This window comes from Paenibacillus sp. TSA_86.1 (genome assembly GCF_052691815.1).
In genome coordinates this window covers 115,344-173,014 of sequence record NZ_JBQZGE010000012.1, presented here as the reverse complement: position 1 = coordinate 173,014, position 57,671 = coordinate 115,344, and the positions used below count along the sequence as shown (strand labels likewise).

The following is a 57,671-nucleotide window of genomic DNA, read 5'->3' as shown; positions in this document are numbered from 1 at the left end:
TTTTTTGTTTGAAATCAGCCTATTTCGAAGAATCTACGGGAAATTGTAAAATAAACTCCGTGCCTTCACCAAGCACACTGTTGACATGAATCGTGCCCTGATGAGCATCTACGATGTTTTTTACGATCGCGAGACCGAGTCCTGTTCCCACGCTCTCTCCCCGAACGCGAGCTTTATCTGCTTTGTAGAAACGTTCAAAAATAAAAGGCAGGTCTGAAGTGGGGATGCCCACGCCCTGATCTTTTATACTCACCTTCGCAAAAGGAGCGCGCAGGTGGGTGACAAGCTCAGCAGAAATCTTTACACTTTTACCACCAGGTGTGTGCCTGAAAGCATTATCCAATAAATTCGTGAATACCTGCTCTAGCCTGTCTTCATCAGCCTGTTGAAGTGGGATCGTCTGTTGTTTGCATTCAAATTGAAGCTGAATTTCCTGCTCCTTTGAGCGAACCATAAATTTTCGATAGACGCGTTCAAGAAGTTCACCAAGCTCAACTTCCTTCATATTCATATCGGTATGTCCTGCATCCATACGAGCAAGATCAAGTAAATCTTTGACCAGTCTCCCCATCCGCAGCGACTCATCGTGTATAACTTGAATCAGCTCTTCGCTTTCTTCCGGTGAGGTTGCCATCCCGTCAAGTAACGCCTCACTGTATCCCTGCATCATCGATAACGGTGTACGAATCTCATGAGATACATTGGCAACGAAGTCACGACGCATCTTCTCCATTTTCACTTCTTCAGTAACATCTCTCAAGACAGCAACAGCACCCCGCACCACACTATCAGCATATAAAGGGGCCATCTGAACAGACCACACCCCTTGTTGCACATGAACATTGGAATTCTGGTCTCCGCCTTGCTCCATTACCAATCTGAATAAGGGAACCAGCGGTTCCGGAACATCGCGGGACGGATTCGTAGAGGGATAGCCGTCCAGTCCTTCATCTTCCTGAGCCCAGTCAAGGGCATACCAAGCCTGCATGATTTTTTCACCAGGCGGATTCGTCAAGATCACCTTGCCTTCACCATCAAAAGTAATCACGGCATCCGTCATACTTCGCAGCACACTCGCCAAATGTTCCTTCTCATGATTCAGATTTCGAATGGTATCTTCCAGTTGAACAGCCATGTGGTTAAATGTGTTCGCAAGTTCACCAATTTCGTCATTAGTACGAAGAGAAAGCCTCGTTCCATAATTCCCTTTGCGGATAGCATTGGCTGCTTGAATTAATTGCTGCATGGGCTGTGTAATTTTGGTGAACAGAAATAATGCAAAAAACGTGGTTAGACTGAATCCGACAATGCAGATATAAGTAAACAGCCTTTTGATATCCCTAGATTCAGACTCAGCAAAGTTTGTATCAATATAGGGTAACAGAAACAGACCCAGCGCAATAAGTACACAACCCACAAGGCAAATAATCGTTATCCATAATTTTCCAACCAATGATCTCCAGAAAGCAAAGTTATTTCGGTACTTCCAGTTTATAACCCACACCCCACACGGTTGTTATCATCGCTGCCGATTCAGGGGACACTTTGTTCAGCTTCTCACGAAGACGCTTCACATGTGTATCCACGGTACGAAGATCACCAAAAAATTCATAATTCCATACATCTTTAAGCAGTTCTTCTCTGGAGAACACTTTGTCAGGTGATGTTGCAAGATAATGCAGCAATTCATATTCTTTAGGCGTTAGACTGATCTCTTCGCCACCCGCGGTCACGCGGTGAGCATCATGTTCAATAACCAGATGCGGAAATACAATATTGTTGCTTGAGTTGCTTTCCTTAGAAAGGTATGCCGTTGCCGAAGAACGACGCAAAATGGCCTTCACCCGGTATATTACCTCACGCGGACTAAATGGCTTCACTACGTAGTCATCTGCCCCTACCTCAAAACCTTGCACGCGGTTAATCTCTTCCCCTTTTGCCGTGAGCATTAATACAGGGGTAGATTTTACCTGACGAAGTCGGGTACACACTTCAACACCATCCATACCTGGAAGCATGACATCAAGCAAAATCAGACCGTAATCACCGGCCGTTGCTTTACGAAGTGCTGTTTCTCCATCTTCCGCTTCATCAATTTCATAACCTTCTTTTTCAAGATACATTTTAAGCAGTCTGCGGATTCTTTCTTCATCATCCACGACCAAGATACGATTCTCATGTTCTGACATGCCCACTCAAGCCCCTTTACAATACTCCTCGTCACTTCTATTATGTTCGATCTTGCGAACAATATTTGAATACCCTTTTTCCGTGAAGGGTACATCATGGATTTATCGTTGTTTTGCCCACGATTTTGAACGCACTTTACTAGTCTGCTCCCGCATAGGAATGTAATCCCGCGATAATCAGATTTACGCCAACCAGTGTAAACATCACGACCAGGAACCCAAGTACAGCGAGCCATGCAGACTTCTGACCCTGCCATCCTTTGGATAAACGCAAATGCAAATACACACTATAATACAGCCATGTAATCAATGCCCATACTTCTTTGGGATCCCAGCCCCAGAATCGACTCCAGGCAATCTGTGCCCAAATCATGGCAAAAATTAAAGCTCCCAACGTAAAAATAGGGAATCCGATCGCGATAGCTCGATAACTGATCTCATCGAGGTCATCCGCGTCTATTCCATTCATCATCGGCTGCAACGCTTGTCCAAGCGGTCTGCGAACAATTAAACGAATAAGTCCATAAAGGATCAGACCTGTAAAGATAGACCAAACAACTGTATTCAATTTACGTCCTGCATTTACACCTTTCATCCAGGAAGGCGTTTCAAGTAAAGGCTCTTTCATTCCGAGAAACGGTTTAATGCTCTCTACTTCACTATTATATGGAGCAAAAATAGGAGGCATGCGATAAATCACTTTCTCTATTGTACTATTTTCCTCTCCCTTTGTGTCAATGCTGACTGTTTTCTGCGTAAACACGGCTTCATAGCCAGCTGCACGGAAGGCAAATACCGTTCCAATAAATCCGATGACTACCACGATTGTAATGAGCGTAAATTCAACCCACCCGCGCTGTCGACGAGAAGACTTGTCTTTTCCACTAAAATCAACCGTACGAAGCAAATACATGAATCCCGCGGCAAAACCTACAGCGAAAAACGCCTCACCTAAAGCTGCTAGCGTAACATGAATTTTCAACCAGATCGATTGTAATGCTGGAATTAAGGGCTGAACTTCCTGTGGAAATACGGCCGCATAAGCCATAATGATAATGGTGAGCGGCAGTGCAAACAAACCCAGCAGAGATTTCCGATAAATCGCGTACACGACAATAAATGCTACCATGATCATCATGGACAAAAATGACATAAATTCGTACATGTTACTAACCGGGATATGACCTGCACCGATCCATCGGGTTACGAAGAAAACAAAATGCCCTGTCAATGCCACAGTAGATGCGATGAAGGCGCGTTTCCCCCAACGGTTCATATGATCCAGCGGATCACGATTACTCCATTTCTTGCCCATAACGGCAACGGCATATAATAAAAATGCAGCACAATACAGAAAAAAAGATACGATAAATGCATCGCTGCTGAAATCAAGTATACTCATGCTTGGTTCCCTCCGTTATCCAACGACTTCTCATCCACTTCCAGGTTCATCTGTTTCAAAATACCGGCTACTTCTCGCCTGAAGCCGAACCAATTTTTGTTCGTGTGCCCGCCGAGCGTAATACGCTCATTGTCAAATCGAATCCAAATGCGGCGATGATGCCAATAAAAGCCCATGACAAGACCCAGCATGACAATACCAGCCCCTACCCACACAAACGGCATCGCTTTGTCCACGCGTATATTCAGGTAACTTACCGACTGTATAAGATCAACCTTGTCCATACTGTCAACCTCCAGTTGCAAAGGAAGCTCCCCTCCTACAAGCTGACGATTGATTGCATCTTGCTGAAAACGTTGCTTGTCAATTTGTTTGGCAAAATACAAGTATTGAATTCCCTTCTCCGGAAGATCTGGTCCTTTAATATGAAAGAGAAATGCAGGTGCATTGGGTGAAGGTGATTTTGATTTGGGTTCGCCTTTATCGTCCAGCGCAAAGTCCATGAACTTCTCCTTGACAGTTAATGTATAAGGACCAGCCTCAAAGGAGCGCTGTGTATCCGTCATTTCAATCTTTAAAGCGCCGTAAACTTCCCCAGTCTTCGTATTGACCAGATCCGGGGTGACCGAGCGTATAGTCGGCGTCAGATCATAGTCAAACTGATACGCCTTCAGACCTTGGTAATTCATAGGATGATTCACTCGAACATCTTGTCTTGCAACCTCTGCAAGCTGAGGTTTTTTGGAGAGATCCGAGCAATCTGCTGTGCATTCATATAAAACGACCTTCGTTTCAAACAACTTGGGAACCGTTTTATTCAAATTTTTAAACTGCTCCGGCACTTCATCTTCATTATAAAACTCTACACTAAACTTTTCGTTTTTCAGATACATGGACGTGTTCGGGATTTTTTTGATTTCCCCTTCGGGAAAAGCCACATGCTCGTCCAGATTTAAACCTGGAAGCCCACGTGCGAGTACAGCGAGCAGGAAAATGATAAGTCCAATATGAATGACATAAGGCCCCCAGCGGCTGAAACGTTGCTTCTCAGCAAGCAATGCATCTCCTTGCGTATGAACTCGGTACCCTTTCTTACGCAGCGGCGTAACCGCTTTCTTAATCCACTCTTCAGGCGCCTCTTCGACGGAACTTTGATACACAAGACGTTGTCTCGTCAGGAATTGCAGATGTTTCCGAATACGCTGTTTGTTGAGCGCTTTGTAAAGCGGAAGCACCCGATCCAGACTACAGATGACAAGCGAAGCCCCAATCATCACCAGTAGCGAAATAAACCACCAAGATTCATATGTATGAGATAGACCGAGAAGATAATAAATATGGCCTAACTGACCATAGGTTTCTTTGTAATAAACGGAAGGATCCATATTCAGAAACGTACTCTCTTGCGGGTAGATTGTGCCCAGCATAGAGCCAACAAGTGTAAGAACAATCATATAAACTGCAATTTTGACAGATGAAAAAAAGTTCCATATTCGATCAATAATATTCGGATTACTGCGCTGTGAACGCCGTGCCATACCATCATAACGCATCTCCAGCACTTCATTCGATTGAGCCGTCTCCTCCAGAAGTGGCTTACCACATGCTTCACATAATACAGTTCCTACCGGATTCTGATGACCACACTCACATTTTGTATTTTGGAACACAAGTAGACCTCCTGTCAGGGCTGCTTCGCCAGCTGTGAGATTTGAGCGTCAAGGGTGTCCAAATCCAATTGACCGATGTGAATAGTAGAGATTTTACCCGAATCAGATACAAAAAAAGTGGTTGGCATCGGTGAAATTCCATAGTCCCGAACTGAGTTTTTGTCCCGGTCTAACATAATCGGAAATGTAACACCCACTTGCTTCACAAAATTTTCAACCGTCATCTGATCTTCTCCAACGTTGATTCCAACAAACTGGACACCTTTATCTTTCCATTTGTCAGCCTGCGCTTGAAGTGCAGGCATCTCTTTCACACAAGGTTCACACCATGTGCCCCAGAAATTGATAACCATCGCTTTCCCTTGGTACTCATCAGACGTATGAACTTGACCATCCAGGCCCAGCAATTCAAAAGAAGGGGCTTGATCCCCTTCCTTTGGCTTGCCATTCGAGCCAGATACGGATGTTGTAATCGCGTATCCGCCCAACACCAGGATCAAGCACAAAATAACGATTTGCACCGTTCTTCTTGATTTCCCCATGTGCTGCTCCCCTTTAAAGTGACGATTTCTTTAGCTATATAAGTTGAACTAAAGATTTTACACAGCCCACTCCAATGACAGAATAACCTTACAATCGCTGTTATCCCCAGATTTTTCAAATTCCCTTTTCTAAAAGGGAAAATCCGGTGATAAGCGTATGCTTTCGATGTAGCTTTCTTGCAGAAAGCTTTTAGGCGAGCGCTTCGCTTTTCCAGGTTTTTTCTGTCCTCTCCGTTAACGTGTAAAAGAAGTGTTCCACTTATATAGGCCCTTGTTATAGAACAGAAACTGTGAACATCCTATGAACAATTATAGCGAATTTCGTCACAAATCTGCGGCGGTTTTATGAAAATTATGTGTCCTCACATTACCTTTTTTTGATTTTTTTGGCGGGTTCGGATTTTGCGAGCGTAATCAGATTGTTAACTTCCTCTTTGGTCAGGTTACGAGTAAGTCCGCGTTTCAGATTTTGCAGCAGAATACCCCCAAACGAAATCCGTTTCAGACGAGTTACTGGATGGTTAATCGCTTCGAACATACGTCTAACCTGGCGGTTCCGTCCTTCATAGATCGTAATGGAGATCACAGCTTCATTGGTCGCAGTGTCCACATCCTTGTACTCCACTTCTGCTGGAGCGGTCATACCATCCTCAAGCATAATACCGGTCTTGAGCTTCTCCAGAGCTGAACCATGTGGTACACCTTTAACCGTGGCCAGATATGTTTTAGGTACGTGATGCTTTGGATGTGTCAGCAGATGCGCAAATTCGCCATCATTGGTCAGAATGAGCAGCCCTTCTGTATCATAATCAAGACGCCCTACGGGATAAACACGTTCCTTAACACCTTTTAGATAATCGGATACAATTTTTCGGCCTTCCGGATCTGATGCACTTGTAATAACCCCTTTAGGTTTGTTCAGCATCAAATACACTTTTTTCTCACTGCGGATCGGCTTGCCATTTACCGTAATCATATCCTCTTCGGGGTTCGCTTTCGTACCCAGTTCGGTTACGACCTCCCCGTTAACTTCCACTTTGCCGGACAGGATCAGTTCCTCACTCTTGCGGCGGGATGCAATGCCTGCCTGTGCGATAATTTTTTGTAATCTTTCCATGTTTGTCATGTCACCTCACACTAATGATACCCATCCAACCGGGAAATCACAAGGATTATCCGATGTTTTTGCGAACAGGAAGGCTATATCGCTCATTTGAGTGTTAATGAATTGATATTTTCATCGTCTGAATACAAAAAAAAGCTTACCCCCGCAACGTCTGTTTTCATTCAGACCGCGCAAAGGTAAACCTTCAACATTTCTATATATATTTCATTTAATTCGAAACTTTACCTGCAACCACAACCGACTTTTTCGCCGGAGCTGTAGCTTCTTTCACAAACGTCTGCAATGTCTTTGATGTAATATAATACGTCCGTCCACCATACACAAACGTCATCATGCCGATTACCCGATTATTCTGATCGAGTACTGGTCCGCCTGAATTACCTTGAGCCATAGCCTTAACGATGCTTCCAATGCCTGTTTTACCAGGCACATCCGCAGCCTGCGAACTAAACACCCGACTCTTAGCTATCGTGTTATATTTCGAAGGGAAATCATCATCCAAAATCACGAGGTCTCCGGACGGATTTTTAGGAAATCCAATGGTGTAAACCACCTGATTATCTCTGGCATCAGCAAACTTCACTGGTTCAGCATTAATCGGTTTGTCCAGCTTCAACAAAGCCATATCCGTTACCGGATCGGTTTTGATGATCTGAGCTTTAACCGCCTGATTGAGCGCGCCAGGGCTCGCGACCGTTAAGGTTCCTTTATCCCGACCAGACAGCTCAGCAAAATCCTGAACAACATGATAGTTGGTTAATACTTCATCTTTGGATATTAAAATAGAAGTTCCTACATCATAATAAACCATATCCGGCTCATCTGCTTTGACCAAGCGTACGTTCACAACAGGAAAAGAATCGGCTGTAACCGCCATTTGCGCACGCAATGATTTGTCAAAGTATCCGGTAAAATGTATCGTCTGCTCAGCCTGAGCACTTGCTAATGCCGTTGAACCCGCAAGCAACGTCATGGCAAGCATACTTGTCAACCCGTAACGGAGCATTCGTTTCCAACTCTTCTGCATGTTCCACTCTCCTCCGTTATTATTCTAGCATAACTAGTATATCGGAAGGAAAGCAGCATTCGGTTAACCAAAAACGAGCAAACAAATGGCCAGTGCAGCAATAAATCCAACGACGTCCGAAAACAATCCAACTTTGAGCGCATACCGTCCATTGCGTATGCCTACTGCTCCAAAATATACGGTCAGCACATATAACGTTGTATCTGTACTACCTTGAATGGTAGAGGCCATACGGCCAATCATAGAGTCAGGGCCATATGTTTTGATCAGATCCGTGGTGAAAGCAAGCGAGCCTGTCCCAGTTAGTGGACGTAAAATGCCTAATGGAAGCACCTCTCCAGGTACACCCATCCAAGAGACGAGTGGGGTGAAAAAGTGAATCACAAAATCCAATGCCCCCGAGGCACGAAATACACTAATGGCAACCATCATGCCCACAAGATGTGGGATGATACTGATTGCAGTCGAGAAGCCATCCTTGGCCCCATCAACAAAGGACTCGTAAACTGGGACCTTTTTGGTAAACGCATATAATGGAACAAACGCGATAATAACCGGGATGGCCCAGACGGAAATCCAGTTAATGAAGGTTAACAAGGCTGCTCATCCTTTCATGCCAGGATTACCGCTTGGAGATATATGCGGCGATCTGCGGAGAGTTCTATTTCGATACCAGCGATCTGCCATAATAGCAGCAAGCGTAGCAACAATCGTAGCCATCAAGGTGGTCCCTACAATCTCTGTAGCATTCGCAGAGTGATAGTTCAACCTGATCGCAATCAATGTTGTTGGAATAATGGTAATACTGGCCGTATTCAGCGCCAGCAGCGTACACATGGCTGGAGAAGCGGTCTGCTTATCAGGATTCAGCTCCTGCAACTGTTGCATTGCCTTGATACCCATCGGAGTAGCTGCATTCCCAAGCCCCAGCAAATTAGCGCTCATATTGGACAGTATGTAACCCATGGCGGGGTGATTTTTCGGTACATCGGGAAACAGAAATCCTACAACCGGCCCAAGCAGCCTCGCTATCCGCCCGAGTAGTCCGGCATCTTCCGCCATTTTCATCATTCCCATCCAGAATACCAATACACTAATTAGGCCGAAACATACCGTCACGCCGGTTGCTGCACCATCAAATGCTGCCTGAGTGACCACTTCAATTTTCCCGTTCACTGCTGCAAAAACAAATCCGATCAAGATCATCATCAACCAGATCAGATTGATCACTGGAATCCCCCTCTCCTTAACCTCCAAGCACAACTTTTATCCTCTCAATTGGATCAGGGTGATAACAGCCGGCTTAACACCGCTTTCCACGCTGAAATCCATGTCGTGGCATCTCCGATGCTGCCCAGTGTAGAATCTTCCATTTTGGGCTCTGGCGGAATGTAGCTGCCTTTGTAATAGACAGGTATGGAACCGATCGGTTCGCCTTTCAATTGCATATCAATCCGCCCTGCCAATCCAAACGAAGAATCATCTGACTGACCACTCTCGGCTATATTCGTTTGTGTACGTTGATCGCGTAGAACCAACTTTTTGGTCAGCGCGTCTTCTTCCCCTTTGGCCAGTGGGTACTTAAATCCACGCCCCGTGACAAGTTCCATATTCTGTACAGGCTGTTCCTGCCTTGCAATCTCAACCAGCGGGAAATATTCAAAACCAAAACTCAGCATCCTCGCATGATCATTCCAGTCATCACCATCATTAAGCGTCACTGCTGCTAGTTGTTGCCCATCCCGAGTCGCCGAACTGACAAGACAGCGGAATGCCTTTTTGGTATATCCGGTTTTCACCCCATCCGCGCCTTCATATAAACGAAGCATTTTGTTTTTGTTGTGCCATGAATATTCCCAGCTTTCATTCGGATTTGGAGCCGATTTATTCTCGGTTGCAACGATGCGCTTGAACACCGGGTTATGGAGTGCGTACGCCGTTAACCTCGCCAGATCGTTCGCTGTGGAGTAATGCCCTTCTGCATCAAGCCCATGTGGATTCATAAAATGGGAACGTGTCAAACCGATTTGCTCTGCCTTTTTGTTCATGAGCAGAACAAAACCTTCCTCCGAGCCACCGATATGTTCGGCGATCGCCGAAGCCGCATCATTGCCTGAGCGCAGCATGAGACCGTATAACATATTTTCGAGGGTCATTTCCTCACCCAACTTGAGGTACAGCGAAGATCCTTCTTTCGCAAAAGCAGACGGCGTTACCTTGACTTTTTGATCTAACTTTCCTGCTTCAATCGCAACGATGGCGGTCATAATCTTGGTCAAACTTGCAATTCGTAGCTCCTTGTCTCCATCCTTACTGTACAGAATCCGCCCAGATGTCACATCGATAAGCGCCGCACTTTGCGCATGGGTAGACGGCCCAGCAATCGTTGCCTGAACGGAAGGTGTCCCCATCGTTGAGAAGAGCAATACAGTTATAAACATACCTACAATAGCTTTCATTAATTTTCGCATCCACATTCCTCCGGGTCGCTTGGAATCTTGTACTATCCTATGTCCGGACAACCTGGAGTATGTCCCACACAGATAAAAAACAGCAAAAACCCCTCTTACACCGCAGTGTCGGAGGGATCTGTATATAACACTCAGCTTTAATTTAATCCATATTTCTAACGATGTTCTTTATGTACTTTTTGCTGTTCTATATGTGCTTTTGATTAGACTGATTCAGCATCTTAGCTACTTTTCTCATAATTCTGGACACTCTCATCTGACTAATATCTTCCATGGCGGCTGTTTGTGTTTGGTTGAATCCGTCTACACGATGTTTCAGCACCGCAGCCTCTTGTTCACTAAGCTTACGCTTCACCGAATCAAGCACAGCATCAACATAAATTTTATCCAAAACATTCTCTTCAATATTCTCTCCACTATAGATGGTATCCATCAACGTAACCGATTGAGAATGCTGATCATCTGACCCTACAGGCTCATCCAGATATTTCACACCCTTACCCACCTGAAGCGCCTTATTCACTTTTTCTTCTTCTTCATCAAGCAGAACGGCAATTTCGTGCGGGGCAGGAAGATACCCCATATCATGTTCCAAACGATTGATACGGTGAATTAAATCTGTGGCTGTACGTGTTGGACGAATGATATTAGCACTATCTCTCAGAAAACAACGAATCTCTCTAACAATGGCAGTGACCGCAAATGAACTGAATTTCACACCACGAGAGATATCAAATGCTTTAACAGCTTTGAAGAACCCCATGCGGCCCAATTGCAGAATATCATCTTTCTCCACACAGTGAATTTTAGACAACATTTCAGGTTTACCAATGTACTTGTGTACGGAGTGCCAAATTAGATTTTCGTTGACTAAAATACATTCTCCAAGAAATTGCTCGTCGAACCGGCAGCGTTCAATATTATGTATATCATCCATGCTGTAATATTCCTTGTTTTCTTTTAACTTACTATGAATTTGTTCCGAAAATTTCACCATCTGGATCTCCCTATGTCCGAATCTTCTGTTCAAGACTTCCTCATTTTAGAATTACTAATCTTGCTCAAGTGCCTCACACATCTTTTTTTAATAACGCTTATTAAATTGCTTATAATACCAAATGTGTGGTTTGTCTCGATCCACATTGCCTTCTCCATGAAAATTGATTTGTGTTATGACTACATGTCTTCTTAGCTAAGATTATTTTCTGGTACATGCTCTATACGTGGTATTTAAAACAAGGTTAAGGACCGCTCTTTCAAATATGTACGTGTTAAATCTAATGTTATTATTCCAAAATTCTATATAAGGCTATTAATTGCCACTATGATATTACAAAGCTTCGTATTTGCTGCGAATCCCTTTCCATATTTGTGATATTCGTGCTTTGGATACTCCCTGTATGGCTGCAATCTCTACAAACTCATATCCATACGTTCTCAGTTTAAAAATCTGCTTCTCTCGATCATTTAGACTCATATTCTCCATAATATCGGTAAGAAATTCGAAGTTTTCATATCCAAAACCAGTATGTCCAAGCACTGGAGCCATAACCTTACCAGTTCCTTCTTCTCCCCCATGATCCGTAGTCATAATCTGAGCAGCGTTGACTACACTAAGATTTTTTTCAGACATGCATTTACGATACATATCCTTAATTTTGTTATCGATTAAATGATCCACAAATGTCGACATTTTAGCTTTGTCCGCATCATACTTATCCAGTGAATTCACCAGCTTGATCAAAATTTCCTGAGTAACATCTTCCTTCTCCATTCCAGCGAACGTTTTACCCCTCAACTTGTGGCGACATTTCTCCTGAGCCTTGTTCAGGAACATATCCATATCCTCAATCTCAAATAACTGATCAAATCCCATAGCTGTTGTAGCAAGCATCATACTTTTCCCCCATTAATAAAATAATAATAATCAGAATACATCCCTAGTTCCCCACTTTATAGCAACATCCTAAAATGAATCTAATTCGGATAAATCTCCCTAATCATGCTAGTAAACTTATGTAGTTCTGTTACTCCAAAATCTTAATAGATACGCTTCGTTCTCAGCTATTCACATACAAACCTATTTTTCACCCTCTTCCATTAGATTACATTCAGGATAACAAATACGAACTAATGTTCGCAAGTTATTTTTTCGAATTATGTTCCGCCTCTTTTACACCCTATATACGAAACAACTTGATGAAGGTAAAGAAACTAAAATAAAAACTAAAAAGACCAACACAGATCACACCACTGAAAAAAACAGAATGGTGGAATGTGTCGGCCTTGGTCTGACTTCTTATTTCGTTCCAATTACCGAGAGTATGGTCTACAAATGCGAAATACATTATAGGCTTCATCAAGATTATTAATCTATCCGATCGCCATAAGGGTAGTATAAGGAAATATGTAGGATAATGTCAACAAGAAAAATACTTCCCAAGAATCCAGTTTGGTTGCACAAGCATCCTTGTAGTTCTTAAAGCATGTTTATTTCATCATTTTTCAGCAGAACTTCAATATCCTTGTTCATCTTGAAGACCGTCACTTGCTCTGTAAAGTCATGTCCGAAAAATGTGGTTTCGATGTCTTCAATTTTCAGCCCCATATGGATATAAGAGAAAACAGGATTGAAATTCTCTTTCATCAAAAGTGCAAGCTTCATTTTATACTCCATGAAAACTTGACTTGAGTGTGTTTGCATATGTTCGAGCATGAAAGCTTCGGGCTTCGTGAACTTTGCTGTAAACTTTAAGATGATGAAATGATTCATGATGGAGACCCTGGTATCTACCGGCCCGCGCTCCGTTATGTTTTTTCTTACTCTAGATGCCAGTTTGGCGAGTTCTCTTTCCAAGTCCTTTATCTCAATGTTCCCATCGCCTCCTGCCTAACCTCCCGGCCTTGTACTACCCCTGGATACATGAATCCAACCTAATTTAATCAAAAGTCCTTATGCAAGACAAGTTTCCTGTGAATCAGAGAGCCAGTTTCCGCCTACCTTTACACGAAAAAGGAATAGCCCCCAGATGTAGGCTGAGTTTTGATTGTACTTCAGTTCTCATGTCGAGGCAGCATATACACAGTTGGGAAGCTCTATCCGAGGGTTGAGAATCTGTTGATAAAATAAACTATCTGTCTTATTATTGTTAAGACTCCTAGTTCCTAGTCTAACCTGGCTTAGACTTGTATCATGAGGAGTTCTGCTAAGATTCGAACTGTCGGAGGGAAATATAATGGCGTACTCGCAGTCAAAGACCGAAACCGTAGCAAATCATTTAAGAACAAGATTTATGGAAGGTAATGTAGAGGGACACGAGATCGTCGTTGCCTTAATTAGTATGGTAAAAGCCGAAAAAATTGACCTGGACGAGGTAGCCCCCATTCTTCAAACTGTTTTTTTTGAACAGCCTCAGGGAATCTTGCTGGCTCTGGAAAAAGCAAGTACGCTGATCGATGATCAATTGATTGATTCCATCCTTCAGGAAGTGAACGAGTAGATCTATTTTTACATACCCACCTTAAAAATCAGCGTAGGATTCAACCCTATGCAAATTCTTTATGAAACGAATACAATTAGAGCGTTCCAGAAAATAAGCAAAGCCTCTGCTGATCTTCAGCTCACCGATAACGATCTTGCTAATTTTGCACAACCGGATGTTCATGTTTCTTCGTTGGAGTACATTGGAGTATATCAAATTCAAAAAGCAGATCCACACGTCAACAATCGATGTGTGGTTCTGCTTTTTATTATTATGGGATTAACTATAGAATATAGAGCTCGTATAACGGTAAAAGGATCGGGCTTTCATCTCCAGTAGCTCCGAATCAGTTCAGTTTTACACGGAAAGGTTGACTGTACTATTGCATTCTATCACACCAAATGAGAAGCGAACGATCGATTTCCACTCCGTAATCGGAACAATCGAATCTTCTTCTATTTATCTTCAATATGAACTGGAACATCCAGAGCACATCGTAATTATACAAGATTATTACTTCCTGAAAGATGCCGTTCACTTCAACGCTTGGTTAACAAACCAAGTTGAATCTACCAGAGTCTTGTGTTAGACATTTGGTCTCTGTGCCTGAAACCCTTTGCATCTCGGCTCATCAATGAGTACCTTCAGCATAAGTAACGCCTTCAGCAAAAAATCCCTCTTGCACCGCAGTGCCGGAGGGATCAAGGTCAACATTATGCCTCAGCTATACGTCGTATGGTCAGGGGTATCCCGGATATCATTTTCCGTTGTTCCATGATTACGGTGACGGAACATTTCCTGAATGCGATCAAGCACATACGGTGTTGAATCAATCAATTTTTCGAACAAATGCGTCGAATTATCCAGCGGTACGATATGCACACCTTGCTTGCCTACGACTAGAAAAGCAATCGGACGAATGGATACACCGCCGCCGCTACCGCCACCAAAAGGAGAAGCAACCTTCGCTGAATGCGCATGTTCCGTTGTGCTTGATGTGCTGTTTCCTTTTCCATCACTTACGTTAAAATCACTACCGCCTGCCGCAAAGCCAAATCCCACTTTACTGATCGGCAGAATGACCGTACCATCCGGTGTCTCAACAGCATCGCCAACAATTGTATTGACATCCACCATGGCCTTGATATTTTCCATTGCAGTTTCCATTAAGCCTTGAATTGGATGATCTGACATGTGTATTCCCTCCAGTTTCAATATAAGCTATATCCGTTGACTAAAATGATTAACACAAATACGCTGTGTCAATGCGAAGTTCAACTTATATAGGATTCTGATCTAACCATATCATCTCCAAACTTTCGGAGAGTTATGTAATCCATGTAGGGAATCCCTGCGTATGCAATCTCGAATCGGAACGACATATTCGATTCAATCATCCGAAAGTCAAGTTCCTGACTTGCGAGCTTCTTTATCCACGATTTGCCTGTGCTTCTTCTTTTGCTTGTACTTCCGGCGCTGCTGCTGAAGGAGCTTAAACCACATTCGCCATCCTCCCTCCACCTGCAGCACACGCGTAAGCAGTCTCACCCCTGCAGTCAAAATGGCCATCATCCTAATACGCAGTTTAAAATCAAGTTCCGTTCGGAATTCCATCTCATCAGACCAAACTGGAAGCACTTCAAGGTCAGGCAACGTTCTGAATCGCATTTGGTACGTTAAGAAACCAACAATCATCGACTTGATGCTCCACAACCAGCCTGACAGCATCGCTGTATATGCTGCATCTCCCACGCCAACCGCAGTAGACCAGAACAGATTTGTTATATACACACGTTTTAACGTCTGTTTGACCCATACTTTCAGAGCTTCCGTTGCTCTAAGCATCACTTTGACTTCTTTTGCCCAGTTTTTTACTTTTCGTTTGTTCACCTGCTGACTTCCCAATACCTCTCCTCGGGAATGGTTCATGGACTGTTCTGTTTTAAGCAGGAAGCCTTCTTTCATATTTCGGAAAACAATGCTCGGAATCTCGTAATTCATTCGCACGAAGCCGTACAGCAGCCGAACATTGATATTCGCATAGTCATCGCTTTTGTGTTTGCGAAATATAATATGCACATGAACATTTGAGATGAGGACTGCGGCAATCAGCAGTGCGACGAACAAACCGATTCCTCCAAGCCAGATCCACACAGGCCTTACCTCCAAGCCCTCAATTCTTTTCATGTCTAGTATGGCATTTCTTACTGGAAAAAATTCACGATTCCAATGAATTACTCCACTTTTTGCCGAACATTGCTATAGGAAGTGGAGCTAAAGATAAACAAAATCACAAAAAAGGACAAAGCGGATCCATCTCCACTTTGTCCCTGAAATTTCTTTCTGTCGCCTAGAATTATGAGGATGAACCTGGCAGATCATCCTCTGGATCAAGCACAATATCTTGCTCCGGGTTGACTGTTTCCTCTTCAAATTCAAACGCACTCTGCACATCCGTATTTCCGGTACCCGGCTGCTGCATATCCAGCTTGTTGAATAATAGCTGCGTTTCTTCCTCCAGATTCTCAGAATCTTCAAACAACCCTGGCTCTGGAAGATCTTTAATCGAGGCCAGTCCGAAATAATCCAGGAATGACTTCGTCGTTCCATACAAAATGGGGCGTCCAATCGCTTCTGCTCTCCCCACTTCAACAATCAGATCCTTGTTCACCAGTGTATGAATGGCACGTTCGGATTTCACTCCACGAATCTCCTCAATCTCAACCCTCGTGATGGGCTGACGATAAGCGACGATGGCCAGCGTCTCCAATGCCGCTTGAGACAATGAAGTACGTGCAGGAGAATAGGCCAGCTTCTCAAAATACGCTGCATGTTCCGGTAGCGTTCCGAGCTGCACAACACCTGCAAGCTTCATAATCTGTACGCCTCGCCCCTGCCGGGCAAATTCGCCGATCATCTCCTCAATAGCATCGGTGACCAGCTCTACACGCTGATCAACAATTTCAGCAATCTGTTTGACACTCAGACCTTCTTCTCCCGACAAAAATAGTAGTCCCTCAATAATCGACTTCAATTTCGGAAAATCCATGGTTCGTTGTTTCCCCTCTCCACTCCATAACGATATCCTCAAACAAGCGCTCCTGATAACAAACAATCTGCTTCATCTTCATTAGCTCCAGCACCGCTAGAAACGTCACCACGATCTCATGTCGATAGATCTGATCATCCATCAACTTGGAGAACAGCAATCGGCCTCCAGGCCCTAACTGTTTAAGCGAACCGATGACATCTCGTATCCGGTCTTTGACCGAGATTTCGTCCCGTTTAATCCGTGTGACCGTTGTACGCTTATCAGCCTTCCGTAATGCTTTCTGAAACGCCGCAATGAGATCAGAGGTATGCAGACCCTGCACCGGATTGGTTTGCTCCTGGACAGGCATATAGGGGCGTAGATCCTCGGGCTCTTTGGAAAAAATAAGACTACGCTCCCATTCACGTTCATGGAGATGCCGTGCTATTCCTTTATATTTGCGATATTCGATAAGACGTGCAATCAGTTCGGCACGCGGATCATAATCTTCATCTTCCATGTAATCATAATCCTCGAAATCCTCGATTACCGGTGGTTTGGGCAGTAAAAGTTTGCTCTTGATGGACAGCAACGTCGCAGCCATCACCAGAAATTCACTTGTAATATCCAGTTCCAGCTCCTGCATGGAATGCAGATACGCCATGTATTGATCGGTAATATCGCTGATGGGAATATCCTGGATGTCGATCTCAGCCTTATCAATCAAATGTAACAATAGATCCAAAGGCCCTTCAAAAGTCTCCAGTTTGTATGTAACTACCGTCACTAGACGAATCCTCCCGCCAGAAAAATAAAAACCCTGCCAGCCGTTCGAAGCCGGTCTCCCGATTTCGTCTGCGCAAAGCAGGGCACTACTATTAAATAAGCACTATTTTAGCTGTTTCGTCAAGTTCGCCATTTCAATCGCAGCTGTAGCTGCATCCCAGCCTTTGTTGCCTGCCTTCGTTCCCGCACGCTCAATCGCCTGTTCGATGTTCTCCGTAGTAACCAGTCCGAAGATGGTAGGTACACCTGTTTTCAGGTTAATTGCCGCTACCCCTTTCGCCATCTCGTTGCAGACATAATCATAATGTGTTGTTGATCCGCGGATAACCGTTCCCAGTGTGATGACTGCATCATACTTGCCGCTTTCGGCCATTTTCTGTGCAATAAGCGGTATTTCGAAAGCTCCCGGCACCCAGGCTACATCCACTTCGTTGTCCTGCACGCCGTGACGTTTGAATGCATCCAGCGCTCCGCTGAGCAACTTGCTTGTAATGAATTCGTTAAAACGTCCAACAACTACGCCATATTTTAACCCTTCCGATACTAAATGTCCTTCAAAATAATTAGGCATTATCGTCATCTCCCTGTCGATATATGATGTTTTAGCTTCTGCTGCTTACCGTGTAAATCACCAATATTTACATATCAGAAAACCAGCATGTTCGGTTAATTACTGTTCGTTCTGTTCAATGTCATCAAACTTGAGCATATGCCCCAGTTTAGCTTGCTTGGTGTGAAGATAAGCAGTATTATCCACATTCTCCTTCATCTGAATCGGCACACGTTCTACCACTTCCAGACCATAACCTTCCAAACCTTTGATCTTACGCGGATTATTCGTTAACAATCGAATTTGACGAACGCCGAGATCCTTCAAGATCTGAGCGCCGATACCATAATCACGCAGATCAGCAGCAAAACCAAGCTTCAGATTGGCATCTACGGTGTCTAGACCTTCTTCTTGCAACTTGTAAGCCTTAAGTTTATTAATCAGACCAATCCCGCGGCCTTCCTGTCTCATATAGAGCAATATACCGTTACCCTCATCATGAATCTGTTTCAGAGCCGCATCAAACTGCGGGCCACAATCACAGCGATGCGAGTGAAAAACGTCACCAGTCAAACATTCAGAGTGTACACGTACCAATACAGGTTTGGAACCGTCAATATCCCCTTTGACCAAGGCAACATGTTCTTTATTATCCACTGCATTCGTATACGCCACTGCCTGGAATTCGCCAAAGTCCGTTGGCATACGCACGGAAACTTCACGTTGCACCAGCTTCTCCTTCTCATTCCGGTAACGAATCATGTCCTGGATACTGATCAGTTTCAGATCATGCTTACGTGCAATCTCCTGCAGGTCAGGAAGTCTGGCCATCGTACCATCTTCCTTGATCACCTCACAGATGACACCTGCGGGGTAAGAGCCGCACATGATCGCCAGATCTACTGCCGCTTCGGTATGTCCAGCACGACGCAATACACCGCCGTCTTTGGCGATCAATGGGAACATGTGGCCGGGTTTGCGAAAATCACTGCTTTTGGCATTTGGATCAATGAGACCTTTTACTGTAATCGAGCGCTCATGTGCCGAGATGCCTGTTGTTGTATCCTTGTGATCTACAGAGACTGTGAAAGCAGTCCCGTGAAAATCTGTATTTTGCTGAACCATCGGTTTCAGATTTAATTCATCTGCCCGCTGCTGCGTAATGGGAACGCAGACCAATCCTCTGCCTTCGGTAATCATAAAATTGATGACCTCCGGTGTCGCCTTTTCTGCCAAAGCAATAAAATCGCCTTCATTCTCCCGATCTTCATCATCCACCACAATCACGGGTTTACCGCGCATCAAATCATATATTGCTGCCTCGATTGTGTCCAGAATGGATTGTTCTGACATCAGTCCACCTCCTGTAACCATTGTTGTTGTAAAAAAGTTCAGCAGTGACACTCTTTTTCCAATTAAGCAAATCCGTGATTCGAGAGAAATTCTTCACTAATGCTGCGCGGCTTGCCTTTACTCGTTTCTGCATGGCCTTTACCGTAATGCAACAGATGGTCTACATATTTCCCCAAAATATCACACTCAATGTTGACGGTATCTCCCGTTTTTTTGATGTTCAGCACGGTTTCTCCAATCGTATGTGGGATAATCGAAACGGTGAAGGAACTTGGAGTCGTCTGCACTACCGTGAGGCTAATCCCATCCAAAGTGACCGAACCTTTTGGAATCAAATATTGGAACAGTTCACTGTCGTCCGGCCTGACTTCAAATACAACCGCATTCTGATCCCGTGTGATGCTGCCAATGACCCCGGTTCCATCCACGTGCCCCTGTACAATATGACCACCAAATCTTCCACCGGACAACATGGCCCGTTCCAGATTGACTTTGCTGCCAGATTGAAGCTGGCTGAGATTCGTGTGACGATATGTTTCAGGCATGACGTCAGCTGTGAAACCTCCGTCCTCCAGCGTTGTTGCTGTAAGACAAACCCCGTTAACCGCAACGCTGTCACCAATCTTGAGATCATCCATAATGACAGAAGCTCCGATGTTCAGAACCAGGGCTTCGCCTTTACGGCCAATGCGCCGGATCTGACCTATTTCTTCTACCAAACCCGTAAACATACTGCCGCCTCCCTAATCTAAAGCTGTGTACATATCGTCTTGTTTACCTTCATTATTTATCATGCTGCACCATCATGGTTCCAGAGCAGTAACGTCCTATTCTGGCCAAACGGGAATGCCGCCTATGCTGATATTATCTCCAACTTGTTCAATTTCCAGCTGATGCAATTGCACAGCCTGACTCATACGCTCTACGCCTTCGAATCGGAAACTTCCAGGTGTGTCATATCCACCTACAATCTTCGGAGCGATGAACATAAGCAACCGGTCTACCAGCCGCGCTTCCAGCATCGCACCATTTAATGTGCCGCCGCCTTCGAGCAGAATGGAGCCAATATCCCGCTCTCCCAGCTTGCTCAGCCCATGCAACAAATCTACGCGAGGCCCAGGGCCGCAGCGGATCACTTCAACCCCGTAAGCTTCAAGACGCTCTGCCGCTTCCTGGCTAGCCTCATCCGTCGTGAGTACCCATGTTGGTGCAAGACCATCCTTGACCATTTTGGAGCCAACGGGCAGACGCAGCTTGGAGTCCACAACGATCCGTACCGGACTGATACCCTCCACTTGCAAACGAGTCGTCAGCTCCGGATTATCGGCAATAACCGTATCCACGCCAACCATTATGCCTTGATGACGATGGCGTAGCGCATGCACAATTTCACGAGCTGGCTCGTTGGAGATCCATTTGCTGTCTCCGCTACGCGTCGCAATTTTGCCATCCAGCGTAGATGCCGTTTTCAGGGTAACAAAAGGCAGTCCTGTTGTAATAAACTTAATAAACTTTTCATTCATACGTCTTCCGCGTTCGCGCAAAACACCCACTTCAACCTCAATGCCTTGTTGACGAAGCATACTGATTCCTGTGCCAGACACCTGTGGATTCGGGTCTTCACAGCAGACGACCACCCGTTTAACCTTCTCATGAATCAATCGTTCACTACATGGCGGAGTTTTACCGTAATGACTGCAAGGTTCAAGCGTTACGTAGACGGTGCTGCCCGCTGCGTCACTTCCAGCCATGTTAAGAGCATGTACTTCCGCATGTCCTGTACCTCTCTTCAGATGGCTTCCCAGGCCAACAACCCGTCCATCCTTAACAACGACACATCCCACGACAGGATTAATCCCAGTCTGTCCTTGCGACCGTTCAGCCATATCCAGTGCTAACGCCATATAAAATTCATCATTGATCATTTCCATATATTGTTCACCCCACGGTTATAATCTTGAACTAAAAAATCCCCACCGAACAATCCGTTCCGGTGGGGATGATGAGAGACTACTGTCATCTACAGGAGTGAATGGTGTACAACCATACCGACACAACGCTCTTACCGCATAACAGGCAAGTGAAAACAAACACATACCTTGTTACATACAACAAACAGGTAAAGAGTTTCTATATGACGGTATTATGTAACGGAACACTTATTAATAAATAACAAGTCTTCCCCGCACAACATCAAATCCATTGCCTGAATGCTGTGCAACATCACTCCTGCGGAGTGCAGCCGCTTGGCATGCACCCACTCCTTCTCCCATCCAGACTATACTGTCGGTTCTGGAATTACACCAGATCAGCCATCTGCCACAGGCAGACAGGTCACGGACTTTGCTATGTCGATGGAATCTGATTCCTTGACATCATGCATCACCGCCGGTAGGGAATTACACCCTGCCCTGAAGGATCGCTTTCGTTATTAATTGGATGTTAGCACTTTAGTGTCAAAAAATCAATTCATTTTTGTTTCTTTTTGTCACATACTAACTTTTAATAAGCATTTATGTCATCAAATCCGCATCTCGCACGAGACACGGATCTGAATAAGCCATGGAAAGATACGTTCTAAAGATCAGGAAAACACCAGCTTGCCATGTGCTTCAAATCTTTGGCAGAGTGGAACGGAACACGATTTGGTTTCGGCCCGGAAGCAGCAGGAGTTGGCATATCCCTGGCGACTCTTCTCACCCAGCTCGTGGAGTCAATCCCGATTGCCGAACATTGCCAGCGTTCATCTGGTCTAGGACGAACGGTTAGAATAAGCTCATCTTTTCCTGGCATCTCAGGGAACACTCCATCCAAATATTCGACAATAACACGTTTGTCCTTCACTTCATGACAGTATACGGTAACCCAGGCACCACTAAGTACTCGCACCGCATATACATCTCCAGGCTGTACTTCACCTGTACCCGCCTCAGGAGACTTTTTCGGCGCCTTGGTCGTAACACGAACACCTCGTCTGCTTTCAAACGCACCAACAACGGTTTCTATCGCTGGCGGATTTGCTTCAGGCTTGTCCTCAAGCGACACATCAGTGCAATTGTAATCAGCAAAAATTTTGGATAGATTTTGCTCGTTTACTCCTACAGATGAATCCCACCATGCCAAGGGAGCTTGTACTTCAACGCGGGTATTAGGTCTCTTATCGCGTTCAGCATACGAAGTGAAAGCCGTAATCATTCCTGGCTGTTCTGGTGTGTCCAGAATACCGATCAGTGCCAGCGTTTCAAGCAGATCACGGTATACATATACCTTTTTCGAAGGCAGCAGTTGTGCTTTTTTGAGTGCATCCGCTGCCTTGCTGTACCGAGTTTTGGGCGGCAGGTTGCGCAGCACCGTTATTACGGCGCGCAGCGTCCAACGATCGTACTCATTCGGAACAGGAAGCTCCTGCGAAGCGGCCATTTCTTTCAAAGCCAGAACATGTCCAAAAATATCCCCATCCAGCGGTATGCCGTTTGTCATCCGCCAGTACCATTGGAGCGATGTATCTACTCCGTCATTCACGTCCAAACCACAGATCAGGCACTTGTGACTGGATGGATACGGTGTATATTCATGATCCGGAATGCTGCCTGCAATTAGTTTACTCGTAAGAAGTGAACGCCAGATCATCGGAGCTGACCATAACGAAGCCACAAAAGCCTGAGCGGCGTTCTGAAGTGTCCAACGCTCAGCCAACGCTCTCAGTTCGTTAATGGTCTCCTCGTGCTGTGGACTCACAAAACGATTGGGTTCATGTCCAGCTGCCTCTAAAGCCTGCAACTGCTCAGTAGTTACATCCTCAGGTATGGTGTGTCTGGAAGCATGCAACTCCTCGTCCCAAATCGTATTTCCACTATAGAGGTGCTGAAGTAATTTAAGCTGCTGTACAACATCCAAAGTTAACAACATCCTTTCAACTGTTCATGAAAGTAACTAAGTACAGTACTCTCCATTGTGCTGCCAAACCTCATGTATTCGGTTACAACAGTCTGTACTTAGCCAGAATAACCCAAGATCACTTGGCTCGCCAGTTCCTTTAAGCTTATTTTTGACAAGACGATCTAAGGCAATCATGCAAAAAGGCTGCAAAATGCACAAAACCCCTGGTACTTCTGTAATAGAAGTATCAGGGGTTAGATTGTGTCTGATCTGTTGCAGTTTGAATTAAACTTCTACAACTTCAACGGTTTCCATTTTATCGCGACCTTCGAATGCGTCAACAAACTCCATACCTTTGCTTACTTTACCAAATACGGTATGTTGTCCATCCAAGTGTGGCTGTGGTTGGTAGCAAATATAGAACTGACTTCCGCCCGTGTTGCGACCAGCATGTGCCATCGCCAGTGTTCCACGCTCGTGTTTGTTCGGGTTGATCTCACAGTTGATTGTGTAGCCAGGGCCGCCAGTACCGGAACCACTAGGGCATCCACCTTGAGCTACGAAGCCCGGGATAACGCGGTGGAAAACGAGACCGTTATAAAAACCGGAGTTTGCCAGCTTTTCAAAGTTTGCTACTGTATTTGGAGCTTCTTGATCGAACAGGTCGATCACGACTTCTCCACCGTTTGCCAATTTAATTTTCGCTTGTTTCGCCATATGTAAATGACTCCTTTCAATTTTGAGCAAAGTAAATTGTGACGTAATACCAAACTTGGGGTCAAGCATTACAGCACTTTTCTTAGTGTACACCGAAAAGAACCGAATCGCAAAAGAAAGAGTCGTTTTTTTTGATTTTCTCCTCTCTATACAAGCCCACAAGCCTCTTAAATAGAGGCAATATACACAACAAAGGACAGAACGGGTAATCCCGTTCCGTCCTTACTATGCTATAAGATTTGGAGGTATAGGAACACTCGATCATTCCTACTCAGTATCCCAGTCTGATGAATTAACGTGTAACCGGCTGCTTGCCAATACGCGCTGGAACGAGGTCATTTTGGATAATGTCTTGATACGACTCGCGGCGTACGACCACATCACCTTGACCATCTTTGACAAAAACAACAGCTGGACGACGAATCCGGTTGTAATTGCTCGCCATGGAATAGTTATACGCCCCTGTGCAGGCTACGGCAAGCAAGTCACCGCTTTCCACTTTTGGCAAGTCGAGATCCCAGATCAGCATGTCGCCGCTCTCGCAGCACTTTCCGGCTACAGAAACGGTTTCTGTTGCTGCTTCGTTTGCACGATTCGCCAGCACGGCTTCATACTTGGATTCGTACAGGGCTGGACGCGGATTATCCGTCATACCGCCATCTACGGCAACATATTTACGCACGCCAGGGATGTCTTTGCTTGTTCCAACGGTGTAGAGCGTTGTACCTGCTTCACCCACGATACTGCGGCCTGGCTCAACCCAGATTTCAGGCACAGCATAGCCGATTTGCGCAAAATGATTTTTTACCGCATCCGTAATAGCTTTTACGTACTCGGCCACTTCAAGAGGCGTGTCCCCGTCAATATAGCGAATTCCGAATCCGCCGCCAAGGTTGACGACTTTGAACGCCACATTCAGGCGCTCATATACACTTGCTGCGAATTCAGCAACACGTTGAACCGCCATCTGGAACCCTTCAACCTCAAAGATTTGCGAACCAATGTGAGAATGCACACCGAGCAATACCAAGTTTGGCTGTTTGGATGCAAGCTCAATCGCTTCGAATGCTGTACCGTTACCGATATCAAAACCGAACTTGGAATCCGTTTGCCCTGTCGAAATATATTCATGTGTATGCGCCTCTACACCTGGCGTTACGCGAAGAAGAACATTCACTTTACGATTTTTGTCCGCTGCAACCGCTTGAAGCAAATGCAACTCATTAAAGTTGTCAACCACAAAACATCCGATCTCTGCATCAAGCGCCATTTCGATTTCTTCCAGCGTTTTGTTATTGCCGTGGAAATGAATACGATCTGCAGGGAAACCTGCTTGCAATGCCGTGAACAACTCTCCGTCAGATACAACATCCAGAGAAAGACCCTCTTCTGCCGCCAGGGCACACATCGCCATGACACAGAATGCTTTGCTCGCATACGCAACCTGGAAGCCCAGACCCGAAGCGCGGAATGCATCCATATACTCTCTACAACGCTCGCGAACCAATTGCTCGTCCACAACATAGAGCGGTGTTCCGAATTGCTCTTTCATATCTGTAACGTCTACTCCACCAATTTCCAGATGCCCTTGCTCATTTATTCTACTTGTACCGTGTAAATACATCGTCTGCATTCCTCACTTTTTATATACTGGAACAATATTTATTCCATTGATTTTACACCAGTATATCAAATTAAGCCGGGAGATGAATGGATTTTTCGGCACATCATTTGTGTTTTTTACTTTTTCGCAGCTCACCGTCTGGATCATCCGACATCTTGGTGTTGTCACGTGTTTTGTTGAACGATGGACGTTTCTTGCTGACAAGCAATGGAACCCTGAACAAGAAGTTGCCAAATGCCTTTGCATTAAACGGTATAAATGGCCACAGATACGACGAGTTGTATGAACGGTGAATGGTCAATGCCACAATCAACAACGTTGTTCCAACCACCAGACCAGGCACCTTGAATATTGCAACCGCAATCAACAATATCAATCTGACTAGTCGATTCGCCAGCCCTAACTCGTAACTCGGTGTAGCAAACATTCCAATAGCTGCAATCGCCATGTAGAGCACAACCTCATTGACAAAATACCCCGTTTTCACGGCGATATCTCCGACTAATATCGCAGCAATCAGACCCATGGCTGAAGCCAGTGGTGTAGGTGTGTGAACCGCCGCCATCCGTAATAAGTCTACACCAAGTTCTATGAGTAGAAACTGCAAGATAATCGGCAATTTCACATTTTCCTGTGGGCCGATAAAATCCAGCCCGATTGGTTTGAGTGAAGGCTCGATGACCATCAACATCCACAGTGGCAATAGAAACAACGAGATCAGAATGCCTGCAAAACGTACCCAGCGCAGATAGGTTCCCATAAGTGCGGTTTGCCTGTTCTCCTCCGCATGCTCGCACAAATCAAAAAATGTCGTTGGCAAGATCATCACGCTGGGAGACGTATCAACAAAAATAACGACTCGTCCTTCCAGCAGATGGGAGGCCGTGACGTCAGGACGTTCCGAATATCGAACAAGGGGAAATGGATTCCATCCTTTGTTGATAATCGCTTCCTCCAGCTGTTTGTCGGCAGCCGGAATGCCATCGATATCGACACGTAATATTTTTTCACGCACCGAGTCAACCTGCACCTTATCCACAATATCGTCAATATACACCACACATACATCGGTTTGTGTTCTTCGCCCAACCTGCATGATCTCAAACTTCAGTCCGGGGTCTCGTATCCTGCGGCGTACCAGCGTCACATTCGTCAGTAGCGTTTCGGTAAAACCATCCCGCGAACCACGAACCACACGTTCAAGCGAAGGCTCCTCGGGGGATCGAACCGGATAACTCCGGGTATCCATAATGAGCACAGAGCGGTCTCCCTCAACAAACATCGCGCTCATCCCGGTCAGTACTTTACTGATGACGGCACTCATCTTCTCCACGCGTTCCACCTGGATATGAGGGATGTAACATTCAAAATAAGACTTCAGCGCATGTTCCGATATCTGATCGGGCGAAAGGTAGGTGAGCCTTTTTAATACTTCGAGCAGAATTTCGTCCTTGGCAAAACCACTTAACATCAGCAGTCCTACATGCTTGCCGCCAAGCACCATCTCCCTCAGCGTAACATCAAAAGACTCGCCCAGACCGAGAACTTCCTTCAGTGTATTTTTGTTATCACTCATACGCGGGGAAATGTCATCGTTGTGCTGCCAATACTGTACGGATTCCTCAATGCTGTCGGACATCTCGTTTTGCTTCTTCTTCTGATGTGCTCTTTTCTCTTCTTCCTGCTGGATCTCATAAGCCGACTTGTGCATGATGTCCTCGGTCATTCCGTCACCTTGTTCATGACCTGTTTGATCCGTATGTTCGTCCATATCCATCCTCCTTTTAACCTGTCATGCCGCTTTATCGCTGGTATATAAAAAAGTCAAAAAACGAACCTGTCATTTTCCCCAAAATCATCGCGAGTAGCAGCCCAAACAAGTAAGATCTCATGCCCAGCCTTTTTGCCAGAACAGGCAGCACATTTAATACTTCTGTTAGCGCTGCAGCCAGCAAGCCAATAAATACACCGCAGAACAGTCCAACAATGGGACTGAGCAACATGACACCATGCATTTTCCAATGCCAGAAATCAGCCACCGTGCCCAGCAGTGAACCTCCGATGAGAGCCCCCTCGTACCAATGCGTTTTCTCGTAGGACTGCGTAACTTGCGCCAGTCTGGGAATCATGTCCAGGACAAGGATGAGGGCAATAACACCACTCCCCACGGCGATCCCCCCGGCAATGCCAAGCACAATGCTGATTGCCCCGTTAAGCACGCTCATCGTCACTCAGCTCCCTGCCATTCTGCTCATGCATGCGTTCACTCTCTTCAATCACGACATATTGATCCACATTTTGCTGGTAAAGAAACATCTCCACTTCGAGCGGTGTAGGCTCCTCATTCCATTTTTTCTTGAACAGATGGTTAAAAAAAACAGCCATGCCGAAGCCGATTCCCAGGGAATAAGCGAGCTGGAATAAGTATGGATGCTCGTCCCGGTCCCCGGTCAGCATCTCCACAATGCGAATCTGTACTTCCTGCATATTCACGTCTGCATGAAAATTCATAATAGTCAGAGCTGACCCGAAGAACAACAATAACCACACCAGAATAAACAGTGATTTCGAGGCCTGACCGTTACCTACGATCACTTCAACTAACGTATGCCCTGACCCCATCAATTCCACGTTGACGTCTGGCAGCAGCTGCCGGATTCGGGGAATAATCTGCAAGATGTCAATGAGGATCAGGTTGCCGTCCTCCGGTCCGGGCCGCAGCAGCTCCAGCTCCAGCAGCCTGTCCTCCTGATCATCGGATGAGGCCAGTACGTGGGCAATGTCTCGCAGTTTGACTGCTCGCCCTCTCTGGATGCGAATGCGGCTGCGCATGCGAACATAGACCGTTGGAGTGGGTGTCTGGGACATCCAAAGCACTCCTTTACTGCGTAATTTAGGTTAGTATTTGAAGATTGTGCAAATTTATTACATTTAAGTTGGAAAAGAAGGTTGAGGGCGGTGGGGCGCTCCGGGATGGACCGGTGTCGGGCGCTGGTTATCCCCGGATTTCTGTTTCTCTCCTCTTCAAGGAGGAAATCCCGTGATAAACGCGCACGCTTCGCTCCTCTACCGATTCCATCCCTTCGCTGGTCTGCCGCCCTCTCTTTTCCAAAAGAAATGTAAGAAACTTGCGGGGGGGTGACAGGGGAAAGACATGGAAAGCGGTGGGGCGCTCCGGGGTGGACCGGTGTCGGGCGCTGGTTATCCCCGGATTTCTGTTTCTCTCCTCTTCAAGGAGGAAATTCCGTGATAAACGCGCACGCTTCGCTCCTCTACCGATTCCATCCCTTCGCTGGTCTGCCGCCCTCTCTTTTCCAAAAGAAATGTAAGAAAATTCGCTATAAAAATAAAAACGACAACGAACATCCTTATCACTAAAGCGCGAAATAAGGTTGTTAGTTGTCGTTTATTGATGGATTATCACTCATATAATCATCCAGCACTAATCACGGCATCACTGCGCGATTTGATCGCGGATGGATTGCAGTATTTTTTTCTCCAGACGTGAGACCTGCACCTGGGATATGCCCAGCCTGCTCGCCACTTCGGATTGTGTTTGGTCTCGATAATACCGCAGATACACGATGAGTCGTTCCCGTTCACTTAGGCCGCCGATCGCTTCATTCAGCGCGAGCTTGTCAAACCATTTCTCCTGAGATTCATCCGCGATCTGATCCATCAGTGTAATCGGATCACCATCATTTTCGAATACCGTCTCATGAATGGAGGTCGGCGGTTTGTTCGCTTCCTGGGCGAATACAACTTCCTCCGGGGTAACCCCGAGTTCAGCGGCAACTTCCTTAATCGTGGGCAGTCGATCCAGATGTTTGGACAATTCGTCCCTCTTCTTGCGAACTTTATTGGCCATCTCTTTCAGCGAACGACTAACCTTCAAGGTTCCGTCATCCCGCAGGAAACGCTGAATCTCACCAATGATCATCGGTACCGCATACGTCGAGAACTTCACGTCATAACTGAGATCGAACTTGTCCACTGACTTGAGCAGGCCGATACAACCAATCTGGAACAGATCCTCCGGTTCATATCCCCTGTTCATAAAACGCTGCACGACGGACCAGACGAGTCTGATGTTGCAGTTCACCAGCGTATCCCGTGATACATGGTCACCCGACTGACTGAGCGCAATCAGCCGTTTGACCTCGGCATCGTCCAAATAGGTCTGTGAAGATGGTTTCACTTCAGCATCCATAAGAACACCAACCCCTAATTATACAATGCTTTCTTGGATTCAATCCTTTTTTTCATCTTGATGGAGGTGCCTCTGCCGGGCTCACTGCTGACTTCGAATTCATCCATAAAATTTTCCATAATCGTAAAGCCCATGCCCGACCGCTCAAGTTCGGGTTTGGAGGTATATAGCGGCTGTTTGGCCAGATCAAGATCCTCGATGCCTTCGCCGCGATCCTCTACAATAATCGTGATCATATCATCACGAATCTCGGCCTGAATGGTCACAACACCTTCCGGATTGTTATTGTATCCGTGGATGATGCTGTTCGTTACCGCTTCGGAGACGACCGTTTTCAGGTCGCTAAGCTCGTCCATCGTTGGATCAAGCTGAGAGATAAACGCTGCAACGGTCACCCGTGCAAACGATTCGTTCTCCGACTTGGCCGCAAATTGCAGATTCATGAAATTTGTCCCTGTTCCTTCATTCATGAGACGACCTCCAGACCTGAGAGAGCAGTTCCCTCATTTTCATATATCGGCATGATCTTGAACAATCCCGACATTTCCAGCAAACGGTATACCGGCGGATTCACATCACAGACAACCATTTTGCCACCTTTATTTTTGATCAACTTGTATCTTCCCAAAATAACACCCAGGCCTGAGCTGTCCATGAATTGCAGGTCTTTCAAACTCAGCACCAAATGCTCACATTGTCTGCGCTGTATCGCTTCATCCATCTGCATTCGTACCATGTCAGCTGTATGGTGATCCAGCTCCCCGGATAATCGTACAATCAAAATCCCGCGGTGATGCTCCATGTCCACATTCAAGTTCACGTTTGCCCACTCTCCTCCCTGTCTTGAACAAGGATTTCTACGTTGCCAAAAGCTTTTCCTGCCCCCCGACAAAACTAGAAGAAAACCCCTATTTAACTACAAAAACCGTTCGAGTCACAAGGAGAAAGGCGTATCTTGCCGCTTAGTCGAACAGACTTGAAGTTGTACGCTTGAACAGCTTCCACCAGCCTGCTTTAGGCACATCCTTCGGAGCCTGAATGTCGAATTCTTTAATCACTTCGTTCCCTTGATAGACGACGAGTTTACCTACACTTTGCCCCGCCTTGACCGGAGCTTTCAATTCTTTGGCTACAATCAGTTCATGGCGGATATCTGTCGACTTCGCACCTTTGCGCATCAAAACACTGTAGTTCTGAGCAGCATTGAGCGGAAGCTCGGCAACATCCCCTTTTTCAATCTTCAGACTACCCAGCAGATCACCTGCTTTGTATAGTGCCTTCATGGTGTATTGACCAAAAGCATAATCAAACATCGAGGACACTTCACTGTTCCTGGTTTTCGTATTTGGCTCCCCAAGCACAACCGCGACGACACGAAGCCCATCTTTGGACGCCGTAGCCGACAGACAGAATTTTGCTTCGGACGTGTACCCCGTTTTCAACCCATCTGCTCCCTGATAAAAACGCACCAGCTTGTTCGTATTCACGAGCCAGAATGGCTTCTCCGAGTCTTTACGCAGGTAATCCTGGTAAGCTCCCGTGTACTTCGTAATACCTTGATATTTCAGTAATTCACGGCTCATCACCGCGATATCATGTGCAGAGGAATAATGATTAGCAACCGGCAGACCGTTCGCATTGGCAAAACGGCTATCCTTCATTCCCAGTTCCTGTGCACGTTCATTCATCATCTGTACAAAAGCCTCTTCCGAGCCACCGAGTTTTTCGGCCATAGCAACAGACGCATCATTGCCAGAAGCCATTGCGATGCCTTTTAACATATCATCCACGGTCATCTCTTCACCAGGCTCCAGAAAGATCTGTGAGCCGCCCATCGACGCCGCATACTCGCTCGTTCTTACCTTATCCGTTAACTTCAGCTTGCCTGAACTAATCGCTTCCATGGTAAGCAGCATCGTCATAATTTTTGTAATACTCGCCGGAGGCAGCTGATCATGGCTGTTTTTTTCATAAATAACAGTCCCTGTATCTGCATCCATCAATATAGCCGAACGTGCTGATGGAGCCAAATCCGTTCCTCCAGCAGCTTTAGGTGCTTCCTCAGCCAAAGCGGGTGAGGCCATTAAGGGCAGCAGCATACAAAGGGTCATGAACGATGCCATTATTCTTTTTTTCACTAGGTTCCCTCCTCAAATGAATAGCTCGGTGGTTATTCCTCGCATGTACTGCTATCCATTGTCGGCGGGTTTCAAGTAAATTATTCCAATCAAAGTAGGTTTTACCTAACTTTTTTTATCTAAGGATAAGACAGATGGGATATTCGTAATATTTATCTAATCTGAAACGGGTAGAAGCTCATGGGAACATCCTCTATAGGATTTACCTATGTATACAATCGTTTATATATATTTCTCCAATGAGCAATGTCGACTTATGATGTATATGTCACAATTTAAATACTTTAGAAGGAGGACTCAAATGTCTTTTTATGATAGGAAAGTCCATTTCATTGATGGCAGGCCAGCAGATTTAACAATATACCGGGGGAAAGTGCTTCTTGTTGTGAATACAGCCAGTAAGTGTAGCTACTCTCGGCAATTTGAGACGCTTCAACAACTGTACGAAAAATATCAGGCTTATGGTTTCGAAATTCTGGCCTTTCCGTGTAACCAGTTTAATGAGAAGGAGCCAGGGGACAATTCAGAAATCAAAGCTGATTGTGAAAATCGGTTTAAGTTAACGTTCCCGTTATTTGAGAAGATAGAAGTCAGGGGGGAAAACACCCATCCCCTATTTCAGTTTTTAACCTTACAAGCGCCATTCCAAGGTTTTGACTTGGAAACGGCCAGCGGGAAGTGGATGAATGATTTTCTAAAGGAGAAATATCCTGATATTCATAAGGAAGACGGAATCAAGTGGAACTTCACTAAGTTTTTGATCGATCAGAGCGGTCAGGTGCACGGAAGATTTGAGACAACGACTGAGCCATCCGAAATCGAGCCAAGTATTACATCATTACTTTCGATGTAATTAACCATAAATAAACGTACGTGTTTGGTTCTTGATCTAAAGATAATACACTCATCTCATGCGTCATTTTATCAAAAAAGGAACAAATCATTGAGCAAACATCATTCAATGATTTGTTCCCTATTCAATGCGTCATGCTAAACATCCGTTCAGCTCATTCTTCAATGCCTCGTTACATCTTAGGAATAACAGCCAGCACCAGGGCCAGAAAGGCTTCACGAACACGCTCTGTTGTTTCCATAACCTCGTCATGGGACAAAGGCTGGTCCAGTATACCGGCTGCCATATTGCTAATACAAGAAATGCCGAGAACTTCAATACCCGCATGACGAGCTACAATAACCTCGGAAACAGTAGACATGCCGACAGCATCTGCACCCAGGGTACGAAGCATTCTGATCTCTGCTGGTGTTTCGTAGTTAGGTCCGAGCAGACCGGCATACACACCCTCTTGCACATTAAAGCCTTGAGTTGCTGCCGTATCCTTGGCAAGGGCACGCAGACGACGGCTGTAGGCTTCGGACAAGTCAGGGAAACGCACACCTAGTGCGGCATCATTTGGTCCAATTAACGGGTTTTTGCCTGTCATATTTAAATGATCCGAGATGAGCATCAAATCGCCCGCTTGATAAGATGTACTTACGCCTCCAGCTGCATTCGTTACCAGCAGGCTGCTTACGCCCAGTTCTTTCATGACACGTACCGGGAATGCAGTCAATTCGGGTCCATATCCCTCGTACATATGAAAGCGGCCTTTCATCATCACAACCGGGCGACCTTGGATGGTACCGATCAGCAATTCCCCTTCATGTCCTTCTACCGTGGACACCGGAAAATGAGGAATATCCTGGTACGCAATGCTCACGCCATCCTCGATTAGTTCGGCAAGAACGCCTAGGCCTGATCCAAGAATCAAACCCACTTCCGGCTTGATGGAGCTTTTACTTTGAATAAAAGATGCCGCTTCTTTGATCATCTGTTGGTTTAGTGCTGTCATACGATGTTGTCCTCCTTGAGTAGTAACGATCCGTTCATGATTCAACAGGGTGCACTGCCTGCGCCTGTGTTCGGCGCAAAAATCAGGTATTCAAACATGCAGCCCGCGTATGTATAACGGCGTTTTTAATATTTTTATTTTGCCCGTGGATGATGGGTCTCATAAATTTCTTTCATCGTCTTGCGCCCATGCTGGCTATACTGCTGCCCCGGGTGTTCGACATGGCCAAGCATGTCCTGTACCGCACGAGTGTCGGCTCCGCTGGCAATCAGGTGGGCTGCAAATGAATGACGCAACGTATGCGGGGTAATTTCTCCCGAAATGCCCGCATCCACGGCGGATTTTTTCAGCAGCTTCCAGAATCCCTGCCGGGTTAAACGTCTGCCTGATACATTCACAAATAGTGCTTGCTCGTCCGCTCCAGCCTTAAGTAATTGATTACGGAACCCGTCCATATATACACTCGCCCAGTGAGCAGCTGGTGCACCAATCGGTAAAATGCGTTCTTTCCCCGCCCCGCCGCAACGAATGAAGCGCAAGGCCGGCTGTACGTCTCGTACATCAAGTGCAATCAGCTCCGACACCCGAATACCCGTAGCGTACAAGAGCTCCAGCATGGCCCGATCTCGAACGCCTTGCGGAGAGCTGACATCAGGAGAGGCAAGCAGCAATTCGATCTCCTCAATCGTAAGAACTTGAGGCGGTGTCTTGTCAGCCTTGGGTGCTTCCACATCAAAAGTAGGGTCCTGTACAATCTCGCCACGCCGCATCAGAAAATGAAAATACGATCGCAAAGACACGATGCTGCGGGCTATCGTTGCATTCGCCCGGCCATCTTGCTTAAGATGACCCACAAATAATACAACATGTGTTCGTCTGACCTCTCCCGCTTCGCGAATACCGTATTCCTTTTTCACAAACTCCACGAACTTGTCCACATCTCGCAGATAGGATTCCAGCGTGCTGCTTGACATTCCCTTATCTTCTTCCAGGTATAAAGCATAGGCGTGTATGGTCTGATTCATGTACAACACTCCTCATCTATCAGCAATGCCAACCGGCAGGCTGCTTCCGTATTTGCACCCCTGGCTGCCGGAGCAACTCTCCGTGCTAGCAGCTATTATTCCCCGTACCAATAAAAGAGGCGAAGCCGCTCAGCCATTGTAGGACGTGCTTCTCCCATACTTGACCAATCCGTTTCCTGAAATACTTTAACCGCATTGCCGGTCGGCATCTGATACTGATCCACGGGCGAGATCCAGCCGTTAAACAGGTCCAGTACATGGTAGAACAGATACACCAGCGCAGCAAAGAATACAATGAATCGTATAAAACGGAGCCCTCTCCGCACAGAGATAATCATTGGAATTGTCCCCTTCCCTATTCAAGCCCAGTATGGTTCTTGAAACAGGGTATGTCCGTGCATCCGAGAATATGCCTTGGCGGGCGAACCTCAAATAGGGTTCGGGACCAAAAAAGCTCCCCCGTCAAAACCGCCGGTGAGAGCTTGAAGATAGGCTATGTTATTCTTCTTCTTTGGGCTTTTGTTCATTTTTAGCTTTGCAACGATAACAAATTCCATGAAAGTCCAGTCGGTGATCTACTACCGAAAAGTTAAATTCCCGCTCCAGTCGTTCTTCAAGCGGTCCAAGCCAGTCTTCACGTATTTCATCCATACTTCCGCATTGCACACAGATTAAGTGATGATGGTGATGCTTGGATGTATCTCCGCGCAGATCATAACGCGCTACACCGTCGCCGAAGTTGATTTTCTCTACAACATGCAGCTCACTCAATAGTTCGAGGGTACGGTACACGGTTGCCAGACCGATTTCGGGAGCCTTTTCTTTAACGAGCATGAAAACATCCTCTGCACTGAGATGATCTTCTTCATTCTCTAAAAGTACTCTTAAGGTGGCTTCCCGCTGGGGCGTTAATTTATAACCCTGGGACTGTAGTTGCTGCTTAATTTTATCAATCCGTGCTTCCATTTTCTCCCTCCCCCTAGGAAATCACTGCACACTGCAACTTAACCCACTCTTTTCATTATAGGGGGAGTTCAATATCAAAGTCAACATTTTAGGACATGCAGTGCAAGCTAGGCAGGAAGCAGCATCGGCGTGACCCAGCGCATCATTGCAGGGGTAACCCAGGTTTCGAACGATGCCACCCCAAGCAGCAGTACCGCCATAACCGCCGTTAAAATAACATAGGAAGCAAACGGCCTTTGGCGGCCTGGTGTACGGTGCATCAAGACACGATTACGAATGATATATAACGAGAACGTCATCGCAGCCACACTGCAGATCAGCAGGATCGGAATGACGAACAGATTATGCGGTGCTACGGATACAAGTGCAAATAGCAGCCCTTTCCACGAATACTGTCCAACAAGGTAACCTACGGTAAAACCGATCAGCACCCCTTTCAGAAAATCCAGAACCAATATCCCCGGTAAACCTACAACGGACAAGCCGAGGATAAAGATCAGCCCGACCCATTTCAGATGAAGCATGGCAATATCCCAATAGGCGGTGTTGTCTGTTCCTTGCGAACTATGCTGCACCGTCATAAAGAAATTCCCCAGATAGGCTTCAAGATCCTGGCGCTGTTCCAGAGACAGCGCATTGACCATCAATGCGCCGAAGATAACACCGACAAGAAACAAGACAGCCACGAATACATATAACGAGGTTTGCCCTTTAAACGTAAAATAGGAAGAACGCATATAGGTACGAGTCCCCTTTCCGGTTATGCTGCTGAAGGAGATACTTCAAACTTTAAACTTGATCATCCTTATAATTCAGCCTATGAACCAGGACTCGTCCGTATGACTTCTTGTCCGAATTGTTAAACCTTGCTCGTCTTACTCGCTTTACTATTTCTGCTCTTTCGCTGCAACCTTGCCGTATGTGCCTCCACCGCCAGAGGCTAACGTCAGTTCACCCTTGCGAGCCGCTACGATTAGTTCGGCGAGTACCGAACCAACCACCTCGGCTAGTTGAGCTTCATCTGTACGGTGCAGCACAGCCATCTCCGTGCCAAAACGATCCAAGAGTTGACGCAGTTTGGCTTTCCCAAGGCCCGGAATGAACTCCAGTGGAACCTGATAATAATAGGGTGGCCGGTCTGCCGGAAGCTCCGGTTGTTCTCGGTCTGCAATAGCCAGAATACGATCCAGCACACCCTGAACCAGTTTCTGGCTGCCACAAAGCGGGCAACGCTCTGCAGAGAGATTCTTTTCACCCATCACACTTCCGCATGCTGCACAATACGTCCGGTGATATTTACCCAGTCTTGGATTCAAGCCATAATTGGCCGCAATACGTCTTCCCTCTTCACCTCGCAAGGCCATACGGAATTCATCAAACGAAGGCGTTGCAATCTGCAACTCATTGTATTCCCGTCCGATTTTACCGAGAGAATGTGCATCAGAGTTCGTCAGAAATGGAACCTGATCCAACTCCCGGATGTAACTTGCCATGGACGAGTCCGAGCTTAGCCCTAGCTCAATCGCATCTACAAGGCCTGTGTCCAGCACATCCCCCATACGCGGCGCTGTGCTGCCGTAAATGCCCTTGTGCGGTGTGAACACATGAGCGGGTATAATCAGCCCGCCGCGTGCCTTGATCTCCGCTTGCATCTCAAGAGCAGGTACGTATACTCGCTGGGAGCTGAGGTTTACATTTTTCATATAACGTGTCATCCAGGTTGTAAAAGACTTCATTGTATCCAGATCCCGGAAGTAGGCCAGCATATGGAACTCACGCATCTCGGGCTCACGCAGCTCAATTTCGGTCCCCAGTAGAATGGTTGTATCCTGATACGCAATACCGCCGCCATCAATCTCAGACATCGTACCGTTGTCCAGCAGCTCCTCAATATCCCTCTGCACAACTGGTGAATGGCAATCGATAACCCCGAGCAGATGAATTCCTTTACGGGTGGATGCCTCACGTGCAATATTTTCAAACGTTAAGTCGCGGCTACCACTGATTTTAACTGCCTCACCACGGGACGTGCGTCCGATGTGGATATGCAGATCCGTATAACACGGTTCCCACAGCGGCGTTCCCTCTTGATTTGACATAATTAAAACCGTCCTGTCGTTTTGTAAATATCCCACGCATATACAGCCATCATCGTTTTGGCATCACTGATCCGATTCTCATCCATCAGCTTGTAGGCTTCCTCCAGCGTAATTTCGGATACTTCAAGAAACTCGTCCTCGTCCAGGGCCATATCTCCAGCTTCCAACTCTTCGGCGATATACAGGTGAATGATCTCATCCGCAAAACCTGGTGAGGTGTAGAAAGACCGCAAATGGCGCAGCGACTTGGCTGTATATCCCGTTTCTTCCTTCAATTCACGGGCGGCTGCAATTTCAGGCTGTTCACCCGGGTCAAGCTTGCCCGCAGGGATTTCTACCTCAGTACGTCCCATCGCCTGACGGTACTGATCAACAACCAACATGCGATCTCCCCTTAATGCCAGCACCGCTACTGCCCCCGGGTGTTTAATGATCTCCCGGCTTGCCGTCTGCCCGTTTGGCAGTTTTACGGTGTCTACCTGAAGCGAGATCACCTTACCTTCAAAAATCGGCTTGGTGGATACGGTCACTTCATCGAGCTTGGGATTCGCCGGTTGCGGCGCATAGATAGATTCAGCAGATGTTCTGGATTTCATGTGTACTTCAGCTCCATTTCATTTGTGATGAGTTCAATTGAACCGAGATGTATAAAAATGTGATTCAGGACATATGGTGAGCCTATAGGAATTTTATCGTGTGTACAAGTCTATTACGTACTGCGAGAAACAAGGGGGACTCACCGGATGAAAAGTTATCTCACACCTCATTCTGCATGTGTGGTCGGACAAGCCAAACAAGTACAGCTGATTCTCAAACAATGGATACGTGAATGGGGACCTGAAACTAAATTAAGCGACATGCTCGCCGGGCGGAAGGGCTAGCCCCACCGTTGTTCAAAAAGTCCGAACCCGGCATGAACCGAATTCGGACTTTCATTTTCTTTTTCAGCTAACGCTTCGTTACATATTCACATGACAAACTTACTTTCCCTTTGCGTTTTCTTGCACAATCGCAATGACAATTTGAGACAACTTCACAATATCCGCTGCTCGAATGCGCTCTTTGGTCGTATGAATGTCCTCATATCCTACAGCCAGGTTAGCCGTTGGAATGCCCAATCCGTTAAAAATATTCGCGTCACTACCGCCGCCAGAAGCAAATGTGCTTGTTTCCAGACCGATACTACGAATGGCTCGCTGCGCAAGCTGCACAACCTCATGATCGTCATGGAAGCCAAAGGCAGGATACTTGATTTCACTGCGGAACTCTGCTGTTGCGCCGAATTTACGACATGTCGTTTCGAGTGCTTCCCGCATTTGGGCAATTTGCTGCTCAATCTTCTCCTGCACAATACTGCGAGCCTCCGCATCAATCTGAACAAAGTCACATACCACGTTCAGCGCTGAACCCCCTTGGAACTTGCCAATGTTCGCTGTCGTTTCGTTATCAATGCGTCCAAGCTTCATGGCTGCAATCGCTTTGGCTGCAACCTGGATCGCACTAATTCCATCTTCCGGATTCACACCGGCATGTGCTGACTTTCCATAGATTTTCATCTGAATCTCAGCTCTTGATGGAGCAGCCACGCAGATCGTACCCACCGCTCCGTTGGAGTCCAGCGCATAGCCAAATGCGGCATCGATATCCTGAGGATTCATCGCACGAGCACCTACAAGACCGGATTCCTCACCAACCGTAATGACGAACTGAATTTTGCCATGCGGAATATTGTTCTCCTGAATGACACGAATGGCTTCAAACAGAGCCGCAATGCCCGCTTTATCGTCCGCACCAAGAATCGTTGTTCCATCACTGCGAATCCAACCGTCCTCGCCCAGCTCCGGTTTGATCCCCTGCCCGGGGGTGACCGTGTCCATATGACACGTAAAGAGCATCGGCTCTACACCTTCCACTCCTGCAGCTTCCAGTGTAACGATCAGATTACCCGCACTATGACCGGTCTCATCCATCGTATCGTCCTCATAGACGTGAAGGCCAAGACTTTCGAATTGTTCTTTTAACACCTTGGATATATTTTGTTCATTTTTTGTCTCACTATCAATCTGTACCAGTTCCATAAACTGCTGAATAACACGCTGCTCATTAATCATTAGACTTTCCTCCCTATCGTAGATACGGTACAATACAGATACTATGGCTTGTTCAAAAGGTCTGAAAGGAGTTCTCTCTTCATGCAAAACAAGAAATGGTTCAAAATTGTGATCTATCTCATGCTGGCCGCCATGATTGGCTCCACCCTTTTCATTGCGCTGGAACCGTTGCTGTTTGGATAGTCACCTGACCTGAAGCCCTTCTAACGCGCTGTTTACAGCCGCTGGAGGGCTTCTTCTTCTGTACTCCAAGTCGTATCATACGGAAATATATGTTGAAAATAAGGCACGATATCCCGCGCTACCTGCTCCACTACGTATGACTTACCTGTGATATCCTCCAAAGAAGTCACACCATACTGTTCAATTCCGCACGGTACAATTCCCTGAAACCCGGCATGCTGAATACCTGATTTAATGTTGAAGGCAAACCCGTGACTCGTCACAAAACCCCGTCGATGCTTGCACCGGTTAAACTTGATGCCGATAGCCGCGATCTTCAGATCACCGATCCATACGCCTGTGTACCCTTCTTTACGACCGGATTCAACACCCTGATCTGCCAGATAATCAATCATCACTTGTTCCAGCTTGCGCAAGTATCCATGCAGATCCAGTTCCTCATCCCGACCAAGTACTAATAAAGGATAACCCACCAATTGACCCGGTCCATGATAAGTAATATCACCGCCTCGGTCAATTTGAAACAAAGAGATCCCCTGTGTTCTCAATTCTTCCTCGCTCCAAAGCAGATGCTCCGGATGATTCTGTGATCCAATCGTATAGGTTGGCGGATGCTGTAAAAGCAACATCTGTTCAGGGCCATCGCCTTCGTCCAGTTGCTGCACAATTGATTTCTGAAGATTCCATGCCGCTTCATAATCCAGCATCGGTATGTATGCCACATTCAGCGGTTTGCCCATGTTCCCCACATCCTTCTGCCCATGGTTTAATATATGAAGATACGTCTGTCTCCAGACAGCCAGAAAAGTGCACGGCCTAAGGCACATACACTTTCCCGTCTTTCTATAATAAACTTAATACACTTTCGTTTCCATGTTGTACCCTTCCAGGTTCTCTTTGACCCGTTGCAAGAACCGGCCGCAGATGACACCATCCAGAATCCGATGATCCAGGGAAAGACACAAGTTAGCCATGGACCGAACAGCGATCATATCATTAATGACCACAGGTTTCTTCACAATAGATTCAAATGTAAGAATGGCTGCCTGTGGGTAGTTAATGATCGGCTGAGACAAGATCGAACCAAATGAACCTGTATTGTTCACGGTAAATGTACCACCCTGCATGTGATCCAGTTTCAGCGTGCCTTCACGTGTTTTGCGAGCCAGATCGTCAATCTCACGAGCCAGACCGGCAATATTGCGCTGATCCGCCTGTTTGATTACCGGTGTAAGCACAGAATCCTCTGTACCAACCGCCATGGACAGGTTAATATCCCGCTTCACGATAATTTTATCAACCGCCCATACCGAGTTCATGATTGGGTAATCTTTAATCGCATTCACGACACCCTTCATCATAAACGAGAGGTAGGTCAGGTTAATGCCTTCTTTCCGTTTGAACTCATCCTTCAGCTTATTGCGCAGCATCACGAGGTTCGTTACATCCACCTCAATCATCGTCCACGCATGAGGGATTTCGGATACACTTTGACGCATATTCCGCGCAATCGCATTACGCACAGGGGTAACATCGATAAAGTATTCCGATCTCCCTTGTCCGCCGCCTTCCACTTCAATCTGTGGAATTTTCGGACTTTCGGTCAGATGGATTCCAGAATGACGCACAGGAACGCCCGCATCAGATGCAGGAAGTGTCTGTCCTGCTACGCCGTTCGTAACTATTGATGACGTAGTTGCACCTGTATCCCTGATTCCACTGAAAGGTGAAGACGATGTTGACTGTAACGACTGATTGGCCGCAGCAGATGTTGGTGCAGACGCCGATGATGCATTTGCCTGACCACCTTGCGCAACATAGGCGAGTACATCTTTACGTGTAATTCGACCGCCAGTACCTGTTCCAGGAACCTGCTGCAGATTCAGTCCATGCTCTGCTGCCAGGGACTGTACTGCAGGAGAATACCGATGACGCATCGGCTGATTCGGATCAAATGCTGCTGCGTTTGATCCTGCAGCTGTTACAGGAGATTGCCCACCCGTACGCTGTGCTTGAGCTTGCTGAACTGGCTCCTCCTGATGTGCAGCAGGTGTAACTTGTTCAGCTGTATCTTCATCCGCAGCAGCAACTTGCATGCGGCAGATGGCTTCACCTACAGCGATCGTTGTTCCTTCTTCCACCAAAAGATCACCCATAATGCCATCCACCGTAGACGGAATCTCGGCATTGACTTTATCTGTGATGACTTCACAGATCGGCTCGTACTGTTCCACACGGTCACCCGGTTTTTTCAACCATTTGCCTATGGTAGCCGAGACCAACGATTCCGCGAGTTGCGGCATAATGACCTCGATCCATTTCATACGTTCAGCCATTGATTTATCACTCCAAACTTTAATCTATCTTTATCTATTAATACTCTGCAAGTTCACGCATGGCTGCTTTGGCTTTATCCTTGCTCAGCATGTAAAATTTCTCCAACGTCGGGCTAATTGGCATTGCCGGTACATCTGGACCACAGAGGCGCTGGATAGGCGCATCCAGATCAAACAGACATTCCTCACTGATAATGGCCGCAACCTCTGCGCCCACACCACCCGTTTTATTATCTTCGTGTACGATCAGCACCTTGCCTGTCAACCGCGCAGAAGCGATGATCGCTTCACGGTCGAGCGGCTGCAATGTACGCAAATCCAGCACATGTGCCGTGATGCCCTCTTCCCGTTCCAACTCTTCAGCGGCTTGCATGACAAAATGCAATGGCTGACTGTATCCGATGACCGTAATATCGGCACCTTCACGAAGCACGTTGGCCTTACCGATCGGAACGATGTAATCATCCTCAGGCACATCTTCCTTGATCAGCTTGTAACATTTTTTATTTTCAAAAAAGAGTACAGGGTCCGGGTCGCGAACAGCCGCTTTAAGTAATCCTTTGGCATCATACGCCGAGTAAGGAGCAATAATTTTGAGTCCCGGTGTACCAAAGAAAATCGATTCCGGACACTGGGAGTGGTAAAGTCCACCGAAGATACCCCCACCGATTGGCGCACGGATAACGATTGGACAGCTCCAATCATTGTTAGAGCGATAGCGGATCTTAGCCGCTTCACTAATAATCTGATTCGTTGCCGGTAACATAAAGTCCGAATATTGCATTTCGGCAATCGGCTTCATGCCGTACATGGCTGCACCGATCGCTACCCCAGCGATTGCAGATTCCGATAAAGGGGTATCCATAACACGCATTTCACCAAATTGATCCTGCAACCCTTTGGTTGTGGTGAACACGCCACCCTTTACACCTACGTCCTCACCAAGAATAAAAACATTCTCGTCCCGCTCCATCTCTTCTTTCATTGCGAGACGGATTGCATCAATATATTCCATCATAGCCATGATTACCGTCCCCCTTCTTCGCTGTCCGCATAAACATGCGTCAGTGTGTCCTCAGGTTTCGGATATGGCGCGTTGTCTGCATATTCAGTTGCTTCCTTCATTTCCAGCGCAAGCTGGGAAGCCAGATCCGCATCCTGGGTTTCATCCCAGATGCCACATTCGATCAAGTAATTTTTCATGCGAAGCACGCCGTCTTTCTTCCAGTTTTCCTCAACTTCTTCCTTGGTCCGATAGGCCAGATCATTATCCGAAGTGGAGTGTGGAGACAGACGATACATCATCGCTTCAATCAGTGTTGGTCCTTCTCCCGCGATGGCACGCTTCCGCGCTTCCTTCACTGCCGCATATACCTCAAGTGCATCATTGCCATCGACACGCAATCCTGGGAAACCATAACCCAGCGCACGATCAGAAATTTTGCCAGCAAGCTGCTTGTGAATAGGAACCGATATTGCATATTGATTGTTCTCACACATGATGATGACTGGCAGCTTTTGCACACCTGCAAAGTTTGCCCCTTCGTGGAAATCCCCCTGGTTGCTCGAACCTTCACCAAAGGTAACAAAAGAAACGAAATCTTTCTTCTGCATTTTAGCAGCAAGAGCGAACCCTACCGCATGAGGAACTTGCGTAGTAACCGGACTGGAGCCTGTAACGATACGCAGCTTCTTATGACCGAAGTGACCTGGCATCTGCCGTCCACCGCTGTTCGGATCTTCCGCCTTTGCAAATGCAGACAGCATCAGCTCACGCGGAGTCATGCCTACGGCCATAACGAAACCGTAATCGCGATAATAAGGTAAGTAATAATCGTGATCTCGATCCAGACCAAAAGCTGCGCCGACTTGAGCAGCCTCCTGACCTACACCGGATACGTGAAAGTTAATTTTGCCAGCTCGCTGCAAGAGCAAGCACCGCTCGTCAAACTTGCGTGCAAGCAGCATGTATTTGTACATATCCAATACTTCTCCATTGCTAAGTCCCAGCTGTTGATGCCGATGAACCGCGTCTGCAGTACCTTGTGAACTCATATGAGGTACCTCCTTTTAATCAAAGCCTTTTGCAAGTCCTACTACCCACTCTTATAACCTGGTACTAAGACTTGGCTTAACCTTATTATAATCCCTTTTGCCCAAAAAAGGAAAGTACCTTTCTCACTCGGCTGTTTGGCTTACATTCCAATTGCTTTTCCGTCCACGGTTAACATCGCTTCGCCCATGATTTCCGACAATGAAGGATGCGGATGAATGGTCTGCCCGACTTCCCATGGCGTTGCATCCAGCATCTGTGCTAATGAAGCCTCCGCAATGAGTTCCGTAACATGGGTGCCAATCATATGTACTCCCAAAATATCATTCGTTTTGGCGTCTGCAATCACCTTCACGAATCCGTCACGACTTCCGTGAATCAAGGACTTGCCGATTGCCTGGAACGGGAACTTGCCGATTTTGACCTCGTGTCCGCGTTCTTTGGCTTCCTTCTCCGTAAAGCCAATGCTAGCCGCTTCCGGGCGTGTATATACGCAACGCGGGATACGATGTGCTTCAACCGGATGCACGCTCTCCCCGGCCAGATGATTCACTGCCAGTATCCCTTCGTGACTTGCGGCATGTGCGAGCTGTAATCCGCCAATGCAGTCGCCAATCGCATAGATATGGCCTTCTCCAGTTTGCAGATGTTTGTTGACCGCAATAAAGCCACGTTCGACTTTGATATCCGTATTCTCAAGTCCGATATTTTCAACGTTAGCCTGACGTCCTATAGACACGAGCATTTTTTCAGCAGTTAGTGTTTCCAGTTTATCTCCCGCGAGCTCTACATTAATGTACACGTTCTGATCTTCGGTGCGATAACTGTCCGTCATCAGCTTGGCGCCAGTAAGGATACGCACGCCCCGTTTGCCAAGCAAACGCTGCATCTCTTTGGCTACATCCTCATCTTCTGCAGGGAGCACATGAGCTGCTGCCTCAACTACCGTCACACTCACGCCAAAATCATTCAGCATGGAGGCCCATTCAAGGCCGATGACTCCACCACCCACAATGAGGATTGAAGCAGGCAGCTCGTCCATGCGCAACGCTTCATCACTACTCATGATAGTTCTTCCATCGGGTTCAAGACCCGGCAGTACACGTGGACGAGAGCCGGTGGCAATAATCAGGTTGGTTGGAACAACCGTGTCCATCTCACCATCCTCGAACTCTACCGCTACTGCTCCACTCTGCGGGGAGAAGATGGAAGGCCCGATCACGCGCCCTTTAGCGTGTATAACCTCAATTTTATTTTTTTTCATCAAATATTGAACGCCCTGATGAAGTTGCTCCACAATCGCATCTTTACGTGCCTGAACTTTCGGGAACACCAAGGTTGCTCCATTCGTCTCAATGCCATAGCTCTCACTGTCCTGAATTTCGGCGTACATCTCGGCACTCTTCAGCAATGCTTTGCTCGGGATACAGCCACGATGCAGGCATGTTCCACCAAGCTTGTCCTTTTCAATAATAACGACTTTTTTGCCTAACTGAGCGGCACGTATTGCAGCAACGTATCCTCCCGTCCCTCCGCCTAGTACGGCTACATCACATGGTATTGGCATCTCTATGTTCTCCTCTATATGCTCATTTTTTTGAATATAAATAATAATAAAATGACCGGTGGTACCTTAACACTTTTCATACCCTCTATGTATCATTGTACTCTCCTTGCGCAGTCAACTCAAAGTTTGACCATTCTCGCATGGACAAGTCGATACATTCCAAGCTATGATATAAGCAGGGATTCCCTGTAAGCGCAACCTTTATTTTATGTCTACTCTGGCAGAAAGGGTATAATGCTCATGAATACAAAAATAGTCTTTGCGCGATTCCTCGCGATAATTGTACTCGTCATCCCCGGATTAATGGCCATGAAGGGTTTTCTGATGATGAAGGATGCCCTGTTTCTATATTACGCTGAGCACGGTAACGACTTGGTTGCTCCCGGCTTCCAGTGGCTTTCCTTCTTGGGCGGGCTTGTGCTTTTTGCGGCAGGCATGAGTTTTCTGGGCGGCTGGATTCTGTTTCGTGACCGCAAACGTAATTATGTAGGACCCCGTTTCCGCTCGAAAAAACAACCTGAACAGATCGAAACACCCGGAAGCAGTTCATGATTCCGGGCTTTTTATTTTTTCCATAGTATGGTCCTTTGAAGACAGAAGAAGACGCGGAGTCATTTCCGCATCATTGGCAAATTTCATTCATATAAAGCATCCCGCAGTTTAGTGGACATACGAGATTCTTTTGAAGAGGATTTCAAGATCGTTCTGCGCAGCGTGAGATTGCTCGCCTGCAGCCGTTCAGCCTCTGTCATCAGCTCCATAAATAAAGCCTGTGCAGCCTCATCCAGCTTGCCCTCTTTGTTCAGGTCTTCATAACGCTGCTTCAGTGAGGATAATGCTTCGTTCATTCGTAACACCTCTTTTCAGATAACTCCATGGACTCCAACTTTCGGAACCTGCATCGTAACAATCCATATAGTAACACAAACTGCTTCATATTAGTTCTGGCTCTTTCCAAAGAAGATGTGGTAATCTGTAATGGTCGCTTTTTTTGAATTCCGTATGCGAGAGGGGTAGCAGCACCGTGCAAACTGGACGTATTACCGTAATTACTGGACCCATGTTCAGTGAAAAATCCGGTGAACTTATTCGCCGTTGTCAAAAACTTATTCAATTTGGCCGTAAAAAGGTCGTTGCCTACAAACCAGCCGAAGATGATCGTTTCGCTCAGGACGAGATTGTAAGCCGAATCGGCTACAGACTACCCGCCCATTCCATTCCTCGGCAATTAACGCCGGAATCCGTGCAGACCATTCTGAACCAGACCATAGATGCCGATGTTGTTGCCTTTGATGAAGTCCAATTTTTCAGCAGTGCAATCATGGAACTTGTCTCCGAACTGGCCTACTGTGGCAAACATGTGATTGTAGATGGACTGAACATGGATTATCGCGGAAAAGAATTCGGGTATATCGGCGGCCTGCTCGCCATGGCCGATGATATCGAGAAGCTATCTGCGTTCTGCGCAGTCTGCGGCAGCCCGGATGCTGCTTTCACACAGCGGATTGTCAACGGAGAGCCCGTTACTTTAGGTCCAGTTGTCATGATTGGTGATTCGGAGGCTTACGAGCCCCGCTGTCGATGCTGCTTCATTCCTCCTCACAAAGTGGAATGCCCGTCGTAATGCATTACTAGCTCCAGAGCAAAGCCCACATTGGGCTTTTTTTATTGCAATAATATCATCAACATTTCCATAACTTCCACTGCGATTCAAGAAGCAGGCACAAAAAAGCACCGCTGTATGCGATGCTCTCCATATCCTTTCCCGCTAGTCACGAGAAACAAAATATTTGTTGGTCATGTAATATGCGTCGCCACGAGACGTTTCAACCATTCCTTTTTTGGCATCCAGGAACACGATCTCTTTACATTTCGTGCAGTACCATTTCGTACGCTTATAAGGAGATTCTGTGACGTAGGCCGTGCCGCATTTACAATCAATTTTCATCAATAGCTCGGTGGATTTATAAGCACTGGACAGACGTTCCAGGTTATCCTGCTGCTGTGTAGGCATAATCGTTTGCTGATAATCGGATAAATGGTTTTGAACCTTAAAGTCTGCAACCAAGCTTGCATTTAATCCAAAAAACTCTTTGCCGATCTCTGTTACGAAGCGTCTCTCATTTCTATAACAATCGAGCCATTCAACAATCTGCTTATTAGACAGTGGAACCGTACCCTTGATACCGCTGTTTAAGGTGTAGGTCATGATGTATAAAGTATCGTCTTGTCTTCCTGAGTACATTAGAATCCTCCTTCGAATACATTTGCTAATGTACTACAAAAACGCGCATAAATCAAAGTAATGTTGTTTCCTGAGCGCATTTCTTCTTATTAAATGGGAAACATGCCTCTCTCGTCCGCTAAAGACTTACAAGAACTGCATACACCTGTAACAGTTCCCTGAGGAGCTGCATAATAAATAACCCTTTTCACATCTTTCCTGCAAATGGAACAGTAGTTCCTCCTTTCCTTTTTTGGGGTGTAGTCCGATAGCTTCACTACGTTTTGCTGCCGCCGAAACCTTCGTAAGAAGCCCAGCCACTTCATGTTCGCTTCACTCTTTCTTGTTCGCCTACCTTGTAGTCGTTTTTTTCTTCACCTGGAAAATGAAGTAATCTATTATGTATACGATTCCAAGTTGTGCGTGCCCATCTCATATTTTATTCGACGTTTTAAGTGTTTTTCCTGTTTTAATCTCAGTACATATTAAAAAAAACCGGCCAAATCTGTCCTCTAATGCTCGAGAAACAGCTGCCCAGCCGGTCTTTTATGATTCATTTATAAAATGTGCCCAGTACTTCCAGATCGGATGAACGCTCGATCCGAAATGGGTAGATGAATCCCTGCTTCAGTTTAGTAAACCTTCGCCCCCACAGATCCAGTCCAGATGTAAACTTATAGGCCTGGTATATAAATTTGGAGCAATAATTTCGCTCGATACTTAGAAGGTTTGTTTGCAAACGATAAAACTTCACCTGCTCATAATGCTCCTGAACCCATTCCGCTGCGCGAGTTCCAACCTGATGAAGCTTGGAGCGAAACACGATGAACCGATCTCCTTCATAAAAACGGGTAAGATACCAGTCGAGTGTATCGGCAAAAACCGGTCCGTAAGGATGCACATGATACACCTTCCCATCCAACCCGATAATGCCCATATGTCCAGCATAGTAGGTTGACTCCGAGCTTGGCGTATAGACAATGTCGCCTGGCTCAAGTTTCATTGACGTCAATACGCTGAGAGGCATGTCTTGCTGCAATCTTTTCACGGCTGAACGTTTACGGCGCCCCTCTACCAATAAACGATGAAGTACTCCGGCTGTGGCAAGATATATTTCAGACCATTTGATCCGTTTCCTATTCGCGCGATAAAGCAAGCGCTGAATGAACGTAGCATTTTTTTGCCCAGGTGTTGAACCTTTTTTCATATGCTGCACTCCACTCTTGTCGAATTGTAATCTGGTTGCAGAGTCTTTGGATCTGTTTATTCAAGCTGTGAAAGCTGTCATTAGTCGCGTTAGTCTGTTATAGATTTTGATTATAATCGGTTTGAGGCTGCTCTTCAAATCAAGACTATTCTATCTTGTGCAATCCTCCCTCTTCATACCCGCTTGATACAAAAAAAATAACCCCGGAATATTCCCGAAGTTATCCTAAAACCTGCAATATAATTATTCCACAACACCAAGTGCTTTATTTTTGTCTTTGAAACGACTGTTATGAGAAGAGACATAGGCTACTTTCTCGGCTTCCGGGTCCATATACAGCTTTGCACTGTTAACGGCCAGAGCAGCATCCGTAAATGTGCCGGCGATTAAATACAGCTTGCTTCCATAATCTACAAAATCACCTGCAGCAAAAATGCCGGGAATATTCGTCTGCAGCCTTTCGGTTGTGCTGACATGCCATTCTCCTAAATTTAATCCCCAATCACGAATAGGACCAAAATCACTCTTCATCCCATGATTGACGATCACTGCGTCCACTTCAAGCATCTCGGTCTCTTCCGTTTCCATATGTGTAATGGTAACCTGTTCGATCATATCACCGCTCAAGCTATGCAGCTTCTCAATAGCGTATGGTGTCCGCACGTCAACTGAGGATTCTTTCATACGCGACACGTTCCGTTCCAGTCCTCCGAAGTGATCACGTCGATGTACGACCGTTACCTGCTGAGCCAAACTCTCTAGCTCATTCGCCCAATCCACAGCGGAGTCTCCCCCACCCGAGATTAACACTCGTTTACCGCGGAAAGGCTCGAGCTCTTGCACCGTATAATGTAGATTGGATACTTCATAGCGGTCTGCCCCTTCAAGCTCCAGTTTCGCCATTTTGTATATCCCGTATCCTATTGCCAAAATGACAGTGCGTGTCCAGTGTTGCTCCCCTGTAGCAGAAGTAAGTAGGATGGTACCATCCGGCCTACGTTCGAAACCTTCGATCTGTTGTTCAAATACGAGTGTGGGTTCAAATGTGCGCGCTTGCTGTTCAAGCTGTTTAACCAAGTCTTCACACAAGATCGGAGTCACACCGCCAACATCCCAAATCATCTTTTCCGGATAAAAGAGCATCCGTCCTCCCAGTCTGTCGCGCGCCTCAATCAATTTGGTCTTCATATCACGCATACCGCTATAAAAAGCAGAGTACATGCCCGCCGGGCCGCCTCCGATAATCGTTACATCATAAAGTTCCATTTCTTGATTCATCTTGATAGGACCTCCATCCATTCGACCCCTAACGTCGATTACATGATATTGATTCTCATTATCGTTTAAGTCTAATGGAAATGGGTTCAAATTACAATGGTTATATTATTTTCGCCTCCTATATAACCTTCAGTGCTTGATTTCCTCTATAATTAGCGTGCTCTGGGAGCCGCCAACAGTTTATCTACAACAAAATCGAGTTGTTTATTGATAGAATAGATGTCTGAATAATAAAAGAAATCAAAATCAATTTCGATCAGACGGCCTTCTTTTACTGCTGGAATACTGCTCCATATAGGGTTATTCGTTAGATTATCTGCCCCTTCATACACAGAGCGAAACACATAGTCACCTATGTATTCTGGAAGAACTTCCATCGAGATCGAAGAGCCTGCGGCGTCCGAAACAACATCAATTTTGTTTTGCACTACTTTAGGAGCTTTCATTTCCAGATATTCATAGACCGCCTGAGAACCACGGCCAAATTGCTTGCTCTCCACAACGACCATCCCTTTCAGACCACCTTCAATAATGGAGATGGTTTTATCCAATATACCTGCGTCTGCAAGTGTTTTTTTACTCTCTTCCACTTTGCTGTTAAGGTTGTTAATCAAGACTTCAGCTTCCTTCTCTTTGCCAAAAATGCTGGCTATGCTGTGAAGTCGTTCTTCTGTTGTCATTTTCTCATAGGGAATATACACCGTAGGTGCGATATTTTTCAACGTGTCATATGTCTCTTCTGAAGGAACAATGATGAGATCGGGATTAAGATCAATCACCGCTTCAGGATTCGGTTCGAACCAGGTACCCAATGAATTTACACCTTCAAGCTCACTCTTGTAAGCAGCCCCATCGTATACATCTGAAGTAGCGATTGGCTTAACTCCAAGCGCAACCACATCACCCTGGAGATACAACACAACAACCCGTTTGGGATTTGCTGGAACAACAACATCTCCTTTAACCGTCGAGATGGTGCGTGTTTCATTGTCTTTGTTCGTCTGGCTTCCTGTGTCTGATGACACTGCCGTACTGCTGTTATTGGAACTGGCACCCGTTCCTTCGCCAGCTGCTGGTGTTGTTGCTGTACCTGAGGAGCAGGCTGCGAGGAGCATCGTGATGCTCAATAATGCAATCATAATCATACTTGAACTTGTTTTTCTTCTTTTCATTGGTGTAGACCCTCCGTCTATATATTGATAATGATTATCATAATCAATATATCCTGACTTCAATGCCCAGCCAATGGACGATTCGGATACTCGCAATGGACGATCTTCTGTTCGGCCCAATTCTCTCATTTTTTTTTGATACAGGCTTGGAGACATACCCACATGTTTCTTGAAGATCCGGCTAAAGTAATATACATCCGTATAACCAACCTCTGCTGCGATTGCACCAAGCTTTGCGTCAGAACGCACCAATAAATCCTGAGCCTTGCCAATACGCGTCTGGATTAAGTAATCGATGGGACTGTAACCCGTCTTTCGTTTGAATTTCATAGATAGATGCCGGGAGCTATAATTTAATTGTTCTGCTAAAAAATCAAGGGTTACCGGTTCTCTATAATGCTTCTGTATGTAACCAAGAGTCTGTTTGACCGGATCAACGATTTCAGTTGCAACATCCTGCGCAGCCAGCTGAGCCATCAGTTCATGAATGAATTGATAAAACAGACTTTTCGTATGAAGCAGATCTAAATTTCCTGACTGCGTCCATGCTTTCTCCATCTCACTAAGGTAACGTAACAATTCCAGAGGACTACTTGGTGTAAACCCATATTGCAAAGAAATTGGTGTACTTTGAGGCTGTTCCCGCAACCATCTTTTACGATAATTAGGAAAAGCTCGAAAGGCTCGGTAATATAACATGATATATTCGAAATCTTCATGGGTTTGTATATTCAGTAACGATCCTTTGGCCCCGTGAAGCATATAAAATGCTTCAGATCTGTATGTTTGTCCCTCCAATTGAAGATCGGCCGATCCTCGAACTGTGTATATAAAACCAGTAGCAGGTAGTCTATACGATTCCTGTTGTATTCCTGCCTTCATGACGATACGGCGTAGATCCAGTACCTTCACGGCCGCATAATTCCAATATTGCATCTGTTCGATTAAATTCATCATCTCTCTCCAATCCCCACTTCTACTGAACCGAAACCCGCCAAAAATTAGTAATGTTTCTACTTCTAAACGCATACAGCGCCGGCCCGTCTATGTCATAGATCGATTTTGGCTAAAACTTTTTACAATCATTGATAACCATTATCAATTATCTTGCTAAAGTTCGCAATACTATGCGTAAAGAAATGCACTTTTATGAGTGTGTGGAACCTTCATTTATCTTTCTTACCATCCGATATATGTATAAATGACCACGGCCATACTTAATAAAAGGGAGATGGGCACATGAATTCGATATCACCTGCAACTCAAAACAGCTTCTTCACCCCTTCTAACTCAACCTCCAACAGAGATAAAGAAATTCAAGGGTTGATGCAGCAGAAAGTAAAATTCAATGAACAAATTCAAGTGGTTAGATCCAATGATGAAATGGATATCAAAACGAAGGCGGAACGCATCAAATCGTTAACCGGTTCTATTGCGCAGATTGATAGCCGTATTGCTCAGATCAAAGCGGAAGAGATGGAAGAGAAACATAAATCACCACAGACGGATCAAACGAAGCAGAAACAGCTCAAATCAGAAGAGGATCGGCAGACCCCCTCGCTGGATCATCTTATCAAGCATAGTCGGACTTATGATCAGATGGGAAAGCTAGTTGGTTTGAGGGACAGAATGCAAAGTTCTACTCATACCATTGAAGGAAGAACTCGCATGGATCGGATTGTACTGGAGAACGACACAAGCAAAGATCTTGGCAAAACACATATGCTGGAGAACGCAGAACTCACCGTTTTTCAGAAAAGAAGAGAAGCTGTGCAAGATATAGAGTCCCAAATGAGCAAAGTGAATCATAACATCGAAGAGATGGCAGCAGAAATTCATGAACTTTAGGAAAGCTTCCCTCATCTGTAGCTTCACCCAAAGAAGTCTCGGAGGAGATTGAACGTGGAAAATCGAAAGCATCTGAGCCGAAAGAGAGTACGGCGAATGACGAAAAATCAGATCAGGGACGCCTAAGCAGCTCTGTACCAGACAAAACAAGCGCACCTGCCGCTTCAGCTTATTCATCTGTAGACATTCGAATCTAAGGAAATACATAATGAAGCAAGTTTCGTGTCACCAAACTATCCTGAGTGTGCTTAACATATCGTTCGTCATTTGTTGGGTTTTGATCCAGGTAACCGCTTTTTTGAGACGTTTTCTCCGAACCGCAGCGGTTTTTTGATTATTAATTATTTACAAAAATCGGCTTGTTTTACTTCGATGTTTCAGCTTTAACAAGGTCACTTCTCCGTTAAACGAACACATAAGTTTATGTAATATCTAATTTTGATTGCAGTTAACTTCGTACAGCTTCCCCTTTCATGTCATTGGCACAAATAATGCTGCCGTTAATGGATTTGCAGCTTTTTTTCACACGAGTTGCCTCATCAATAATTTGATTAATATTTTCATATCTTTGATAGAGATTGGTCACTACTGCAATGGATACAGACACTAAAGGAATAGGTCGATTCAATCCCGAGCGGCCCTCGCCCATCACATATTGATTGCTCCAATCTTGTTCGTTGTAGAAACCTCTCTTCAATTCTTCGAACTGGGAAATGACTTCTTCACAGACCTGTTTATACTGATGATTGTTCAGGATAGCGATAAAATCGTCTCCGCCGATATGGCCTAAAAACGCCTCTGCTACTCCAAAATGCTCACGGAGTAAGGCGGCGGTTGCTTGTATCAGCTCGTCCCCCAGTTTAAAGCCATAACTGTCGTTATACGATTTGAACTGATCCAGATCAATGTATAGAACACTGAACTGATCCTGTTTCAATACCTGAACTAATCGGTCGTCTATAATTCGATTGCCGGGAAGCCCTGTTAACGGGTTCATGAAAATAGCCATTTCAGCTCGAACATCCGCAACCGCCAGCAATAAACGCCGAATGCTTACCGCTCCATGGAATCGATCTCCAGATGTTACTAGAACCAGATCATACAGATCGGATTCTTCACGCTCCATCGCTGCAACACTGACTTCTGTAATCTGTTCCGAGTAGTCCACGACCAGTGCATTCACGTTCATCAACAGTTTCACAGGACGCCCCATGTACAGATTATATCCATATTGTGTGCCGATCTGTTGAAAAAATCGCGTTCGCATCATTAACGAAATGCCCTTTTTGCCTGTAACCGCTACACCTTCCAGATTCGGATTTGATTTAAACAGTTGATATAAGGCATCACACTTGGTTTCAGGCAGCACGACTGGAATCGGTTCAGCTATTTCACCTATTTGAGTAAACACATCCATCAACTCCTCGCCATATCATCAACCATGTCACTTTTGATCTATCAGTGGTCACATCGTACCACTTTTTACCTAAAAAAGCGTTAACTTCAGGTAAATTTTTCGAAAAAAACACCAATTCCTTGCTTGATTCTATATATTTTTAGGTATAAAGTCACATTTAAGCTTTTTTGTGTAGTGCACTTTACTGACATATCAATAGGGTATACTTTTGGGTCAAAATAAAACACACCCCTCCACTATTCGCCCGTGAGCGAGTTATCGGAGAGGTGCTGCTCATTTTATTCCGGATCCTTTCAGCTAACCTTATGCTCAATTCTCAGCTTGTCAGCGACCATCGCGATGAACTCGCTATTCGTTGGTTTCGACTTGCTGATGTTGATCGTATAACCGAACAGGTGGCTGATGCTGTCGATGTTACCGCGCGTCCACGCCACTTCAATGGCGTGACGGATCGCACGTTCGACGCGGGACGGCGTGGTTTTGAATTTTTCGGCAATGGCCGGATAGAGCGTTTTCGTGATCGCTCCCAAAATTTCGATATTGTTGTACACCATCGTAATGGCTTCGCGCAAATACTGATATCCTTTAATATGCGCAGGAACTCCGATTTCATGTATGATTGACGTGATGCTTGCATCCAAATTTTTGTGTTTGCCCATGGGTACAACATTGGACTTGTTCATAAACATAGAGGAAGATGAGCTGCTTGTTGACATGGTTGTTTGCGTTCCAACAAGCTGACGTACCCGATTCGCCAATACTTCCATGTCAAACGGCTTGAGAATGTAATAAGAAGCCCCGAGTTGCACGGCACGCTGTGTGATGTTCTCTTGGCCGAATGCAGTAAGCATTATTACTTTAGGCTGCGGGGACAGATTCAGACCGCGCAGACGCTCCAGCACACCGAGTCCATCCAGATGAGGCATGATAATATCCAGAATCAACACATCCGGTACATCCCGAGTTTGTTCCAGCAATTGCAGTACTTCTTCACCATTGTATGCAATACCGGTTACTTCCATATCTTCCTGCTCGGATATATATTCGGCAAGCAAATTCGTAAATTCACGGTTATCATCGGCCAGCAATACCTCAATTTTTTGCAAAACGGTATCCTCCTTTTAATTAAAACCTTTTCTTTTACAATTTCGTACATTTCCTTACACGTTAAATTTTCGACACGCCAAGTGAAATTCCTTCTGTCGAAAATTATTTTTCTTTATTTTTTTTTCTTGATCCTTTATAATAAATATTTTATTTCAACAACCGATATAATATGTTTACTTTCGACAAAAAAACCTTAAAGCTGTTTATCCAGCCTTAAGGTTTTTTGCTTGATCTTTTTTCATCATCACACCGGCATCCTGCAGCATCCACTCAATAAAGCATCCATAACCTGATTTCGGATCATTCACAAATACATGGGTTACTGCACCAATCAGCTTGCCATCCTGAACGATCGGGCTGCCACTCATCCCTTGAACAATGCCACCCGTCTTATCGATCAGCTTAGGGTCTGTAATACGGAGTACAAGCCCTTTTGTCGCTGGCTCCGATTGATCGGCAACATGCACAATATCGATCGAGAAACGTTCTACCTGCTGCCCATCCACCACAGTCAGAATTTCGGCCGGCCCTTCCTTCACTTCATGTGAAAAAGCAACGGGAATGCCTTGCGAATACAAACTGTGGTCCGGGTTTTGAGACATTTTACCGAAGATACCAAACGCCGTATTACGTTCAATATTGCCTAAGATTTTGCTTTCTTTAAGGAAATGGGCTCTTTTTTCACCCGGATCACCATTCTCACTTTTCGCAATGGATGTCACGTTAGACTGTACAATTTGACCACTACCCACAACGATGGATGTTTGAGTATTCATATCCGTAATAACATGACCTAATGCCCCATATACCCCTTGATCCGGTGCATAGAAGGTAAGCGTACCTACACCAGCCGCTGAATCCCGAATGTACAATCCAAGTCTCCACGCTTTATCTTCTGCATCATACGCCGGAGTTAATTTGGTTTTAATCGTTTCGTTGCCACGTTTCAGAACGACATCAATCCCCTGATTACGTTTGCCTGCAAGTTCTACAGCCTCGGATACACCCGCCACACCATCGAGACGTTTGCC

59 protein-coding genes and 1 riboswitch (1 of these 60 only partly in view) are annotated in these 57,671 nt (G+C 45.8%); of the genes, 7 read left to right on the top strand and 52 right to left on the bottom strand.

All coding sequences use genetic code 11. The features are described 5' to 3' along the window. Nucleotides 1-19: 19 nt before the first annotated feature. The 13 genes from ACUTVW_RS20595 to ACUTVW_RS20535 all read right to left on the bottom strand — a co-directional run bounded on the left by ACUTVW_RS20595 (nt 20) and on the right by ACUTVW_RS20535 (nt 13,284). Nucleotides 20-1,453: an ATP-binding protein gene (locus ACUTVW_RS20595; protein ID WP_445647485.1), complete on the bottom strand. Its 1,434-nt coding sequence runs from the start codon at nt 1,451-1,453 to the stop codon at nt 20-22. Nucleotides 1,454-1,472: 19 nt separating this feature from the next. Then, a complete protein-coding gene (locus tag ACUTVW_RS20590) occupies nt 1,473-2,189 on the bottom strand; it encodes a response regulator transcription factor (protein WP_110894386.1) in 717 nt (238 codons plus the stop codon). 139 nt (nt 2,190-2,328) lie between these two features. Further along, on the bottom strand, nt 2,329-3,591 hold the full coding sequence (ccsA, locus tag ACUTVW_RS20585; RefSeq protein WP_434750522.1) for a cytochrome c biogenesis protein CcsA: 1,263 nt from the start codon (nt 3,589-3,591) through the stop codon (nt 2,329-2,331). Continuing rightward, a complete protein-coding gene (resB, locus tag ACUTVW_RS20580; protein WP_445647484.1) occupies nt 3,588-5,261 on the bottom strand; it encodes a cytochrome c biogenesis protein ResB in 1,674 nt (557 codons plus the stop codon). Before resB ends, ccsA begins: the two co-directional genes overlap by 4 nt. 14 nt (nt 5,262-5,275) lie before the next feature. Then, entirely contained in the window at nt 5,276-5,803 is a 528-nt protein-coding gene (locus ACUTVW_RS20575; protein ID WP_445647483.1) for a redoxin family protein, read from the bottom strand. Nucleotides 5,804-6,170: 367 nt separating this feature from the next. Then, a complete protein-coding gene (locus tag ACUTVW_RS20570) occupies nt 6,171-6,920 on the bottom strand; it encodes a pseudouridine synthase (protein WP_445647482.1) in 750 nt (249 codons plus the stop codon). 217 nt (nt 6,921-7,137) lie between these two features. Beyond that, on the bottom strand, nt 7,138-7,956 hold the full coding sequence (locus ACUTVW_RS20565; protein ID WP_445647481.1) for a S1 family peptidase: 819 nt from the start codon (nt 7,954-7,956) through the stop codon (nt 7,138-7,140). A 63-nt stretch (nt 7,957-8,019) separates the two neighbouring features. After that, a complete protein-coding gene (locus ACUTVW_RS20560) occupies nt 8,020-8,553 on the bottom strand; it encodes a spore maturation protein (protein ID WP_445647480.1) in 534 nt (177 codons plus the stop codon). Between the two features lie 6 nt (nt 8,554-8,559). Continuing rightward, entirely contained in the window at nt 8,560-9,186 is a 627-nt protein-coding gene (locus ACUTVW_RS20555) for a nucleoside recognition domain-containing protein (RefSeq protein ID WP_445647479.1), read from the bottom strand. 53 nt (nt 9,187-9,239) lie between these two features. Beyond that, nucleotides 9,240-10,427: a serine hydrolase gene (locus ACUTVW_RS20550; RefSeq protein ID WP_445647478.1), complete on the bottom strand. Its 1,188-nt coding sequence runs from the start codon at nt 10,425-10,427 to the stop codon at nt 9,240-9,242. A 187-nt stretch (nt 10,428-10,614) separates the two neighbouring features. Next, nucleotides 10,615-11,424 carry a sigma-70 family RNA polymerase sigma factor gene (locus ACUTVW_RS20545; protein WP_445647477.1) on the bottom strand — a complete coding sequence of 270 codons (810 nt, stop codon included), beginning with the start codon at nt 11,422-11,424 and terminating at the stop codon, nt 10,615-10,617. 333 nt (nt 11,425-11,757) lie between these two features. Further along, entirely contained in the window at nt 11,758-12,324 is a 567-nt protein-coding gene (locus ACUTVW_RS20540) for a sigma-70 family RNA polymerase sigma factor (RefSeq protein WP_445647476.1), read from the bottom strand. A 582-nt stretch (nt 12,325-12,906) separates the two neighbouring features. Beyond that, nucleotides 12,907-13,284 (bottom strand): Na-translocating system protein MpsC family protein, encoded by a 378-nt coding sequence (locus ACUTVW_RS20535; protein WP_445647475.1) that lies wholly within the window; start codon nt 13,282-13,284, stop codon nt 12,907-12,909. A gap of 379 nt (nt 13,285-13,663) precedes the next feature. Between ACUTVW_RS20535 and ACUTVW_RS20530 the strand changes: the two genes are divergently transcribed. Next, nucleotides 13,664-13,927 (top strand): hypothetical protein, encoded by a 264-nt coding sequence (locus ACUTVW_RS20530; protein ID WP_434750511.1) that lies wholly within the window; start codon nt 13,664-13,666, stop codon nt 13,925-13,927. Nucleotides 13,928-14,629: 702 nt separating this feature from the next. On the opposite strand, the gene ytfJ is transcribed toward ACUTVW_RS20530, so the two are convergent. From ytfJ to ACUTVW_RS20440, 18 genes are all read right to left on the bottom strand, one after another. Further along, nucleotides 14,630-15,103 (bottom strand): GerW family sporulation protein, encoded by a 474-nt coding sequence (ytfJ, locus tag ACUTVW_RS20525; protein WP_434750510.1) that lies wholly within the window; start codon nt 15,101-15,103, stop codon nt 14,630-14,632. 210 nt (nt 15,104-15,313) lie between these two features. After that, nucleotides 15,314-16,063, bottom strand: coding sequence for a DUF2953 domain-containing protein (locus tag ACUTVW_RS20520; protein WP_445647474.1), 750 nt, complete (start codon nt 16,061-16,063; stop codon nt 15,314-15,316). 202 nt (nt 16,064-16,265) lie between these two features. After that, complete coding sequence (gene scpB / locus ACUTVW_RS20515) at nt 16,266-16,958, bottom strand: SMC-Scp complex subunit ScpB (RefSeq protein ID WP_445647473.1); 693 nt, start codon at nt 16,956-16,958, stop codon at nt 16,266-16,268. Next, nucleotides 16,927-17,727, bottom strand: coding sequence for a segregation and condensation protein A (locus ACUTVW_RS20510; RefSeq protein WP_445647472.1), 801 nt, complete (start codon nt 17,725-17,727; stop codon nt 16,927-16,929). Before ACUTVW_RS20510 ends, scpB begins: the two co-directional genes overlap by 32 nt. A gap of 102 nt (nt 17,728-17,829) precedes the next feature. Continuing rightward, nucleotides 17,830-18,297 (bottom strand): 6,7-dimethyl-8-ribityllumazine synthase, encoded by a 468-nt coding sequence (gene ribH, locus ACUTVW_RS20505; protein ID WP_090922403.1) that lies wholly within the window; start codon nt 18,295-18,297, stop codon nt 17,830-17,832. Nucleotides 18,298-18,396: 99 nt separating this feature from the next. Further along, entirely contained in the window at nt 18,397-19,629 is a 1,233-nt protein-coding gene (locus ACUTVW_RS20500) for a bifunctional 3,4-dihydroxy-2-butanone-4-phosphate synthase/GTP cyclohydrolase II (RefSeq protein ID WP_445647471.1), read from the bottom strand. A 62-nt stretch (nt 19,630-19,691) separates the two neighbouring features. Then, nucleotides 19,692-20,360, bottom strand: coding sequence for a riboflavin synthase (ribE, locus tag ACUTVW_RS20495; protein ID WP_445647470.1), 669 nt, complete (start codon nt 20,358-20,360; stop codon nt 19,692-19,694). Between the two features lie 96 nt (nt 20,361-20,456). After that, nucleotides 20,457-21,560 carry a bifunctional diaminohydroxyphosphoribosylaminopyrimidine deaminase/5-amino-6-(5-phosphoribosylamino)uracil reductase RibD gene (gene ribD / locus ACUTVW_RS20490; RefSeq protein WP_434750504.1) on the bottom strand — a complete coding sequence of 368 codons (1,104 nt, stop codon included), beginning with the start codon at nt 21,558-21,560 and terminating at the stop codon, nt 20,457-20,459. Nucleotides 21,561-21,886: 326 nt separating this feature from the next. Beyond that, a riboswitch (FMN riboswitch) is annotated at nt 21,887-22,052 on the bottom strand. 154 nt (nt 22,053-22,206) lie between these two features. Continuing rightward, nucleotides 22,207-23,526: a hypothetical protein gene (locus tag ACUTVW_RS20485; RefSeq protein WP_445647469.1), complete on the bottom strand. Its 1,320-nt coding sequence runs from the start codon at nt 23,524-23,526 to the stop codon at nt 22,207-22,209. Nucleotides 23,527-23,793: 267 nt separating this feature from the next. Continuing rightward, complete coding sequence (locus ACUTVW_RS20480; RefSeq protein ID WP_434750502.1) at nt 23,794-24,225, bottom strand: peptidylprolyl isomerase; 432 nt, start codon at nt 24,223-24,225, stop codon at nt 23,794-23,796. Between the two features lie 292 nt (nt 24,226-24,517). Further along, complete coding sequence (lysA, locus tag ACUTVW_RS20475; RefSeq protein WP_445647468.1) at nt 24,518-25,849, bottom strand: diaminopimelate decarboxylase; 1,332 nt, start codon at nt 25,847-25,849, stop codon at nt 24,518-24,520. A 103-nt stretch (nt 25,850-25,952) separates the two neighbouring features. Next, a complete protein-coding gene (locus ACUTVW_RS20470; RefSeq protein ID WP_445647497.1) occupies nt 25,953-27,560 on the bottom strand; it encodes a spore germination protein in 1,608 nt (535 codons plus the stop codon). A 91-nt stretch (nt 27,561-27,651) separates the two neighbouring features. Further along, a complete protein-coding gene (locus tag ACUTVW_RS20465) occupies nt 27,652-28,074 on the bottom strand; it encodes a stage V sporulation protein AB (RefSeq protein WP_445647467.1) in 423 nt (140 codons plus the stop codon). Beyond that, a complete protein-coding gene (locus tag ACUTVW_RS20460; RefSeq protein WP_445647466.1) occupies nt 28,061-28,717 on the bottom strand; it encodes a stage V sporulation protein AA in 657 nt (218 codons plus the stop codon). Before ACUTVW_RS20460 ends, ACUTVW_RS20465 begins: the two co-directional genes overlap by 14 nt. Nucleotides 28,718-29,303: 586 nt before the next feature. Then, nucleotides 29,304-30,059 carry an RNA polymerase sporulation sigma factor SigF gene (gene sigF / locus ACUTVW_RS20455; RefSeq protein WP_434750498.1) on the bottom strand — a complete coding sequence of 252 codons (756 nt, stop codon included), beginning with the start codon at nt 30,057-30,059 and terminating at the stop codon, nt 29,304-29,306. A gap of 14 nt (nt 30,060-30,073) precedes the next feature. Then, complete coding sequence (gene spoIIAB, locus ACUTVW_RS20450; RefSeq protein ID WP_123062222.1) at nt 30,074-30,529, bottom strand: anti-sigma F factor; 456 nt, start codon at nt 30,527-30,529, stop codon at nt 30,074-30,076. Continuing rightward, nucleotides 30,526-30,879, bottom strand: coding sequence for an anti-sigma F factor antagonist (gene spoIIAA / locus ACUTVW_RS20445; protein ID WP_342551759.1), 354 nt, complete (start codon nt 30,877-30,879; stop codon nt 30,526-30,528). The genes spoIIAB and spoIIAA overlap by 4 nt, the downstream gene beginning before the upstream one ends. Before the next feature lie 142 nt (nt 30,880-31,021). Next, nucleotides 31,022-32,143 carry a D-alanyl-D-alanine carboxypeptidase family protein gene (locus ACUTVW_RS20440; RefSeq protein WP_445647496.1) on the bottom strand — a complete coding sequence of 374 codons (1,122 nt, stop codon included), beginning with the start codon at nt 32,141-32,143 and terminating at the stop codon, nt 31,022-31,024. Nucleotides 32,144-32,498: 355 nt separating this feature from the next. On the opposite strand from ACUTVW_RS20440, the gene ACUTVW_RS20435 reads away from it, so the two are divergent. Then, nucleotides 32,499-33,050, top strand: a complete 552-nt coding sequence (locus ACUTVW_RS20435; protein ID WP_445647465.1) for a glutathione peroxidase — start codon at nt 32,499-32,501, stop codon at nt 33,048-33,050. Nucleotides 33,051-33,222: 172 nt separating this feature from the next. On the opposite strand, the gene ACUTVW_RS20430 is transcribed toward ACUTVW_RS20435, so the two are convergent. The 7 genes from ACUTVW_RS20430 to ACUTVW_RS20400 all read right to left on the bottom strand — a co-directional run bounded on the left by ACUTVW_RS20430 (nt 33,223) and on the right by ACUTVW_RS20400 (nt 38,733). Beyond that, nucleotides 33,223-34,047 carry a purine-nucleoside phosphorylase gene (locus tag ACUTVW_RS20430; RefSeq protein WP_445647464.1) on the bottom strand — a complete coding sequence of 275 codons (825 nt, stop codon included), beginning with the start codon at nt 34,045-34,047 and terminating at the stop codon, nt 33,223-33,225. A 134-nt stretch (nt 34,048-34,181) separates the two neighbouring features. Next, a complete protein-coding gene (locus tag ACUTVW_RS20425) occupies nt 34,182-35,072 on the bottom strand; it encodes a tyrosine recombinase (protein WP_445647463.1) in 891 nt (296 codons plus the stop codon). A 95-nt stretch (nt 35,073-35,167) separates the two neighbouring features. Beyond that, on the bottom strand, nt 35,168-35,410 hold the full coding sequence (locus ACUTVW_RS20420) for a DUF4227 family protein (protein ID WP_445647462.1): 243 nt from the start codon (nt 35,408-35,410) through the stop codon (nt 35,168-35,170). A 160-nt stretch (nt 35,411-35,570) separates the two neighbouring features. Further along, entirely contained in the window at nt 35,571-36,038 is a 468-nt protein-coding gene (fur, locus tag ACUTVW_RS20415; protein WP_445647461.1) for a ferric iron uptake transcriptional regulator, read from the bottom strand. Nucleotides 36,039-36,145: 107 nt separating this feature from the next. Further along, nucleotides 36,146-36,775, bottom strand: a complete 630-nt coding sequence (gene spoIIM, locus ACUTVW_RS20410) for a stage II sporulation protein M (protein WP_445647460.1) — start codon at nt 36,773-36,775, stop codon at nt 36,146-36,148. A 150-nt stretch (nt 36,776-36,925) separates the two neighbouring features. Then, nucleotides 36,926-38,137, bottom strand: coding sequence for an endonuclease Q family protein (locus ACUTVW_RS20405; protein WP_445647459.1), 1,212 nt, complete (start codon nt 38,135-38,137; stop codon nt 36,926-36,928). A 2-nt stretch (nt 38,138-38,139) separates the two neighbouring features. Continuing rightward, a complete protein-coding gene (locus ACUTVW_RS20400; protein WP_434750490.1) occupies nt 38,140-38,733 on the bottom strand; it encodes an NUDIX hydrolase in 594 nt (197 codons plus the stop codon). A gap of 147 nt (nt 38,734-38,880) precedes the next feature. On the opposite strand from ACUTVW_RS20400, the gene ACUTVW_RS20395 reads away from it, so the two are divergent. Then, nucleotides 38,881-39,018, top strand: a complete 138-nt coding sequence (locus ACUTVW_RS20395) for a Z-ring formation inhibitor MciZ (protein ID WP_445647458.1) — start codon at nt 38,881-38,883, stop codon at nt 39,016-39,018. A gap of 99 nt (nt 39,019-39,117) precedes the next feature. Here ACUTVW_RS20395 and ACUTVW_RS20390 read toward each other — a convergent pair whose 3' ends face one another. Beyond that, nucleotides 39,118-40,248, bottom strand: coding sequence for a M20/M25/M40 family metallo-hydrolase (locus tag ACUTVW_RS20390; RefSeq protein WP_445647457.1), 1,131 nt, complete (start codon nt 40,246-40,248; stop codon nt 39,118-39,120). Nucleotides 40,249-40,329: 81 nt separating this feature from the next. Here ACUTVW_RS20390 and prli42 point away from each other — a divergent pair, with 81 nt between their 5' ends. Beyond that, nucleotides 40,330-40,431: a stressosome-associated protein Prli42 gene (prli42, locus tag ACUTVW_RS20385; RefSeq protein WP_188591092.1), complete on the top strand. Its 102-nt coding sequence runs from the start codon at nt 40,330-40,332 to the stop codon at nt 40,429-40,431. 32 nt (nt 40,432-40,463) lie between these two features. On the opposite strand, the gene lipB is transcribed toward prli42, so the two are convergent. The 5 genes from lipB to lpdA form a co-directional block, all read right to left on the bottom strand. Next, nucleotides 40,464-41,171, bottom strand: coding sequence for a lipoyl(octanoyl) transferase LipB (gene lipB, locus ACUTVW_RS20380; protein ID WP_445647456.1), 708 nt, complete (start codon nt 41,169-41,171; stop codon nt 40,464-40,466). A gap of 114 nt (nt 41,172-41,285) precedes the next feature. Further along, complete coding sequence (locus tag ACUTVW_RS20375) at nt 41,286-42,767, bottom strand: dihydrolipoamide acetyltransferase family protein (RefSeq protein ID WP_445647455.1); 1,482 nt, start codon at nt 42,765-42,767, stop codon at nt 41,286-41,288. 37 nt (nt 42,768-42,804) lie between these two features. Continuing rightward, nucleotides 42,805-43,791, bottom strand: a complete 987-nt coding sequence (locus ACUTVW_RS20370; RefSeq protein ID WP_445647454.1) for an alpha-ketoacid dehydrogenase subunit beta — start codon at nt 43,789-43,791, stop codon at nt 42,805-42,807. A gap of 2 nt (nt 43,792-43,793) precedes the next feature. After that, the gene (locus ACUTVW_RS20365) at nt 43,794-44,822 is read right to left on the bottom strand and encodes a thiamine pyrophosphate-dependent dehydrogenase E1 component subunit alpha (RefSeq protein WP_445647453.1); all 1,029 of its coding nucleotides are present in this window, start codon (nt 44,820-44,822) and stop codon (nt 43,794-43,796) included. Nucleotides 44,823-44,962: 140 nt separating this feature from the next. Further along, nucleotides 44,963-46,387, bottom strand: a complete 1,425-nt coding sequence (lpdA, locus tag ACUTVW_RS20360; RefSeq protein WP_445647452.1) for a dihydrolipoyl dehydrogenase — start codon at nt 46,385-46,387, stop codon at nt 44,963-44,965. A 234-nt stretch (nt 46,388-46,621) separates the two neighbouring features. Here lpdA and ACUTVW_RS20355 point away from each other — a divergent pair, with 234 nt between their 5' ends. Further along, nucleotides 46,622-46,939 (top strand): DUF2627 domain-containing protein, encoded by a 318-nt coding sequence (locus ACUTVW_RS20355; RefSeq protein ID WP_445647451.1) that lies wholly within the window; start codon nt 46,622-46,624, stop codon nt 46,937-46,939. Between the two features lie 83 nt (nt 46,940-47,022). Here ACUTVW_RS20355 and ACUTVW_RS20350 read toward each other — a convergent pair whose 3' ends face one another. Continuing rightward, nucleotides 47,023-47,235 carry a hypothetical protein gene (locus ACUTVW_RS20350; protein WP_445647450.1) on the bottom strand — a complete coding sequence of 71 codons (213 nt, stop codon included), beginning with the start codon at nt 47,233-47,235 and terminating at the stop codon, nt 47,023-47,025. A 176-nt stretch (nt 47,236-47,411) separates the two neighbouring features. Here ACUTVW_RS20350 and ACUTVW_RS20345 point away from each other — a divergent pair, with 176 nt between their 5' ends. Continuing rightward, entirely contained in the window at nt 47,412-48,011 is a 600-nt protein-coding gene (locus tag ACUTVW_RS20345) for a thymidine kinase (protein ID WP_445647449.1), read from the top strand. Nucleotides 48,012-48,155: 144 nt separating this feature from the next. On the opposite strand, the gene ACUTVW_RS20340 is transcribed toward ACUTVW_RS20345, so the two are convergent. The 4 genes from ACUTVW_RS20340 to ACUTVW_RS20325 all read right to left on the bottom strand — a co-directional run bounded on the left by ACUTVW_RS20340 (nt 48,156) and on the right by ACUTVW_RS20325 (nt 53,225). After that, the gene (locus ACUTVW_RS20340; RefSeq protein WP_434750478.1) at nt 48,156-48,632 is read right to left on the bottom strand and encodes a hypothetical protein; all 477 of its coding nucleotides are present in this window, start codon (nt 48,630-48,632) and stop codon (nt 48,156-48,158) included. A gap of 532 nt (nt 48,633-49,164) precedes the next feature. Further along, nucleotides 49,165-49,818 (bottom strand): hypothetical protein, encoded by a 654-nt coding sequence (locus ACUTVW_RS20335; RefSeq protein WP_445647448.1) that lies wholly within the window; start codon nt 49,816-49,818, stop codon nt 49,165-49,167. Nucleotides 49,819-50,061: 243 nt separating this feature from the next. After that, nucleotides 50,062-51,096 carry an NAD(P)/FAD-dependent oxidoreductase gene (locus ACUTVW_RS20330; RefSeq protein ID WP_445647447.1) on the bottom strand — a complete coding sequence of 345 codons (1,035 nt, stop codon included), beginning with the start codon at nt 51,094-51,096 and terminating at the stop codon, nt 50,062-50,064. Between the two features lie 152 nt (nt 51,097-51,248). Beyond that, the gene (locus ACUTVW_RS20325) at nt 51,249-53,225 is read right to left on the bottom strand and encodes an AraC family transcriptional regulator (protein ID WP_445647446.1); all 1,977 of its coding nucleotides are present in this window, start codon (nt 53,223-53,225) and stop codon (nt 51,249-51,251) included. Between the two features lie 282 nt (nt 53,226-53,507). Here ACUTVW_RS20325 and ACUTVW_RS20320 point away from each other — a divergent pair, with 282 nt between their 5' ends. Further along, nucleotides 53,508-54,116: a hypothetical protein gene (locus tag ACUTVW_RS20320; protein WP_445647445.1), complete on the top strand. Its 609-nt coding sequence runs from the start codon at nt 53,508-53,510 to the stop codon at nt 54,114-54,116. A gap of 448 nt (nt 54,117-54,564) precedes the next feature. Here ACUTVW_RS20320 and ACUTVW_RS20315 read toward each other — a convergent pair whose 3' ends face one another. The 3 genes from ACUTVW_RS20315 to spoIVB all read right to left on the bottom strand — a co-directional run. Further along, the gene (locus ACUTVW_RS20315) at nt 54,565-55,533 is read right to left on the bottom strand and encodes a GGDEF domain-containing protein (protein ID WP_445647444.1); all 969 of its coding nucleotides are present in this window, start codon (nt 55,531-55,533) and stop codon (nt 54,565-54,567) included. Between the two features lie 293 nt (nt 55,534-55,826). Further along, nucleotides 55,827-56,639: a sporulation transcription factor Spo0A gene (gene spo0A, locus ACUTVW_RS20310; RefSeq protein WP_434750472.1), complete on the bottom strand. Its 813-nt coding sequence runs from the start codon at nt 56,637-56,639 to the stop codon at nt 55,827-55,829. A gap of 204 nt (nt 56,640-56,843) precedes the next feature. Further along, nucleotides 56,844-57,671, bottom strand: the 3' portion of a protein-coding gene (gene spoIVB / locus ACUTVW_RS20305) for a SpoIVB peptidase (RefSeq protein WP_445647443.1). The gene runs 501 nt beyond the window's last position; the window shows 828 of its 1,329 coding nt (coding positions 502-1,329); its start codon lies off the right edge, out of view; the stop codon is at nt 56,844-56,846.

Bases quoted from the DNA above. Each gene is read 5' to 3' on its own strand.
- scpB (WP_445647473.1), bottom strand. From the start codon at position 16,958: ATGGATTTTCCGAAATTGAAGTCGATTATTGAGGGACTACTATTTTTG.
- ACUTVW_RS20365 (WP_445647453.1), bottom strand. From the start codon at position 44,822: ATGAGTTCACAAGGTACTGCAGACGCGGTTCATCGGCATCAACAGCTG.
- ACUTVW_RS20425 (WP_445647463.1), bottom strand. From the start codon at position 35,072: ATGAATCAGACCATACACGCCTATGCTTTATACCTGGAAGAAGATAAG.
- spoIIM (WP_445647460.1), bottom strand. From the start codon at position 36,775: ATGCGTTCTTCCTATTTTACGTTTAAAGGGCAAACCTCGTTATATGTA.
- lysA (WP_445647468.1), bottom strand. From the start codon at position 25,849: ATGTATTTACACGGTACAAGTAGAATAAATGAGCAAGGGCATCTGGAA.
- ACUTVW_RS20395 (WP_445647458.1), top strand. From the start codon at position 38,881: ATGAAAAGTTATCTCACACCTCATTCTGCATGTGTGGTCGGACAAGCC.
- ACUTVW_RS20420 (WP_445647462.1), bottom strand. From the start codon at position 35,410: ATGATTATCTCTGTGCGGAGAGGGCTCCGTTTTATACGATTCATTGTA.
- ACUTVW_RS20320 (WP_445647445.1), top strand. From the start codon at position 53,508: ATGAATTCGATATCACCTGCAACTCAAAACAGCTTCTTCACCCCTTCT.
- ACUTVW_RS20370 (WP_445647454.1), bottom strand. From the start codon at position 43,791: ATGGCTATGATGGAATATATTGATGCAATCCGTCTCGCAATGAAAGAA.
- ACUTVW_RS20440 (WP_445647496.1), bottom strand. From the start codon at position 32,143: ATGGCCTCACCCGCTTTGGCTGAGGAAGCACCTAAAGCTGCTGGAGGA.
- ACUTVW_RS20480 (WP_434750502.1), bottom strand. From the start codon at position 24,225: ATGGCGAAACAAGCGAAAATTAAATTGGCAAACGGTGGAGAAGTCGTG.
- lpdA (WP_445647452.1), bottom strand. From the start codon at position 46,387: ATGCCAATACCATGTGATGTAGCCGTACTAGGCGGAGGGACGGGAGGA.
- ACUTVW_RS20335 (WP_445647448.1), bottom strand. From the start codon at position 49,818: ATGAAAAAAGGTTCAACACCTGGGCAAAAAAATGCTACGTTCATTCAG.
- ACUTVW_RS20540 (WP_445647476.1), bottom strand. From the start codon at position 12,324: ATGATGCTTGCTACAACAGCTATGGGATTTGATCAGTTATTTGAGATT.
- ACUTVW_RS20530 (WP_434750511.1), top strand. From the start codon at position 13,664: ATGGCGTACTCGCAGTCAAAGACCGAAACCGTAGCAAATCATTTAAGA.
- ACUTVW_RS20500 (WP_445647471.1), bottom strand. From the start codon at position 19,629: ATGTCAGAACAATCCATTCTGGACACAATCGAGGCAGCAATATATGAT.
- sigF (WP_434750498.1), bottom strand. From the start codon at position 30,059: ATGGATGCTGAAGTGAAACCATCTTCACAGACCTATTTGGACGATGCC.
- ACUTVW_RS20590 (WP_110894386.1), bottom strand. From the start codon at position 2,189: ATGTCAGAACATGAGAATCGTATCTTGGTCGTGGATGATGAAGAAAGA.
- ACUTVW_RS20465 (WP_445647467.1), bottom strand. From the start codon at position 28,074: ATGAGCGTGCTTAACGGGGCAATCAGCATTGTGCTTGGCATTGCCGGG.
- ACUTVW_RS20325 (WP_445647446.1), bottom strand. From the start codon at position 53,225: ATGATGAATTTAATCGAACAGATGCAATATTGGAATTATGCGGCCGTG.
- ACUTVW_RS20575 (WP_445647483.1), bottom strand. From the start codon at position 5,803: ATGGGGAAATCAAGAAGAACGGTGCAAATCGTTATTTTGTGCTTGATC.
- ribD (WP_434750504.1), bottom strand. From the start codon at position 21,560: ATGGAAATGATCAATGATGAATTTTATATGGCGTTAGCACTGGATATG.
- ACUTVW_RS20460 (WP_445647466.1), bottom strand. From the start codon at position 28,717: ATGTCCCAGACACCCACTCCAACGGTCTATGTTCGCATGCGCAGCCGC.
- ACUTVW_RS20375 (WP_445647455.1), bottom strand. From the start codon at position 42,767: ATGGCTGAACGTATGAAATGGATCGAGGTCATTATGCCGCAACTCGCG.
- ACUTVW_RS20470 (WP_445647497.1), bottom strand. From the start codon at position 27,560: ATGCACAAGTCGGCTTATGAGATCCAGCAGGAAGAAGAGAAAAGAGCA.
- ACUTVW_RS20355 (WP_445647451.1), top strand. From the start codon at position 46,622: ATGCTCATGAATACAAAAATAGTCTTTGCGCGATTCCTCGCGATAATT.
- lipB (WP_445647456.1), bottom strand. From the start codon at position 41,171: ATGGGCAAACCGCTGAATGTGGCATACATACCGATGCTGGATTATGAA.
- ytfJ (WP_434750510.1), bottom strand. From the start codon at position 15,103: ATGTCAGATCATCCAATTCAAGGCTTAATGGAAACTGCAATGGAAAAT.
- ccsA (WP_434750522.1), bottom strand. From the start codon at position 3,591: ATGAGTATACTTGATTTCAGCAGCGATGCATTTATCGTATCTTTTTTT.
- ACUTVW_RS20340 (WP_434750478.1), bottom strand. From the start codon at position 48,632: ATGTACTCAGGAAGACAAGACGATACTTTATACATCATGACCTACACC.
- spoIIAB (WP_123062222.1), bottom strand. From the start codon at position 30,529: ATGAATGAAGGAACAGGGACAAATTTCATGAATCTGCAATTTGCGGCC.
- fur (WP_445647461.1), bottom strand. From the start codon at position 36,038: ATGGAAGCACGGATTGATAAAATTAAGCAGCAACTACAGTCCCAGGGT.
- ribH (WP_090922403.1), bottom strand. From the start codon at position 18,297: ATGCCTAATTATTTTGAAGGACATTTAGTATCGGAAGGGTTAAAATAT.
- ACUTVW_RS20550 (WP_445647478.1), bottom strand. From the start codon at position 10,427: ATGCGAAAATTAATGAAAGCTATTGTAGGTATGTTTATAACTGTATTG.
- ACUTVW_RS20435 (WP_445647465.1), top strand. From the start codon at position 32,499: ATGTCTTTTTATGATAGGAAAGTCCATTTCATTGATGGCAGGCCAGCA.
- ACUTVW_RS20545 (WP_445647477.1), bottom strand. From the start codon at position 11,424: ATGGTGAAATTTTCGGAACAAATTCATAGTAAGTTAAAAGAAAACAAG.
- ACUTVW_RS20315 (WP_445647444.1), bottom strand. From the start codon at position 55,533: ATGGATGTGTTTACTCAAATAGGTGAAATAGCTGAACCGATTCCAGTC.
- ACUTVW_RS20390 (WP_445647457.1), bottom strand. From the start codon at position 40,248: ATGATTAATGAGCAGCGTGTTATTCAGCAGTTTATGGAACTGGTACAG.
- ACUTVW_RS20430 (WP_445647464.1), bottom strand. From the start codon at position 34,047: ATGACAGCACTAAACCAACAGATGATCAAAGAAGCGGCATCTTTTATT.
- ACUTVW_RS20570 (WP_445647482.1), bottom strand. From the start codon at position 6,920: ATGGAAAGATTACAAAAAATTATCGCACAGGCAGGCATTGCATCCCGC.
- ACUTVW_RS20330 (WP_445647447.1), bottom strand. From the start codon at position 51,096: ATGAATCAAGAAATGGAACTTTATGATGTAACGATTATCGGAGGCGGC.
- ACUTVW_RS20565 (WP_445647481.1), bottom strand. From the start codon at position 7,956: ATGCAGAAGAGTTGGAAACGAATGCTCCGTTACGGGTTGACAAGTATG.
- ACUTVW_RS20405 (WP_445647459.1), bottom strand. From the start codon at position 38,137: ATGTCAAATCAAGAGGGAACGCCGCTGTGGGAACCGTGTTATACGGAT.
- ACUTVW_RS20350 (WP_445647450.1), bottom strand. From the start codon at position 47,235: ATGAACGAAGCATTATCCTCACTGAAGCAGCGTTATGAAGACCTGAAC.
- ACUTVW_RS20400 (WP_434750490.1), bottom strand. From the start codon at position 38,733: ATGAAATCCAGAACATCTGCTGAATCTATCTATGCGCCGCAACCGGCG.
- prli42 (WP_188591092.1), top strand. From the start codon at position 40,330: ATGCAAAACAAGAAATGGTTCAAAATTGTGATCTATCTCATGCTGGCC.
- ribE (WP_445647470.1), bottom strand. From the start codon at position 20,360: ATGTTTACGGGTTTGGTAGAAGAAATAGGTCAGATCCGGCGCATTGGC.